Below are 57,121 nucleotides of genomic sequence, written 5' to 3' on the forward strand. Positions count from 1 at the left end.
GAAAATCAAAAATTGTTTTTGATGTTCGATGCTGTGAGTGCCCACACAGATTGCTTGATTCAAATTGTTAAAGAGCGTTACGCTTGTCGCGTTGAGGAGGCGCATATTACGCTTCTCACTTCGAAAGTCAAGCGATTGTTTTCGCTTTCTTTCGGCGCCCACTTCACTAGGAAGCTGGCTCATCAGTTTGGCGCGTTCCGCCGTGCTGGTAGGGGCGCATTATAGAGAGCCGCGCCGGGATGACAAGGGCTTTTTCATCAAAAAAGTTCGTTCGCTCAGATATCAAGCAACCACCTCTTTTTTCGCTCGAAATGGCATCAATTCTGACTATTGCCGGATTTAAATTGAACATTTGAAAAGCCAATTTATAATTGGTCATCTCAAATGTTTAATTGGAATCCCCTCATGCATCAAATCCTCGATAACCATAAGGAAGAGCAAATCATCCCGCTGTTCCGCTTGGGGTTCCGACCCTTCTTCTTGTTCGGGGCTCTGTTTGCGGCCGTCGCCATGTTGCTCTGGCTGGGGCAGCTCAACGGTTGGCTTACCTTGCCCGGGATTGCCAACCCAATCTGGTGGCATGGTCATGAGATGCTGTTTGGTTTCGGGGCTGCCATCGTCGCGGGTTTTCTGCTCACCGCGGTGCAGAACTGGACGGCCCATCCCGGTGTTCGGAGCTGGCCATTGGCAATGGTGGTGGGGGTGTGGATGTTGCCAAGGACCTTGTTACCCTGGCTGGGTGAGGAGAATACGCTCCTGATGGTGGCAGACCTGCTCTGGTTGCCGCTTTGCACCTGGTTCCTTGCCAAGCCTATCTTGATAACCCGGCAATGGCGCAACCTGTTCTTCGTGCCCCTGTTGCTGATGCTGACCCTACTCAATGGCGCCAGCTGGTTATGGCAGGCCGATTGGATCACCGTTGAGCACCTATTGATTACAACTGTGCTGTTGTTTACTACCCTGATCGCCGTGATGGGTGGAAGGGTGATTCCGTTCTTCACCGCCCGAGCAACCGGTCAGGAGAAAGCTGCTCCTCGACTCTGGCTGGAACGGACTGCGCTCGCGACACTGTGGCTTATCTTGCTCTGCTGGCTGCTGCTCCCCACCCAATGGGTCACCAGCATATATATAGTGCCTCTCTATATAGTGGCGGCGAGTTTGCATCTGTGGCGACAACTGCGTTGGCATCTGCCATCGACCCTTGCGCATCCCCTGCTGTGGTCACTCCATCTCGCTTATCTGTTTATCCCTCTTGGCCTGTTCGCCCTTGCGGTACATAGCGCAGGTCTGCCCATCACGTTGTCAATGGCCAGCCACCTGCTCAGCGCAGGCTGCATGGGGACCATGATCCTGGGCATGATTGCGCGAGTATCCCTCGGCCATAGCGGTCGGGCCTTGCAAGTGGGACGCAGGATCACTGGCGCATTCGCCCTGGTTATCGCTGCCGCTACAATACGGGTGGTGATTCCCCTGTTCTGGCCTGCTTATACCCTGCATGGCTGGAACCTCAGCGCGCTTGCCTGGATCGCTGCCTATGGTCTGTTTGTCTGGGTCTATATCCCGATACTGATCCGCCCCAGAGCAGATGGTCGACCGGGTTGATGACTGCGGAACATGTTCAGGGTATTGCCACCGGATAGTGGATCAAGTTGTGGAAAATTGCCGGGGCTATGCCCAGATTGCGATAACCGTGGGGACGATCGGCAGCAAAACGCACAGCCTCCCCTTGCATCAATGAGCTCCACTCCCCTTCCACCAGCACCTCCATCATGCCGCTGATGACGATGACATGCTCGGTCACTCCCGGCTCATGGGGCTCGGATTCACGCTGGTAACCCGGCAACAGGGTCAGCTCAAGCAACTCGAAACCAAACCGGTTTTCATAAGGGAAGAGCGGAGCCACTTGCATGCCCTCTCCCGCTGGCTGCTGGCGAATGGCATCGGCGGTGCGATAGAGCACCTCTGCCTGCGCAGCGGGTGTGGGCTCAATGAAACTGGAAAATGAGACTCGAAAACCGGTGGCGATCTTCCACAGCGTCGCCACCGTTGGGCTGGACTCTCCCCGCTCAATCTGCCCCAGCATCGCCTTGCTGACACCCGTTTCGCGCGCGGCGGCATCCAGGCTCCAGCCGCGCTCGCTGCGCAGCCCCTTCAGTCGAGCAGCCAGATGCTGACTCATCTCTTGCATAACTGCCTCTTTATTACTCTTGCACGATGCGCCTTGTACGCTATAGCGCACAGCGATATAGTCAAAGCTGTATTGTACGTAATAACGCACAGCGCGTCACAACGCCAAGAGGAAGAGTCATGCCCTTCGCCATCCCCCATCTGGTCGCAGGCTTTATCGCCGTGATGGTCGGCTACACCAGTTCCGTCATCCTGATCATCCAGGCCGCCACGGCAGCAGGTGCTGATACAGCTCAAGTCGCCTCCTGGCTCTGGACGCTGGGGATCGGCATGGGGGTGAGCTGCATCGGCCTCTCTCTCTATTACCGCATACCCATACTGACCGCCTGGTCCACACCGGGCGCGGCACTGCTGATCACCACGCTGGGCAACTTCACTCTGGCGGAAGCGATCGGCGCCTTTGTGATCTCCTCCCAGCTGATCACTCTGTGTGGCATCAGCGGCTGGTTCGACCGTTTGATGAAACATATCCCGGCTCCACTGGCCGCCGCCATGCTGGCTGGCGTGCTGCTCAGATTCGGATTGGATCTGTTCAAGGTCGCCCCGCAAGATCCCTTGCTGCTTGGCACACTGCTGCTGGCCTTCCTGCTGGGTCGTCATCTCTGGTCCCGCTATACCATGGTGCTGGTACTGGGAGTGGGGATGCTGATCTGCAGCGTGCGGGGGGATTTGCAAATGGGCACCCTTCACTGGCAACTCGCCAGCCCGGTCTGGACATGGCCAGCCTTCTCCCTTGATGCCCTGTTTGGCATCGCGCTGCCGCTGTTCATTGTCACCATGACATCGCAAAACATGGCGGGAATTGCCATCTTGCGGGCCCACGGCTATCAGCCTTCCACCTCCTCGCTGGTCAGCTGGACTGGCCTGACTGGCCTGCTGCTCGCTCCTTTTGGCGGCTATGCCTTCAATCTGGCCGCCATCACTGCCGCCATCTGCATGGGCAAAGAGGTCGACCCGGATACCAAGCGCCGCTGGCCAGCTGCGGTATGGGCGGGTTGCTTTTATCTCCTGACCGGCTGCTTCGGCGCAACCGTCGCGGCCCTGTTTAGCGCCTTTCCGGCAGCCCTTGTCACCTGCGTCGCTGGTTTGGCCCTGCTAGGCACCATCGGCAGCAGCCTGCACTCTGCCTTGCAACAGGATGAAGCGCGAGAAGCTGCACTGCTCACCTTTATCATTACCGCGTCCGGGATCAGCCTGCTCGGCATCGCGGCAGCCTGCTGGGGTCTGCTGATTGGTCTGGCTATCTATCAGTTCCAATCATATCGACAAAGGAATCAATTGAACCTCAAACCGTGAACCTCTGCACACTATCCACAGAAAATGATTCACAAGTGAAACTAATTTCCCTCTAGTGGTGTCAGGGCGCCAATCTTCCCGGACATGGTGCCCTGTCAGGTTCCATGCAACGGAGTATAAAAATGAAAAATCAGGCTGTCTTGTTACTACTGGCCATACTGGGTGCTACGAGCGTCCAGGCTGCCGATACGGATCGAGAGCTGGCTCGCCAGCTCGCACTTCAGCAGAAAAACCTGCTGCCCCTGCTGAGCAATCAGCAATACCAGAGCCCGCTTCCCAACCTGCTGCAGAAGGCCACAGCCCGCGCCTTAAACGGCAGGCGAGCGATGCCAACCAGGCAGCCATCAGCCGGCAAGGACTGGATGGCGAGGTCAAACAACTGATGCAGTTGCGGCTGGCCAACACCGATCAGGCCGCAGCACTGCAGCAGGGCGTCGAACCGCTGGTCGCCTATGTTCCAAGTGGAGATGAGAAGAGCTGGAGCGCCATTGAAGCGTTCGACAGCGCTGGCAATCCCGTCTATCTGGATGTGGACAAGGCACCGGCCCGGCCGGTTCTGGTAGTCGAAGCCGATCCCGTCAAAGCCAAGAACGCAGGCTTGAAGGTGATGCGCAAAGCACTGGCCGATGCGGATCTGCAAAGCGCCCCGCGAGTGGCTGCCAGCACTGCGCCACTCAAGACCAGTATCCTGAAAAAGATCAGACTGAAGGATGATCAGGAGCCCTGGCTGCTCGGCGCAGCAGAAGTGTATGCAGTGGTCGCAGGGGTCAATCCCAGCCGGGATGAGCCAGTGGTCGATATTGTCGACATGCCCTACCTCGACTATGACAACACAGACTACACCCCCAACCAGATCCTGGTTTACTGGGATCGCTATCGCTGGGGTGCCGTCGATGTGGTGATGATGGAGCAGGATGACAACGTCAACTACAAGGAGCTGAGCGCCCTGCTGATTGAAGCTCTCAAACTCGGCTTTACTGCGGGTGGCGTGCCGGAAGCCCTGCCCTTCCTCGATCTCGGCGGTCGCATCGTCAAGGCACTGCCCGACTCCTGGATGACCAACAACGACGACTATCTGGATACCTTCTACACACTGGAGCAGGATCAGGTCTATCGCCAGTATCCGGGGGCTGCCGGTAATGCGGTTATCGATCTTGAGCCAAAAGAGATCGCCCCGACCAGACCTTGATAATCGGCCATAACGAAAAAGCCAATGAGCAACTCATTGGCTTTTTGCTTTTATCGCGGTGACCACCGGTCAACCCTTGGGACGAACCCCCAGAGTATGGCAGATGGCATAAGTCAGCTCGGAGCGGTTCAGGGTATAGAAGTGAAAATCCTTCACCCCTTCCTGACTCAGCACGCGCACCTGATCGATGGCGATGCTCGCCCCCACCAGATTGCGAGTCATCTGATCGTTATCCAACCCCTCGAAACGCTGATGCATCCAACGCGGGATCTTCACATTGGTAAAACCGGCAAACTTGGCCAGGGTCTGATAGTTGGAGACCGGCAGGATCCCCGGCACGATTTCAGCATCAATACCGATGGCGGCGCAGCGATCCCGAAAGCGCAAATACGTTTCCACATCGAAGAAGAACTGGGTGATAGCACGGTTGGCACCGGCATCGATCTTGCGCTTGAGGTTGAGCAGGTCGGATTGCGCACTCTTGGCCTCCGGGTGCCCTTCCGGATAGGCGGCAACCGAGATATCAAAGTCAGCCTCTGACTTGAGCAGGGCAACCAGATCGGTGGCATACATATCCGGCTTCTCCAACCCCTGCGGCAAATCACCGCGCAGAGCCACGATATGACGAATACCGCTGTTCCAGTAATCACGGGCGATGGTGCGCAATTCGTCGCGGCTGGCATCGATACAGGTCAGGTGAGGCGCCGCAATCAGGCCTGTCCGTTCCTTGATGTCCTTGATCACCTTGTGGGTGCGATCACGGGTGCCGGAGTTGGCGCCATAGGTGACGGAGACGAACTTGGGTTCCAGCACTTTCAGCCGTTCGATGGACTGCCAGAGGGTATTCTCCATCCCTTCACTGTTGGGCGGAAAAAACTCGAAACTGACCGATATATCGCCATTCAAATCTGCCAAGCTCTGGTTGAGCGCCTCAACCTGACGTGCACTGTGAAATCCCATCTGCTCTTCTCCCTGTCCTGCAATCCATCTGCCTACGTCAAAACGGATGTTTGGACGTCTAAACGTCTTTATATTTATGAGTAAAACGACACAAAGTCAACAGGGATTTACCTCACATCCGATCTGACGAACTTCATATTTACAAAATTAACGGTACGTAACCGAAAAGTGCCCATCCCAAAATTGCCCCAGTCGAGTTATGATGGGGGCAGATCGTCCTGGACGTTCTGAATCTGCGTGTGATTGTTTGGCCGGAGGTTTCTCCGGCCCCTTTTCATCTATTTCCCACTCCTGCCGATAACAGAATGAGTCTTTGCAGGAGCACCATCATGGATACCCACCCCGGCTTTGCCACCGACTTGCTGTTCGATCGCTATCAGGGCGAGGTTATTCAGCACGATCAGTTCTGGGCGGTTCGCACGCCGGATGCTCCCGACTATTACTTCGGCAACTACCTGCTGCTCCCCACCCCGCCCAGCGACCGCGACAAAGGCTGGCTGGAAGCCGCATTCGATCAGTTGATCGGTCAAGATCCTCGAGTGCGCCACCGCACCTTCCAATGGCCACTGGCCGCCGGACAAAACAGCCGGATCGCCGGTTTTGTCGCAACGGGTTACCAATATATGGAGTGCGTGGTGCTGGCGCTGGATGAACAGAGCTGCCCACCCCCTCACGACGACATGAACAAGGTTGAGGCACGTACCTTCACCACTGCTGATTGGCCTGAGTGGCTCGACTTCGAACTCCATGAACGGGATGAGGGACACTCGGAACAGAGCTATCTTCCCTATCTGCGATCCCGCCAGGCGCTCTATCAGGCCATGATTGCCGATGGTCTCGGGGACTGGTGGGGGATCTGGCAAGAGGGGCAACTGGTCGCCAGCTGCGGCCTCTTCTTTTGCGGCACACTTGGGCGTTTCCAGTTGGTACGCACGCACCATGCGTGGCGCAACCAAGGGTTATGCCGCCAGCTGCTGAGTCAGGTGGCTCGCGCAGGATTATCCCGTGCCAAACAGCTGATCATAGTGGCTGACGAGCATTACCATGCCCAGCGCATTTACCGCTCTCTGGGGTTTGCACCGGTTGCCCGCATCGGCAGCCTCTGCCGCTGGCCCCACGAAGCACAATAAAGCGATACATGCTGGCCGCGAGCCATAAAAAACGGGAGGCTAATGCCTCCCGCTCTTATTGATGCAGATGACCTATTGCTGTGGCTGCTGTGGCGCCTCCAGCTCGTTGGAGAGCGCCTGATCTACCTCATCCGACTGCGCCGGTAATGGGGCAGCAACCGCTGATGCGGGTTCTGCGGAAGTCACAGCAGGTGACACCACGGCCGATGTTTCACTGGTCGCGGGGGCTGCGGACACCTCAGTCGCTGGCGCTGAAGCCGAAGCAGGGGCAACCGCATCACACTGACAATCCGCGCTCTTGGCCTTGTTGCCCTGATGAGGGGCATACCAGCCCTTCAAGCCACTTTCCAGTCGATCCGCGGCCGCCTTGGGATCCATCTTGCCAAGCAGCACCGCCTGACTCACCTCGGCCAGTTCATCCCCCAACTTGGGCGTACCACGGGAGAGGATCTGGGTCGCCACCCGAATGGTCGAGTCACACTGATCGCGCCACTCCATCATCTCTTTGGCCGCCAGATTGGTGACATCGAAGAAGTGGTTGGAGAGGGAGAAGAATCCCGGCAGCGAGTTGGTATAGAGCTCGGCAAATTGCGGCGTCGTCAGCCACTGCAGGAAGGCCATCGCCCCCTCTTTGTTCTTGCTGGCCGGGTTCATCCCCATACCGATATCGGTATGGTCGGTAAAGAAACAGCCATCACCCTGTTTGGCCACCGGCGGACGCATGACGCCAAAATCGACCTTGCCGGTGAAGGGAGCAATCTCCCAGGAGCCCGCCACATAGAAGGCAGCCTTGCCCGAAGTGAACAACTCGTTGCTGGTCGCGTAATCGCGGCTCTCACCACCCTCACCGAGGTAGGAGCGCCAGCGGGCCAGCTCGTCGAACACCTTCACATATTGCGGGTTGTCCAACCGCTCCTGCCCGCCAATCAAAGCCAGACGGCCGTCCTCTCCCTTCCAGTAGTTGGGGCCAATGTTCTGGAACCCCAGTTCGGAGGCAACCCAGCTCTCGGAACCGCTCATGGCCAGCGGCACATAGCGACCGTCGGCCTTGATCTTGTCCAGCACGGCGAAGAACTGATCGCGGGTTTGCGGCAAGGTGATCCCCAATTCACTGAGGATCTTCTTGTTATAGAAGAAGCCATGGATCACCGAGGCCATGGGTACACAGAAGGTCTGGGCACCGGAGTCAGTCTGCCAGGGTGACTGGGCAAAACTCGGGAAGTTCTCCATCCCCGCCATCTCGGTCAGCTCGGCCAGATGGCCCGCCTTGAACAGGGCGAGCGAGTCATCAAACGGACGACAGGTAATGAGATCCCCCGCCTTACCGCCTTTCAGGCTCTCCCACAGAGTGGGCATGTAGTTGACATTTTGCACCGGATGAAAACTCACCTTGATGCCGGGATGCGCCGCTTCAAATGCCGGGATAATCTTCTGCTCCCACAACGCCTTGTCATCGGTTCGCCAGCTTTCAATCACCAGCTCGCTGGCCATCAGCTGGCCACACAACAGGAGACTCAGGGCTCCAATCCACTTTTTAGACATAAGCCCTCCTAGACCTTGAAATGTGCGATCAATTGCTGCTGTTTGGCGACCAGGTCGGCCAGCACTTCGCTGCTGCTGGCGGATTCGCGCGCCTCCCGCTCAGTCTCGTATGCCACATCGGCAATACCGGCGATATGACGAGCGACCCCCTGACTGACGGAGATCTGCTCCTGCGCGGCATGGGCCACCTGATCCGCCATCGACTTGATGGCCCCCATCCGCTCGGCAATGGATTGCAACGCCACATCCATCTCGCGGGTCTGCTCGACACAGCTCTGGGTCTGCTCCTGGCTGCGCCCCATCACTTCAACCACATGCTTGCTGGAGCTCTGCAGGTTCTCAATCATCCCCTGGATCTCTTCGGTCGAAGTCTGGGTGCGATTGGCCAGCGCCCGCACCTCATCGGCCACCACCGCAAAACCACGACCTGCATCACCAGCACGGGCCGCTTCGATGGCGGCGTTCAAGGCCAGCAGGTTGGTCTGCTCGGCAATGCTGCGGATCACATCGAGAATGCTGCCGATGTTGTTGCTGAATTCGCCAAGTTTGTAGGTGATCCCGACCGCCTCTTCCATGGCACCAGCCAACTGCTCGGTGATCCGGCGAGTGGTGGCCACTTTCTGGCGGCCACTGCGCGCCTCTTCATCGGCCAGATCCACTTCCCGCTTGGTACCATCGGTAGAGCGGGCCACCTCGGTGGCGCTCACTTCCAGCTCGGTAATGGCGGCGGCCACCTGATCAGTCTGGCTCTTCTGCTCTTGCACCCGGGACATGGCCCGTTCGCTGATCTCGGCGGCGCGGCTCGCCTCATCCACCAGATGGCGGGAGCCTGCATTGATTTGAGAGAGTAGTTCACCGGTCTTGCCCGCCAGCGTATCGATGGAGCGAGAGAGGCTGCCAAATTCGCAACTGCTGCGGTAGTTGATGCGGCGGGTCATGTCACCGGCCGCCATGTAATCGAGCTCCTTGTTGATCATCTGCAACGGGCGCTGAATGCTGCGCGCCGTGGTATAGCCGATCACCAGCGCGGCAGCGGCCGACATCGCGGCAACCACCAGGATCCAGAAGCTGGCACTGCTGACCGCAGCATCGGCGTTGATCCGGCTGTCGCTGGCAATGGCCCCGGCGGACTTGCCCATCTCATCGAGCAAATTGAGGCTGTTGACCAGACTGGCATCCAGCTGCTGATTTTGCGTGGCCAGCGACAGCGCCAGTTGCTGAGCCTGACGCATGGTTGCCAGCAAGCCCTGAGCGCCAAGTGCCAGCTCCTGCATCCGATCCAGATTGGAGACAAAGCGCGCTTTCACATCATCGGGCACCAGCACCCGCTCCAACCGCTTGCGGGCCATCTCGATGTCCTTGCTCAACACCTTTTCCAGCTCGTTCAGGTCGGTTCTGGCATCGGCACGGCGGATATTCTTCAGATCGCGGGCGATACCCGAGGTAATAAGCTCCGCCTTGTTGCGCATGGAGCGCTTACTGGCGGTCTGTTGCAGCAGCAAATCCGCCGCCCACTGGTAGGTATCCTCAAGGCGGATAAATTCCATCTCCAGCTTGTGGCGCTGATCCAGCGCACTGACCCACTGTCGATGCTGTGCCAACACCTGATCCGCCAAGCCATAAAATTGGGTGGTAGCACTCTCGACCTGCTGGAAGCGGGCACGAGCATCCGCTACGTCGGTAAATTTACCCATCTCCTGACTCAGCTGGGCGAAGCGGTTCTGCTGCTCCTTGAACTGATTGGCCAACTGCGGCAACTGGGCTGCATCTTCACTGGTGCGGTAGACCAGCACCCAGCGGTTACTATCCTGCAATGCCCCCTTGAGACCTGCGACAGCCACTACCAGCGGGGTTGCCCGGTCAGATACGGCAGAGAGGCCGTCATTTATACCCTTGATTTTAAAGGTACTGATCACACCAAGCAGGATCAGCAACAGCAGCATCAACACGAATCCGGCGATGATCCGCTGCACGATAGATAAGCCCATGGAGACATCCTCACTCATTGGGGGAAGGTAAAGTGAACATAGTCACTATCGGCAGGGGTGGCGAATAACTGAAATAAAGCGGCAGGTATTTAATTGATTTGTATCGGGTTGGATCACAGTACAGACAAAATCAGCCATACGAAAAAAGCCCGGCACAAGCCGGGCTGAAAGAGACGTACTTTGCTATCTTCCGCGGTCCGTTCAGAACCGCAGTCAGAATCATTAGAAGCGGTAGCCAACACCCACCATAAAGGCCATCGGGTCGATATGCGTTTTGAAGGTGCCAACACCATCAACTTTAACATCTGTATCGATATCCATGATCCAGGCTGAACCGTTTACAAACCAGCGATCTGTAACCGCCATATCGATACCGACCTGACCTGCCAGACCCCAAGAGTCGTCAAGGCTGATATTGGCACCATCAAGTGCTCCCACCCCCTTCTCATCAAAGAAGGTGGTGTAGTTCACACCCACACCAACATACGGGCGAACCTTGCTCTGGGCATCGCCAAAATAGTACTGGGCCATCAATGTTGGAGGCAGATGTTTAACCTTGGCAATCTCACCAAGATCGCGAGTACTCACTCTATGGGAGAATGGGGTTGCAGCCAGCAACTCAACACCCCAGTTGTCGGTGATCATATAACCGAGGGTCAGGCCAAGCTGTTGATTACTGTTAATCTCAAATTCACCGGTACCCAATACGTTGTCACTGCTCTCCTGAGGAGAAACGATGGCCAAACCACCACGAACCAGAATATCACCAGCCTGATGGGCCATGGCGAAAGGAGAGGTCACTGCAGCGGCAATCATCAGAGGAAGTAATTTTTTCATCACGTAATCCCTTTTTTTGTTTTCATTTGATGCTGTAAGCCCGCTGACTATATGCCCTTGTAAATGCAAAGTTATTGACTTGGAGCAAAGGTTGCACAGAAATAAATCGATTGGTGTGACATCTTTGCGCACCATCCCAATCTCGTTGAGTCCCCAGACAACAAGCCGAAATGCCTGTTTCGACAGGTTGTAACTACCCGCATTCAGTGCCAAAAGGAGCAAGCAAACCACATCTTATTGCGCGGCTGAGTGGCTATTAATTGTTGTTAATATGGGCAAATCAGCGTATTTTTTGCGCCATACAAGTTACTGGGAAGTAATGGTTTATTTATGAAAAATGAGTCGAAATGGCAAAAGGTGGGGGCCTTTCTCGCGGCCGTGTGGGGAATCGGATCCTTTCTCTTTATCCTGCTCGGTTTTATTGTCGCCTTGGCCTATCTGGTATTGGTACGGCAGGGTTAATCCGGATTGACAGAGTGCAGCAGGGTGATATGCCCCCCTTCGGCAAGCTGTTCCGGAGTCTGGCCCATTCCCTCCGCAGAGAGGCTACCAGCGTAGCCAAACCACCGATTTCGCCCACCGACTTTGGCCTGATACAGCGCCATGTCCGCCAGTTTGAAGCTATGACTCCAGAATGAATCCGGGTACTCCGGGTGCAACGGATAGCGGCAGAACCCCAGCGACACCGTCAACCAGAGTGGCGCATCCTCTTTGCCAAAGCGGTGCTGAGCGACACGCTGGCGCAGATATTCGACCCGCAGCGCCAACTCTTGCTCGTCATCCACCTGCAACAGCAACAAGAACTCCTCCCCGCCCAGCCGGATGATCGGCTCGCGCTCTCCTGTCACCACCTTGCGCAGCAGATCCGCCAGCTGTTTCAGCACCAGATCCCCGATGTCATGGCCAAGGCTGTCATTGATCCGCTTGAAATGATCCAGATCCAGCAGCAATAACAGACAAGGTTTGGCCCGGTTGGCCTGCAACCAACCATCGAGATAGCGACGATTGAAACAACGGGTCAAGGGGTCGGTGAATGCAGCCATCTCCATCTGGCTGGATTTTTCCAACAAATCATCGTGTTGCTGACTGACCTTGCTGGCCATCTCCCTGAACTTGCCGCTCAGGGTCGCCATCTCGGCGCTGCTGTCGATATAGGGGATCAAGGTGGCATCTGGCCGATCGCCAAAGCGTTGCAGCGCCGACACCAGCTGCTGCAACGGAGTAAGCACAATGCTATTGAGCCGATACATGGCGATCATGACGCAGATAAAACTGATAAACAGCATGCCGATAAAGGTCCAGAGCGCCCCCTCCATGACGCCACTCAAGATCTTTCTCTCCTCCTCAATCACCAGAGTCAGCACCGGCTGGTTATCGCTGTTGAGCAGTCGCACCTCTCCCCTGAGCCGGGTGAGCCCAAGGTCGATCAGGCGATACGTTATTTGCGATTTCAGTGGTTTGAAGGTAGCGGTGACATCCAGATTGGCGTGGGAAATCGCCAGAGGCAGCGCGGTACGCTCCGATACCTGCTCGAGATAGGCCTTGTCGAGCCAACGTACAACCAGCAAGAAACCGTTGAACGGTGCCGACTCGTCACTGTTTCTGATCGGCTGCCACGAGTACATCAGCGGCCCCCACTGGGAAGCACGGATCCCGTGCAGATTGATGCCCCCTTGCGCCACCGAGCGCTCCCTTAACTGCTTTTTCAGTTCATCAAGGAAGTAGGGAAACTGATCCGGATTGATCCCCGGCGCATCGGGTAGCAGGGTGCGCGTCCAGATTTCGTAGCCGGTGAGATCCATGAAGCTCATCAGGTTGAGACTAAAATCCCGCATCGGCATATCACTGAACAGATTGGATTCGATGTACCCCCTGCTTTTGTTGTCCATAAAACGGTGACTGTCATCCCAGATGCCCCAATCCCGACTGAATGCATCCAGAGCTGCCACATCCGCCTGCACTGCCTTGGTCACGCGCAGCAGATGCTCCTTCATTCGCTGCTCTTCAATCCGGCTGGCAGCCGGGATCTGGGCCCACGCCAGCAGGACCAGCAATAGCAGGATCGCCCCCAGCCAGATGGGGAACATGGAGTAAGCCAACTGATGATCAATTGTCCGCGGAGCCTGAGCCATAACCCGATATACCCATTACCATGATGCCGAGCTGTCAAGCCTGCCCACACTTGACGAGCTTCCCCCTATGCTCCCGATTTTTATAACAAAAAGGGGCCAAAGGCCCCTCGATTATAACGGCTTATCGCGCCAATAGCGGTCGTAAAAAACGAGCTGTATGAGACTCTTTATTGGTGCAAATCTCTTCCGGCGTCCCTGTCACCAGAATGCGGCCACCACCGGCGCCTCCCTCCGGTCCCAAATCGACGATCCAGTCGGCAGTTTTAACCACATCCAGATTGTGCTCGATGATGACGATGGTGTTGCCGCGATCCCGCAGCTGGTGCAGCACCTTGAGCAACTGCTGGATATCGTGGAAATGCAGCCCTGTGGTCGGCTCGTCCAGAATATAGAGGGTCTGACCGGTATCCCGCTTGGAGAGCTCCCGCGCCAGCTTGACCCGCTGCGCCTCGCCGCCCGACAAGGTAGTAGCAGACTGGCCGAGGCGGATATAGGAGAGGCCCACGTCCATCAGGGTCTGCAGCTTGCGCGCCACTGCCGGCACCGGATCGAAGAACTCGCGGGCATCTTCTACCGTCATCTCGAGGATTTCGTGGATGTTCTTGCCCTTGTACTTCACCTCCAGCGTCTCGCGGTTGTAGCGCTTGCCCTTGCAGACATCGCACGGCACGTAGACATCCGGCAGGAAGTGCATCTCTACCTTGATGACCCCATCCCCCTGGCACGCCTCGCAGCGACCCCCTTTCACGTTGAAGGAGAAGCGGCCCGGCTGGTAGCCGCGTGAACGTGCCTCCTGGGTGCCGGAGAGCAGCTCGCGGATCGGAGTGAACAGACCGGTATAGGTGGCCGGGTTGGAGCGCGGGGTACGGCCGATGGGGCTCTGGTCGATATCCACCACCTTGTCCAGATGCTCCAGCCCCTCGACGCTGCGATAGGGTGCCGGGGTGGACTCGGTCGCCTTGTTGAGCTCGCGGTGGGCGATGCGGAACAGGGTGTCGTTGATCAGGGTCGACTTGCCGGAGCCGGAGACGCCGGTAACGCAGGTCATCACCCCGATGGGCAGATCCAGGTTGACGTTGCGCAGGTTGTTGCCGCTCGCCCCCTTGAGTTTCAGCCACTTGCCGGTGAGCGGGGTGCGCTCGGCCGGAATGGCGATCTGTTTGCGACCGGACAGATAGTCACCGGTCAGCGACTCCGGATTGTCGATGATCTGCTGGGGGGTGCCCTGCGCAACAATTTCGCCGCCATGCACACCCGCCCCCGGGCCGATATCCAGCACATGGTCGGCGAGGCGAATGGCATCCTCGTCGTGCTCCACCACGATCACCGTGTTGCCCAGATCGCGCAGATGGGTGAGGGTCTTGAGCAACCGCTCGTTGTCGCGCTGATGCAGACCGATGGAAGGCTCATCGAGTACATACATGACGCCCACCAGCCCGGCACCGATCTGGCTGGCCAGTCTAATGCGCTGCGCTTCGCCGCCTGAGAGAGTCTCGGCACTGCGGGACAGGCTCAGATAGTTGAGACCGACGTTCACCAGGAAGCCGAGCCGCTCGACGATCTCTTTCAATATCTTCTCGGCAATCTGGGCGCGCTGGCCAGTGAGGTTAAGCCCCTCGAAGAAGGCGAGCGCATCGCCGATGGACTGCTCGGCAATGGCCGGCAGGTTGCGGTTGTCGACGAAGACGTGACGCGCCTCTTCCCGCAGTCGGCTGCCACCGCAGCTGGTACAGGATTTGTTGGCGATGTATTTGGAGAGCTCTTCACGCACCGAGTTGGACTCGGTTTCGCGGTAGCGCCGCTCCATGTTGTGCAGGATCCCCTCGAACGGGTGCTTGCGCACCACCACATCGCCGCGATCGTTCATGTAACGGAACTCGATCTCGGTACGACCCGAGCCGCGCAGGATCACCTCCTGGGTCTTGACCGGCAGATCCTCCCACGGCGTCTCCAGATCGAACTTGTAGTGTTCGGAGAGGGATTTCAGCATCTGGAAGTAGTAGAAGCTGCGCTTGTCCCAGCCACGAATGGCGCCGTTGGCCAGACTGATGGCCGGATCGCCGATCACCTTGGCCGGATCGAAATATTGCTGCACCCCGAGGCCGTCGCAGGTCGGGCAGGCACCGGCCGGATTGTTGAAGGAGAAGATGCGCGGCTCCAGCTCCGACATGGAGTAGCCACACTCCGGGCAGGCGAAGTTGGCGGAGAAGGTCATGGGGGCAACCCCCTCCTCCCCGTCCATTGGCACTACCAACACGATGCCGCCGGAGAGGGTCAGCGCCGTCTCGAACGACTCGGCCAAACGCAAGGCAAGGTCCTCGCGCACCTTGAAGCGATCCACCACCACCTCGATGGTGTGCTTCTTGTGCAGCTCCAGAGTCGGAGGATCGGAGAGGTCGCACACCTCGCCGTCGATACGGGCACGGATGTAGCCCTGGGCCGCCAGATTCTCCAGCAGCTTGGTGTGCTCCCCCTTGCGATCGCGCACCACCGGGGCCAGCAGCATCAGCTTGCTCCCCTCCGGTTGGGCCAGCACCTGATCCACCATCTGGCTGATGGTCTGGGCGGCGAGCGGAATGGCGTGAGTCGGGCAGCGCGGCTCACCGACCCGGGCAAACAGCAAACGCAGGTAGTCGTAGATTTCGGTGATGGTACCGACGGTCGAGCGCGGGTTATGGGAGGTAGACTTCTGCTCGATGGAAATAGCGGGCGAGAGCCCCTCGATATGGTCGACGTCCGGCTTCTCCATCAGGGAGAGGAACTGGCGGGCATAGGCGGAGAGGGACTCCACATAGCGGCGCTGCCCCTCGGCATAGAGGGTATCGAACGCCAGAGAGGATTTGCCCGAACCGGAGAGGCCGGTGACCACGATCAGCTTGTCGCGGGGCAGGGTCAGATTGATGTTCTTGAGGTTGTGGGTGCGAGCACCCCGGACCACGATCTTTTCCATCTTGTTGCACGCTCGATACAGAAACCTGAGCGAGTCAGTATGGCATAGAGACTACTGGATGAATAGACAGTCATGAGATGAAATGCGCATCATCCGGCGCACGCCATCTGCTCTTTTTTCTCCACCAGCAGTCGCTCGTTTTGCCATATCCGGGCGGTGACCTCGACCCGATAGGGGCAACGCAAACCCAGCCCTATTTTGCCAACCGCCATGACCACTCCAGCCTGCAGCGACAGATTACGGCTCTGGCGCTGAGTCGTGCTCCCGGCGGCCCCTTCGCTGCGCACCAGCAACCTGACACTCACCGTCACGTCGCGCTTGCTGAACAGCGTCGGTGCAAGTGACAGCCCCTGTTCGCTCTGCACCATATTGAGGGACAAGCGGATCGACGGTTCGGGTTCCATCTCAGTGTTTCTTGTACTTGCTGGGGTCGCGACGCGATGGACCAGCATCAACCCACAGAGCAGCACCAATAAAAGAGGGGCCCGCAGGCCCCTGAATCCGGAGATAACCATCAGTTGCTACCAGAACCCTGATAGACATAGGCATGGTTATCGCTGCCCAATACGGTCACATTGGCAGTATTGAAGCTTTCGTTTTGCACCACATCAACGGTGTTGCGCCCCCCACCAACCCCAGCATTGACGTAGACATTAGCCTCGTGCTCAGCGCCGTTCTGGGTCACGGTGAGTTTGTTCTCGCTACCCAAGTAGGACTCAACCTTGGCATTGTTCAGCTCACCATCCTGGCTCACTTTGACCACAGACTCAGAGTGAGACGCATCGGCATAAGCCCAGTTGTCAGTACCTTTCTGAGCAACGACCAGCTCGTTGTCCGAGCCCCAGGTCCATGCGCCTTTGCCTTCACCATCACGAGCAGATGCAACCTGGTTGCCAGTTCCGTTCTGGTCGATATCGATGGTATTGCCGCTGCCTGCTTGTTGCACTGCATTGGCATAGTTGTCATTGCCTACCTGATCAATGGTGACCGCACCATCGGTACTGCTGGCTAACTGATTGACCACGGCCTTGTTGTCATCACCTGTCTGGTTGATCAAGGCATCATTGCCAGTACCTTGCTGGTCGGTCTCAATACGGTTGCGATTACCATCTTGTTTCAACTCAGCAAACTCGCTGCTACCACTCTGTTTTGCCAGCAGGTGGTTGCCCTCCCCGGCATCAGATCCTTGTTGCAGGGTCACCACCTTACCGCCGGTTCCACTTTGCTCAACAGTCGCTACGTTGGCACTATCGTATTGAGTGACGTCTGCATTGTTCAAAGAACCACTCTGAGTCACCACTGCAGATGTTCCTTCCGCCGGTGCATAGTCATAGTTACCGGTTGCCTGCAGCACCTTGGTGATATTGCTCTCTCCACGTTGTACCACTTCGGCGTTGGCTCCATCAGCCGCTGTCTGGGTCACGTCAGCCTGGTGAGCCCCCCCTTCTAACTGCTGTACACTCGCCCGAGCGAAATCGGATATCTGGTTATTAATGACAGCCCGATTACCATCCGAGATTTGAGTGATCCTAGAGTCAGCTAAGTCACCATTATCTTGCTTGATCTTGGCGTCGTTACGCTCCCCATCCTGCACAACCCCGGCAACCGCACCGCCATTCTCAAATTGCTGAATCACATCAGCAAAGTTGTCGCTCCCCTTTGTATCGATGGAGGCTTTGGAGAGGTTAGTGTCACCTTGTTGCAAGATGTAACCACGGTTGCGGTCACCCACCTGCCTGGTATCTGCATCTGACTGGCCGGTATTCTTTTGAGTGGTAACAGCTGTGTTGTCGTTACCAGCTTGTTCGATGTTAGCCTTGTTATCGACGCTTCCCACTACTTGGTTAATGGTGGCGGTATTGCCGCTCTGGACCTGGTTCACCGTAGCCTGGTTGCCAGTAGATGCCGCCCAAGCGGTGCTGGTCGCCAGAAGAACTGCCGAGGCAATGATGGTACGTTTAAACATGATTTCCCTCTCGTGCTAATGGTTGAGCCTAGGCTCAGTTGGTTTGAACGACATTTACTTGCTGATTGGCTCCCGTCTGAATAACGGTTGCCGCCAATCCGTTACCGTTTTGCTCGATGCTGGCCTGATTACCATCACCCAGCTGGATCGCCCGGGCCTGATTGTCTGCCCCTTGCTGACTGATCCAGGCTTCATTGCCGCTGCCTTGTTGCAGCAGCCAAATCCGGTTATTGATGCCCGCCTGATAGAGCTCGGCGCTATTGCCCTCGCCCAGTTGCGCGCCATTGACCCAGTTCTCATCTCCCACCTGGGAGAGCGCCAACTCATTGGCCCACCCCTGTTGCAGCAGACGCGCCTGATTCAGCTCCCCTTGCTGGGTGAGGTGCAGTTGCTGCTCGCTACCGAGTTGCCACAACAGCGCCTGATTCCCATCGTTCTGCAGACCGGAATCCAGCTCGCTTGCCATCGCCAGCTCGTCGAAGACGGCAGGCTCTGCGGCGAGTTGCGGAGCGCCCGATATCAGCAGAAAAAAGAGAGCACTCAACAGGTGTTTCATCGCGCCATCGCCTTGTTGGAAAACGCCCACAGTATCCCTGTCAGACCAGAGGCGGCCTATCAGGCACTCCGCTGATTCGAGGATGAAAAGCGCCGCCCTGTCGCTGAGCAGAAAGTCTTAATTCGTATTCGATGGAGGCCAAAAAAATGCCCTCCACCAGGGAGGGCATTGCACGAGCGGGAAAACTCAAAGCAGCGGGGCATTGTCTTGCAGGTACTCCTGCAGGATCGGATTGTCGATATCCCGCTGGTCAGCCAGTTGCCACAGATTGTCCCGCACGCCATTGGCAATCAACCGGATCACCCCGGACTCGATAGCCGACATGACACACATCTGTACCGGCTCATTGGTGCTGAAACCGGCCTCGGCCTCCAGCAGGCGCTTGTACTCGACGAAGCGGAATACCCCCGCCTGCACCTGTTGCGACAATACGGTCTTGGAGGTGGTGACACTGTTCAGAATCCGGCCTGAACGGATATCGACGGCACGCAGATTGACCGTCACCTGATCGACCCGATACTCCCCGCTGGCGCCGATGCCAAAATACTTGGCCCCCGCCCCGCCGGTTCGCACATTGCTGTCATAGGCGACGATCCCCCCCTCGATCAGGATGTTGGCGGCGACCAGCGAGGGCAGTTGATTGGCATTGTTGCCGGGAACATTGGGCTTGTTCTGGGCCGCCCGCACAATCTTGCGCTCGGTCAGCAGGTTCTGCAGCCCTTCCCGCTCCAGCGGCACAAACCATTGGGAATCCCACAAGGCCGTGCTCAGCATGGCCACCCCACCCTGGGTGACCGCCGTTGAGAAGTTGGACGCCGGTGCAGGCAGGTACTGACCGGTCTGGTCGCGAAAATCGTAGACGGCCGCAACAATTTTCCCTTTTGGCTTGGGCAGACTGATCAGCTCCTTGTAAGAGACGGAGCGCGGCATCAGGGTTGCCTTCTCATCGGCAACGGGCGAGCCGATATGGGTCGCACAGCCAGCCAGCGCAAGCAGGGGCACTATCAATAACAGTTGTCGTTTCATCGCGCCCTCAGTCGGCAATCAGGCCATTCACTTCGATCATGGTGGTCTGGTTGGTCACCCGGTCGGTGATCGAAACCACCAGGGTGCCATCTTCATCCACCACATTGATGGCAAAATCATCGGTCACCAGACTGCCGCTCTGGCTGCCATCCTTGCCGATATCGGCCAGCAGTTGGCTGATCAGGCGGGATTGCAGGTTGGAGGTCAGGCGATCCAGCGCCGAGGTGCCGCTGCTACCGCTGCCACTGGCGGGATCCTTGTAATCATTCTGCGCATTGGCGGTGCCAAGCAGATGACTGCTGTTGAGAGGGTTACCCCCAAAGCTGGGGTTGACGGGGCGATAGACAAGCTCCGACGCATGGAGCGCTGGCGCTATCAGTGCTGCAACTAGCCATAACCGGGCACGCATGAGAAATATCCTTATAGTTCATCATGTTCCAAATCGAAGGTATCCATGAACAGGGTCGCGATCTTCTGCTGTTCGAGGGTCTGCCTGACCTGTGACCAAGCCAGTTTGGCGCTCTGCTCCTGCTGATTGCGGCCGGGAGAGAGCGCGGTTTTAAAAATCACCTTCCGGTTATGAGTGATCCAGATCAGGCTGCCCCAGCGGGCTGTCGGGCGCTCATGAATCGTCAGATTTTCTCTGGCATCCGGGTCTTCATCGCTGCGCAACCGGGTAAATTCGTTATAAAAGCCCTGACCGAAACGGGTAAAAGTGCGATCCAGCACCAGACCATCCACATCCAGCCGATCACTCTCCTGCTCCGGCTGCACCGACTCCAGCGGTGTATCGGCCTCGCCCGCCACAACGGTCGTGCAGCCCCAAAGCAGCGCGAGGCAACACGCCACAGAGAGCGCTTTCATCAGTGGGAGTCCGGAGCATCGAGATACTCTTTGGCCCAGCTCACCGCCTGGATCCGGTTCTTCACATTCAGCTTTTTAAAGACGTTATAGAGGTGGGATTTGACGGTGTGCTCGCTGACAAACAGGCTGTCGGCGATCTCGACATTGGAGGCGCCCGTCATCAGATAACGGATGATCTCCTGCTCTCTGGCGGTCAGCAGAGTGTCGTTACGCAGCAGATAACTGTTGCCCTGGCGATAGTATTCGACCAGCTCGCACAGCAGGTGACGCGGCATCCAGTACTCGCCCAACAGGATTTTCTGCAACCCGGCAACCAGCCGGTCGAGCGGATCCTGACGGAAAAACAGACCGCAGATCTGCGGCCACATCAGCAGCAGGTCGCGATCCGTCGCAGTGGGAGCATTGAGCAGTACGGTGGTCGCCATGCCAAAGCGTTCGGAGATCGCCCGGTTCCAGCCCAGTGACTGGCCGGAGCGGATATAGTCGAGATCGATGAGAAACAGCGTGCCGTCACACTGGTTATCTAGCTGATTAATCTCGTGGATTAGCTGGACGGGACGGCTCAAATGAGAGATGAGGTATGCAGCAAATGTGCTGGCCTGCACATTATTTTCAGTGACCAGTGCGATCGGGCATGCGGCTTTCATTGTGTGCTCTTCCTTGAACCTGTAAACCACCTAATCTGGCCGACTGAGTCTACCAAGGAGGTATGGGAGCACAATATTAAAAAAGTATGAGAATGGATCTCATAAATATCGTAACCATATGTTTTTGGTCGATTTAAAAACCTATTCCAATTCGCCAATCGGCCAGCATAACAGGAATATATGGCAGAAATGTGATACCGGACGCGCCGGAAACAGCAGCAACCCGACCATCACTACAGCAGGAGCCAACAGTTACCTTTGGCACATCAAGCAGGTTAAGGATGCTGCCAATCCGCTTCGCAACTGTTACTATGACCGTCACATGCGTCTGCGGGACATTGCGCCCCGCACACAGCAACTAATCAGGTATCTAGTCGTGTTGGACCAGGTTTCGACCTGGCCGGTAAATAAGGTGGAAGAGAGATTATGGCCAGTCGAGGCATCAATAAAGTCATTCTGATCGGTAACCTCGGGCAAGACCCGGAAGTACGCTACATGCCGAGTGGCGGTGCTGTGACCAACATTACTCTGGCTACCTCCGAAACCTGGCGCGACAAGCAGACCGGTGAGCAGAAAGAGCGTACCGAATGGCATCGCGTCGTCTTCATGGGCAAGCTGGCCGAAGTGGCTGGCGAGTACCTGAAGAAGGGCTCCCAAGTCTATGTAGAAGGCAAACTGCAGACCCGCAAATGGCAAGATCAGAGCGGCCAGGAGCGTTACACCACTGAAGTGCTGGTCGACAGCTTCACTGGCGTGATGCAGATGCTGGGTGGCCGTCCGCAAGGCGGTCAGGGTATGGGCCAGAACATGGGTGGCCAATCCCAGGGTAACTGGGGTCAGCCACAGCAGAGCATGCCTGCCCAGCAGCCGATGAATCAGCAGCGCCCGGCACCGGCTCCGCAGCAGAACATGCAGCCGCAAGGTGGTTATGGCCGTCCTGCCCAGCAGCCGCAATCTGCGCCGCCGGTATATAACGAGCCGCCGATGGATTTCGACGACGATATCCCGTTCTAAGAACAGAATATTGAAAAGGCCCTGATAACTCAGGGTCTTTTTTTATGCACTCAGGCTGAACCTCTCAGCCCGAAAGGGATATAACGCTCTTTGGTTGCCTCCCCTACAGTGATGGATATCCTCCACAGGAGCGCTTTGTGAAAAGTGCAATGAAACTGCTCACCCCTTTATTACTAATGCTGACCAGCATGCTCTCCGGCCAGTTGCAGGCAACGCCACTCAAGGTCGGGGTCAGCTTTGCCATCCCCCCTTATGTCATCGAAAGTAATCAGCGTGGCATTGAGCTGGATCTGCTGAAAGAGGCGTTCGCTGGCAGCGGCTATGAGCCCAGCTTTGAATTTCTGCCGCTGGAGCGTACCTTCCGCCTGTTCGAGTCAGGAAAGCTGGATGCCATCATCAACGTCAGACCCGGTATGGTTGATCCTCACGTTCTGACCCAGCCCGTTATCACCTTCCATAACCGGATCTTCACCCTGCGCAGCACCCACATCAATACTCTGGACGACCTGCATTCAAAACGGGTCACCGCCTTTCAACGGGCAAGGATCATTCTGGGGGGCGCGTTCGCCACCATGACCAACCAGAATCCCCACTATGAGGAGGTAGCCAAGCAGCAGGTGCAGGTACATCAGCTGATGCGCGGCAGGGTCGATGCAGTCGTACTGGAGGAGCGGGTGTTCTACTACTACCTCGACCAGCTGATTGCCACCGCCCAGGCAGGCGAGCACTACGAGCGCAATCAGGTCAGGCAAGCAGACCTCTTCCCGCCCACCGTCTATCACTTTGCCTTCCGCACGGCCGATGCCCGCAATCTGTTTGATAAGCGCCTTGAGGCGATGCGTCAGGATGGTCGTTATCACCAGATTTTCGCGGCTTACGGCGCAACGCCGTGAGCCACAAACATAAAAGCCAGCCGGTAAGGGCTGGCTTTGTACTGGCTCCGAAGGAACAGCAGTAGGGGAGCGTTACTTCATTGCGCTGCCGTTTTTCAGTTCTGCTTTCTGACGTTTGGCTTCGCGTTTCTCTTTCAGTGACATCTGCGGTTTTTTCTTGGCATCTTTGCCGTTGTGATGTTCTTTGTTACTCATCATCAAACTCCAAAAATGTTACCCAGACAGTTGGTTCCTCATGGGAGCCAGCATGCCATCCGAATCATCAACTTCAGTACGCTTGGTGGGATGGTGCAAGACCATCACCAGACCCAGCATACCCTCCAGCAGCATCCGGATCCAGCCTCATTCTCGTCCAAAAAATGCTGTGCTCCGCCCCCTGGGCGCAGAGGCCAAACGACCTCGATAGGAAAGACCAAAAAAGAGTAATTCGCATTATTAAATGTTGTCACGCTTATATTAAGCCATCGTTACCTGGATATTTTCACGGATAAATATAAATCCCTCTCATTATTTATTGCCGCTCAAGAGGCCACCATTTTAATAAGCATTCGCAATATCATCGGAAACATCAGGTTACAACACCGAATAGGTTATTTCCGGTCAGCCGGATATAATGCGCGCCGCACCGAAATATCCGTTTTTATTCAGGAAGCTGTGACATGAACAGAAAAACCAGAGCCGCCATGGTGTCGGTCTGCTCCAATATCAGTCTGATCATCATGAAAATGGTGGCCTGGTTCGCCAGCGGCTCGGTCAGTATCATCTCGGAGGCGATCCACTCCGCCATGGATCTGGTGGCGGCCATGATCGCCCTGTTCGCGGTGAAAAAGTCCGATCTCCCGCCGGATGAACGCCACCCCTATGGTCACGACAAGATTGAAAATGTCTCCGGCGTCATCGAAGCACTGCTTATCTTGCTGGCCGCGGGCTGGATCATCTTCGAAGCCGTCGACAAGCTAATCACCCCTAGCCCGATTGAAAGCATTGGCTGGGGCGTGCTGGTGATGGTGATCTCGGCGCTGGTCAACAGCGGCGTCTCTGCCTACCTCTACAAGGTGGCCCGAGAGGAGGAGTCGGTCGCGCTGGCTGCCGATGCGCTTCATCTCAAGGCGGACGTGCTCACCTCCGCCGGGGTCGCCGTCGGCCTTGGCGGGATCTGGCTGGCCGGTCTGTTCGGCCATTCACTCGCCATCCTAGACCCGCTAGTCGCCATTGCGGTCGCCATCTTTATTGTCAGAGAGGCCATCAGCATGCTCAACGAGGCCTTCCAGCCGCTGATCGACCAGAGCATGAGCCCGGAAGAGCTGGCGATGACCAGCCGCATCATCACCGAATGCTGCCCTGCCGCCAGCGGTTTTCACGATCTGCGCAGCCGTCGTGCCGGACGCCGCCGCCATATCGACTTCCACCTCACCCTGCCCCCGGAGATGAGCATCGGCGAAGCCCACGATATCTGTGATCGCATCGAACACGCCATCATGGAACAACTGCCCCACGCCATCGTGCTTATCCACGTCGAGCCGGAGGAACAAGAGCTGCCCTCGCCGCTCGCCATAAACTGAAATGTGGCAAACAGGCGGGAAAGTGGCAGCGAAATAACGGAAAGTTGGCACAAACCCGCATTTTTACTGCCGGAAAGCCGATTGCATAAGAAGTGATCGGCACAACTGTGTTAGGGTGTCTAACCACCCTGCCGCAGGAGCGCGCCGTGAAAAAGCTGGAAATGAAAGATCTGACCGAGGCCGAAAAAGCCGAGATAGCCTTGTTATTGCAAAAGGCACAAGCCAATGCAGACCACCAGCTGACCAACGGAGAGCGGAACAAGATCCGCGAAGAGGGTCGCCTGAAAATTGTGGCGGACCGCGCCGAAGCAGCCAAGGCAGCCTCCAAGCTGGCTCGCGAGAAAGCCAAAGAGCGTGCCAAGAATCAGGTACTGCCGGAAACCTTCAGCTGGATTGATTCGGTCAGCAACAAGTTTCGCAGCAAGCGCTGATCCCTTCTTGCAAAACGCCCGCTGGCACTTGGTGCCAGCGGGCGTTTGCATGTCTGGGCGATGCTCGATGAGCCAGATTTGGCGCCGCCATTGATTTGCCGCTCAGAAGCTAATCGCAGCAGCAAAGAAGTGATTTACATTGTGAGTTAGAGAGAACGCCAACTGACAATCCCCATCTATCGCCAGCTTTTCATTTTTTCTCATATTTTTTGCCAGAACTGGCTACATAGTCAGGACAAAAAAGCCGAATCTGACTTGCCACAGGGTGATATGAGTCTGCACTGATTTTCCTATGCCGTTGAAATGCATCATGTTTACTATAAAAAATGATATTTTTGGCTGTTACAAAACATTAATATCGAGATAAAGTTTGCTTTAAAAATGAGAGCGTGTTTTAATCTTTCTCGATGGTTCGGCAGTTCAGACCTGATTATGTTAGGCAGTCATTTTAGTAAAGCAGTGATTAGCATAAGCGTTATCCTCGGATAATTCTTATCAAATAATTCTCCTTCTTTAGTGCTCCCCATACGTATTGCTGACGAAAAATCAAAAATTGCCATTTAGGTGGCATTCAACACTATTTAAGGAAATTATTATGTCTAACAAAATGACTGGTACCGTTAAGTTCTTCAACGCTGAGAAAGGTTTTGGTTTCATCTCCCCGGCTGACGGCAGCAAAGACGTGTTCGTACACTTCTCCGCTATCCAGTCCACCAGCTTCAAAACCCTGGACGAAGGTCAGCGCGTTGAGTTCACCATCGAGCAAGGCCAGAAAGGCCCGGCTGCTGCCAACGTAGTTGGTCTGTAATTCAAGCCGGAGCATACTGCTGATGGCTCATGCCAACCGCTGACAGCTCTGCAAGAATTTAAAAAAACCCGCTTCGGCGGGTTTTTTGTTGTTCCCCGCTTTTTTCCTCACTGATCTCCCCTCCACAGACCGCGTGATCCCTCCCTTACACGCTCTCACCGCTTGAGTCTTAGAATGAGCTCCGAATGGACTCAAAATGTAAAATAGTGACGAAAAAGTCAGGTTATCCGCTGTATTTGCCGCGAATTCTTGCTATTTTGCGCGCCACCAACGCAAACGATTTCCTTCACACTTTCAGGATTAGTTATGGCAAAGCAAGATATGGCCGCCCAAACAGGGACAGGCGGCTTTCTGGACTCTTATTTTTCCATTTCTGCGCGCGGCAGCAGCGTGCGTCAGGAGCTGGTCGCGGGGCTGACCACCTTCCTGGCGATGGTCTACAGCATCATAGTGGTGCCGAACATGCTGGGTGCTGCCGGCTTTGAGCAGGGCCCGGTGTTTGTGGCCACCTGTTTGATCGCCGCCTTCGGCTCCCTGCTGATGGGTCTGTGGGCCAAACTGCCGATGGCTATCGGTTGCGCCATCTCCCTCACCGCCTTTACCGCCTTCAGTCTGGTGCTGGGTCAGGGGCTGAGCATTCCGGTCGCCCTGGGTGCCATCTTCCTGATGGGTGTGCTGTTTACCCTGATCAGTGTCACCGGCGTGCGCCAGTGGATCCTGGACAACCTCCCCTCCGGCATCGCCCACGGCACCGGCATCGGTATCGGCCTGTTCCTGCTGCTGATCGCCACCAACGGCGTTGGCATGGTGATCAAGAACGAAGGGGCTGGCCTGCCGGTTCAGCTGGGTGAAGTGACCGCTTTTCCGGTCATCATGACGGTGCTGGGTCTGGCTGCCATCTTCGGTCTGGAGCGTCGCAAGGTGCCGGGCGGCATCCTGATGGTGATTATCGCCATCTCCATCCTCGGCCTTATCTTCGACCCGAAAGTGACCTGGCAGGGCTTCTTCGCCATGCCGAGCCTGACTGGCGAGAAGGGATCGCTGGTAGGCAGCATGGATCTGCTGGGCGCCCTCAATCCGGTGGTCATTCCGACCGTACTGGCACTGGTGATGACCGCCGTGTTTGACGCCACCGGCACCATCCGTGCCGTGGCCGGTCAAGCGGGCCTCATCAACGAACGTGGCCACATCATCAGCGGCGGCAAGGCCCTGACTGCCGACTCCGTCAGCAGCATGGTGGCAGGCGCCGTCGGTGGTGCTCCGGCTGCCGTCTACATCGAGTCTGCTGCAGGCACCGCGGCCGGTGGCAAGACCGGCCTGACCGCCGCGCTGGTCGGCGTGCTGTTCCTGCTGATGATCTTCCTCTCCCCGCTGAGCTATCTGGTACCGGCTTACGCCACCGCACCGGCCCTGATGTACGTCGGTCTGCTGATGCTGGGCAACGTCACCAAGCTGGACTTCAGCGACTCGGTCGATGCCCTCTCCGGCATGCTGTGCGCCGTCTTTATCGTGCTCACCTGCAACATCGTGACCGGCATCATGCTGGGCTTCGTGGCGCTGGTCATCGGTCGTCTGTTCGCTGCCGAGTGGAAGAAGCTGAACGTCGGCACCGTTATCATCGCCCTGGCGCTGGTGGTCTTCTACGCCGGTGGCTGGGCCATCTAACCCGTCCGCATATTCCGGTTGTAGCGAAGGGCCCTGCGGGGCCCTTTTTCATGGCTGTGAGTCAGCTAACAGTTTCCCGCCCGTTTGCCCGGCACCGTTTCAGATTGAAACACCTATCCCTCTTCTGCTGTTTCAAATCCGAACCAAAACGCCCGTCATTTTTATCCCTTTTTCTGTCGTTAGACTGGCTCCATCAACCATTTGCCCACCCGTGCGGTGGCAAGCCAAGGAGTGAGCCATGAAGAAACTGATCAATGCCGTCGATGCCGTGGTCCGTGAACAACTGATGGGGATGGCAGCCGCCCACCCCGAGCTCAAGGTACGTATCGAACCCCACTACATCACTCGCGCCGACTCCCCCGTGATGGGCAAGGTGGCGCTGGTCTCCGGCGGTGGCAGCGGCCACGAGCCGATGCACGGCGGTCTGGTGGGCAAGGGGATGCTGGATGGCGCCTGCCCCGGCGAGATTTTTACCTCCCCGACCCCGGATCAGATGTACGAGTGCGGTCAGGCCGTTGATGGCGGCGCGGGCGTGCTGTTTCTGGTGAAGAACTACACCGGCGACGTGCTCAACTTCGAGACCGCGGTCGAACTGCTGCACGGCGACGGGGTCAAGGTAGGCTTCGCCCTGATCGATGATGACGTGGCGGTCAAAGACAGCCTCTACACCGCCGGTCGCCGTGGCGTTGCCACGACCGTGCTGTGCGAGAAGCTGGTCGGTGCCGCCGCCGAAGCGGGCTACGATCTGGCACGTTGCGAGGCGCTGGCCCGCCGCATCAACAACCAGAGCCGCACCATAGGCGTGGCCATGCATGCCTGCACCGTGCCTGCCGCAGGCAAGCCCTCCTTCACCCTGGCGGACAACGAGATGGAGTTCGGCGTCGGTATCCACGGCGAACCGGGCATCGAGCGTCGCCCCTTCACCAACCTCAATACCCTGGTGGACGACATGTTCAGCGAGCTGGCGGACAATACCCCCTATGGCCGCACCCTGCGCCACTGGGATCGCACCAGCGGCAGTTGGCAGGAAGAGCACACCTTTATCGAGCCGCTCAACAAGGGCGATCGGGTTATCGCGCTGGTTAACAGCCTCGGCGGCACCCCGATTTCAGAGCTGTATGGCGTCTATGGTCGCCTTGCCACCCTGTGCGAGGAGGAGGGCATCCATCTGGTGCGCAACCTGATTGGCCCCTACTGCACCTCCCTCGACATGACCGGCATCTCCATCACATTGCTCAAGGTGGATGATGAGCTGATGACCCTGTGGGATGCCCCCGTTCACACCCCCGCCCTGCGTCGCGGCTGCTAAGGAGAACCCATGTTAAGCAAGCATCACATCGTCAACTGGCTGCTCGACTGCGAACACATCTTTACCGAGCAGCGTGACTACCTCACCGCGCTGGATACCGACATCGGCGACGGTGACCACGGCCTCAATATGCAGCGCGGCTTTGCCAAGGTGGCCGAGAAACTGCCCGCAGTGGCGGACAAGGATATCGGTCAGGTGCTGAAAACCACCGGCATGACGTTGCTCTCCTCGGTCGGCGGCGCTAGCGGCCCGCTCTACGGCACCTTCTTTATCCGGGCGGCAGCCAGCACCGACGCCTGCCAGAGCCTGAGCCTCAGTCAGCTGTGCAAAATGCTGAGTGACGGGGTCGAGGGCATTGTTTCTCGCGGCCGTGCCGAGCCGGGCGACAAGACCATGTGTGACGCCTGGTGGCCGGCACTGGCCGCCCTGCAACAGGCGCAGCAGCAAGAGTTGCCGCTCAATGAAGCGCTGGACAAGGCGGTGGCAGCCGCCGCAGCCGGTACCGAGGCCACCATCCAGATGCAGGCCCGCAAGGGGCGCGCCAGCTATCTTGGCGAGCGCAGCATCGGCCATCAGGATGCCGGGGCCACCTCGACCCTGCTGCTGCTGACCGCCCTGCGTGACAGAGCGAGGTTGTGACATGATCGGAATCGTAGTTGTCTCTCACAGCGCCATGCTGGCCGCCGGCTTGAAAGCGCTGGCAGATCAGCTGGGCAGCCCGGCCAGATTGCTGCTGGCGGCCGGGGTCGATGACCCCGACCACCCCATCGGCACCGATGCCATCGCGGTGATGAGTGCGATTGAAGAAGCGGATGACGGCAGCGGCGTGCTGGTACTGATGGACTTGGGCAGCGCCCTGCTCAGCGCCGAAACCGCCCTCGAACTGCTGCCCCCGGAGCTGAGCGCACGGGTGCGGCTCTGCCCGGCCCCGCTGGTCGAAGGTACTCTGGCCGCCGTGGTGGCGGCCGGTTCCGGCCTGACGCTGGGTGAGGTGGCCGCCGAGGCGCTCGGCGCGCTGGGCCCGAAACAGGCGATGCTGCCAGCCAGCGCGGCGCAGACCGCCACCGAGACGGCCCCCGTTGCCGACGACGGCTGGCTGCGCTGTGAGGTGGTGGTGGATAACCCCCACGGCCTGCATGTGCGCCCCGCCGCCCGACTGGTGGCCGCCCTCAAGCCCTTTGCCGCTGAACTCAAGCTGCAAAAGGGGGATAAAGAGGCCAATCCCCGCAGCCTGACCCGGCTCGCCATGCTCAACGTGCGTCAGGGCGACCAGCTCACCCTGCTGGCACGCGGCGAGGATGCCGCCGCAGCACTGACCTGCTTCCAGCAGCTGGCCGCCGAGCGCTTCGGCGACTGACGCCGCACACCACTGTTTCAAGGGGCTGCACTCGCTCGCTGAGCCTGTGCAGCTTCATTCAAGACGAAGGAGTCCCGGCACTGCCGCCCCTTCGCCCCGATTCTTAATTCATAAAGAGAGAGGGATAAAATATGGACCGCATTATCATCAGCCCCAGCAAATACGTACAAGGCAACGGGGCCCTCGCCAATATCGGCAACTACGTCAAAGCGCTCGGCAGCAAGCCGCTTATTCTGGCCGACGCCTTCGTCACCAAGCTGGTGGGCGATACCGTGGCCACCAGCTTCCACGGCGCCGGTATCAAGCCGGAGTTCGACTGCTTCAACGGCGAGTGCTCCCGCCCCGAGATCGACCGCCTGCTGGCCCGTTGCAAGCAGACCCCGTTTGACGTCATCATCGGCATCGGCGGCGGCAAAACGCTGGATACCGCCAAGTCGGTCGCCTTTTATCAGAAGGTGCCGGTGGTCATAGTACCCACCATCGCCTCCACCGATGCCCCCACCAGCGCGCTGGCGGTCATCTACACCCCGGAGGGGCAGTTCAGCGAATACCTGATGATCCCGACCAACCCCAATATGGTCATCATGGATACCGGCGTGGTCTCCCGCGCCCCGGTACGGCTGTTGGTCTCCGGCATGGGGGATGCGCTCTCCACCTACTTCGAGGCGCGCGCCAACAAGGTCTCCGGTTGCCAGACCATGGCCGGTGGTGCCTCCACGCTAGCGGCGCAGGCCATTGCCGAGCTCTGCTACAAGACCCTGCTGGCCGACGGTTACAAGGCCAAGCTGGCGGTAGAACAGGGGCTCTGCACCAAGGCGGTGGAGAACATCATCGAGGCCAACACCTACCTGAGCGGTATCGGCTTCGAGAGCAGCGGACTGGCCGCCGCCCACGCCATCCACAACGGTCTGACCCAGCTCGCCGAGTGTCACCACCTCTACCACGGTGAGAAAGTGGCATTCGGTACCCTGGTGCAGCTGGTGCTGGAGAACGCGCCGATGGAGGAGATCGAGACAGTGCTGGGTTTCTGCCGCTCGGTGGGCCTGCCGACCAACCTGCATATGATGGGGGTCAAGGAGCTGGATATGGCGCGCCTGATGGAGGTGGCCAAAGCCTCCACCGCCGAGGGCGAGACCATCCACAATATGCCGTTCAAGGTCACTGCCGAGGATGTGCTGGCGGCCATCGTCACCGCCCACCAGCTGGGGCTGTAACCGCGCCACAACTGACTCTGCCATATAACACGGCCCCGCAACTGCGGGGCCTTTTCATTTTCAGCGGGCCGATTCGCAACGACCTCAATAACCATCAGCCGTGATAGTCGGCGGGATCGATCTCGAGCAGCTTGAGTCGCCGCCAGAGGGTGGTGCGGCTGATACCCAGATGCTGGGCCATCTGGCTCACCTGCCCCTTGCAGGCGTGAGCGCAGCGCAAGATGGCTTGCCGCTCCAGCTCCGCCAAGGTGAGCAGCGGTTGTCCCACCACCTCATCCGCCACCTGCTGATAGCCGTGGCGAATGGCGGCGGGCAGCGCCTCCGGCGGGATCTGCCCCTGACCGGCATGAAGCAGCGCATGCTCGACGGCGCTGCGCAGCTCCCCCAGATTGCCGGGCCAGGGATAGGCAAGCAGGCAGTCGAGAGCCGCCGGACTGAACTGGCGCACCGGCTCGCGCCCCTGCGCCGCCAGCTGCTGGCTGATAAGGCCCGGCAGATCGGCACTGCGCTCCCGCAATCCCGGCAGCCAGAGCTCGCACGCTTGCAAGGCATAGAGCAGCTGGCGGCCAAACAGCCCCTCCTGCACCAACTGCTCCAGTGGGGCGCTACTGGTGGCGATAATCCGCACCTTGAGCGGCAGGATGCGGGCCGAATCGAAGCGCTGGATGCGGCCGGTCTTGAGCAGTTGCAGCAGCGCCGCCTGCATGGGGGCAGAGAGACACTCCACCTGCTCCAGTACCAGGGTACCACCGTGGGCCAGCTCGAACTTGCCTGCCCGCTCCTGCCCCGCCTCGTCGGAGCCCATCAGCTCCAGCGCCATCCGCTCGCTCGGCAGCGCCTTGCAGTTGAGGGTAATGAGCGGCCCGGCGGCCTGCTCGCTGCCAAAGTGGATCGCCTCCGCCAGCTGGGCCTTGCCCACTTCCTCCTCGCCGCGCAGCAGGATCGGCCCCTGACTCTGGGCCGCCTGCCGGGCATAGCGCAGCAGCTTGCGCATGGCGCTCGACTCCCCCACCAGCGCCGACAGCTCGGGCACCCTCTGGCGCAGCTGATGAATGGCCCGCAGCCGATCGACCGGGTGCAGCAAGGCAATAAAGCTGACCCCCTCCGGCCCCGGCAACGGCTTGAGGCTCACCAGCGCATTGATAAACTCCCCCTCCTGGGCGCCAAGCCGCTCCAGCGTCACCTCCACATGGCTGAGCGGCGTCTGCCCCCTGATGGCCAGCTGCAACCGCTGGGGCAAAAGCAGATGCTGCTCCAGCGGCTGGCCAAGACAGAGCGCGGGATCGAGCCGCAGCCGGTGGGCCGCCAGCGCGTTGAGGTAACGCAGCCGACCCTGCGGATCCCAGGCCAACACACCGTCATCCATGCCATCGAGCAGGGCGTAAAGCTCGCTCAGGTGGTGCTGGGACTCCTGCATCAGGGTCTCCATCTGCAGCAGATGGGCCAGCTCGCGCCCGGCGCTGACGGTGAGCGCCAGATCGCCGGCGCTCGCCTCCTCCACCTTGCAAATCAACGCAATGATGGCGACCTGACGGCCATTGCTGTTGTAGACCGGGCTGGCGCAGCTGTGCCACGGGTGGAGGGTCTGATTGAAGTGCTGAGGGCCGCTGACGCAGAGCGGCACCCCCTCCAGCGCCGCCAGATTGATGGCATTGGTGCCGATGCGCCCCTCGCTGAAAAAGGCGCCGGGGCCAAACCCCAGCGCTGCCAGCTCGCGCAGGGTGTCGGGATGGCCGGTCTGGGCCAGCAGGCAGCCGCTCTCGTCGGTGAGCAGCAGGGCGCAGGGGCGCCCCTCCATAAATTCGTAGAGATCTTCGAGGGCCATCTCGCCGGTGGTGAGCAGGTCGCGCTTGCGCTGGCGCAGGCTCTGCAAGGTCTGCCCCTTGGCGCTGTGGGGTGGATGCCAGAGGGTGGCGCTGGTCTGGTGGGCGCAGCGCAGCCAGGATGCCTGCAGATAGTCGGGCCAGGCGAGCAGCGGCTGAAGGTCAGATGGCATGGTCACAGCAATATCCGGCAAGATGTGAGCCGACCATTTAACCACGCCAGCGCCCCCGATTCAGTGACCTGCCTCAGAGGGTGGCAACCCCGCCCTCCTCCCGGTCGGGTTCACCGTCGGTGCTGCCCGAGGCTATGGCAGAAGGCGCGGCACTCCTTCGATCTTTTGATAGATCGCCCCCCGCTCACACTACTGACATATTTGTGAAAAGTAGGCCGAATGGCGCTTTCCATTGCCGTTCCGGAAGTGTATTTTTGCTCGGTGGCAAAAAGTAGAGCCAAAAGAGGATTTTGAGCGAATGCGTTCAGCGCCAGAAATTGGTCGGTAATGTTGTGATTTAAAATGTATTTTCGTGGCCACAAACAGGGCGAACCGGAGTTATATGGAAGGCTCTATTAACGGATTAGTACCGCCTTCCATCTAATCACTGTTATGTTTTTTATCACGTTTTGGGGCTATAATCGGCCTAACCTTTATTGATAGTAGGTGTGATATGAATCGAAAAGTTGAAGCTTACGGCGTTGATGCTGTTGAAAGACCGAAAATTAAGGCTAGTAAAAAGCTTGATTTGACTGGTGATGCTGGTCGTCAAATTGTGAAATCTGAAACTAAACTTGCTTTGCGTACTCATCAGAAGACATTCACTAAATTGGCTGATATGTAATGGATATCATCTGTTTTCCTTTTGAACGAGTGATCGAAATTAATGCGTTCATCCTAAAAACAGAACCAGGAATGAAAGGAGCAGTTGATATTCCCAAGCTTCAGGGGGCATTAGGTCGAATCGATAATGCCATCGTTTATGAAGGACTGGATGATGTTTTTGAAATCGCTGCTAAATACACTGCTTGTATAGCGGTTTCACATGCGCTACCTGATGCGAACAAACGGACAGGTTTGGCTGTGGCACTTGAATATTTATCACTTAACGATTTTGAGCTTACACAGGAAAACGATTTACTTGCGGATGCAGTTCGAGATCTTGTTATCGGCATTATCAACGAAACAGATTTTGCCGACATTCTCTACGCACAATACGCAAAAGAACAAAATTCAGCTCTCTAAACATAACAAACGCTTCAAGAGGGACAGCCAACGCGTGGCATTTTTATTATGCGTTGGTTTGTGTGATTACGGTGTTATGCGGAAAGTTAGTAGTAGCGTTGTCTGCCCCTTAAGCGGGCGTTAGCCACAATCTACACACGGAGGTTATATGTCCATTCAAGAAATTGAAGTAACACTGGAGGAATTGCAATCACTAGATCAAGATCAAATACTCAGATCATGCAGAAAACCTTTGTATTATGAGTTAGAGTCATCTTTGATAAGTGTTGAAGGCTCTAATGCTGCAAAACTGTTATCTGCCGCTTGCTCGATGCACCTAAAGTCTGAAAATCCGAAAGCGCCATTTTCACCTAAGTTTATAATTCAAGACCGTAGAGGTCTTATTGCCAGTGATTTTTCTAAAGAGTCGTTGAATGCGATTTCTCAATTTTGTGACTCTGTGACAATACCAGAGTTACAAGCACGGTTAGCAGATATTTCTTGGGTTACTAAAGCTGGAAGTGTTGATCATGCTTATATGGCAATAGAGGCATATCTTGAATCAGCAAAACAATTATTAGCACTAGGTGAATCATGGATATACCCAGCAGAGAGAATAGAGCGTGCCTTAAGGTTAAGCTGCATGTTCAAAAGAGACACACAACGACCTGATTTGTTTGAAAAGTTAGCAGACTTTATTAAATCTGAGATAGATAGTAAAAAATTAGATAATCCACCTTTTTATGCATTGCGTTTATTGACGTTATCATATTAATGTGGCGTTGGTGATGATGACTGGATTCTTAATACAGCTGAGGAAATTGCTCATACTCGTTTTGACTTAGGTGATACTAGAACAGCGATAAGTGGATGGGAGTGCGCACTAAACTCTGCCAACTCAACTCGAAATAAAAGTAAACAGCAAGAAATCTGGAGAGAAATAGCAGCTTGCCACGTCAAAGATTCAGAGCTTCAAGATGGTGGACTGATAGCTGCAGGATGCATACTTAAAGCAATTGATGCGTTGTCTAAAGTCCCCAACACTAGACAAGAAAGACTTGAATTATATGAAACAATGAGAGATCACCAGATTGAATCTCTACATCAACTTCATGAGTTTTCAACACCAGCACAGGACATTAGTGAAATTGTTCATCAAGCAAAAATTCACGTCCAAGGTAAAGACTTCTTCGATATGCTTTTTAGGCTTGGTGTTCTGGTTTCAAGACCTACAGATATTAAAAAGCTGAGAGAGCAAGCAGTCGAACAGATGCAAAGTAGCATTGCATGGATGTTTGGTGGAACACACATAGATCACGAAGGTATCACCGTTGCAACTGTTCCTGCTGGTATGGGACTAAATGAAAGTCAAGATGGTCCTGTCACTTGGGCTACAATGATGAGAAACATTGAAATTGATCATCAATTAGCTGTCCAGGGACAGATAAGACCTGCCCTAAATGAGCTAATGACTCAGCACCACGTTTCTGAATATGCTCTAGAATCGATTTTAAAAAATAGTCCGTTCATACCATATGGGCACGAATATTTTTATATTAAAGGGATTATGTTCGGCCTTGAAGGGGATTTCCTAAGTGCGTGTCATATTCTTATTCCACAGATTGAAAATTCACTTAGGTACGTGGCAAGAAGTCAAGGAGAGGAACCAACTACATTACACGGTGATGGTTCTCAAGAAAGAAGTGGCCTGAAATATTTATTAGATCACCCAGTTATTCTTGAATTTTTAGGTCAAGACATTGTCGGAAATCTTCAAGCGATTCTAATAGATAAGATATATGGGGACTTAAGAAACCAAATGTCTCATGGCTATATGCCGGCTGGTCACTTTTATGGTGTTGCGCCGGTTTTTCTTTGGTGGTTAGTTTTACACATTTTAATGTTGCCTTTAGGTAGTCACTGGAAAAAGTACTACAAACCAGAAAATGTAGCTAACAAAGCCATTAAGCCGGATTCGTAACAGTTGGCTCGGTTCCGCTTCGCTACACATTTTAGCCAACTGTTACTCACCGCTTATGGCGGCATTATGTGCTAAGGCTGGGTCATGGAAGCCCGTAGGTTCGATTAGCCGCAAGGCGTAATCGGACGTTCGCGTCAATCCATTGCCCCGCTATAACGGCCATCCATATTTCTCCTCTGCCAGATGCCGCTGATCCACGGAAATACCGGAACAACGGCATCTCGATCGTCCGATTACGCTTCGCTAATCGAACCTACATGGGAAGGTAATATACGGGATATGGAGGTTGGTACGGTTCAGCCAATCTGACACCATCGCCTTAAATTACGATCGTCAAAAATAACAGAGCCGCCCTTATGGGCGGCTCTTGGCATCAGCGATGATGACTGATTCGTCTTGTTACCGAATCGTCTTTTTACTGAATCGTCACTCGGCCTTGGGCGCTTCCACCGCCGCGGTCGCCGGTTGGTCATCTTCCTTGATCCAGGCATCCAGCAGGGTGTAGCCCACCGCCAGCACCACGGGGCCGATAAAGAGGCCGATGATCCCCATCGCCAGCAAACCGCCGATAACCCCCACCAGAATGAGGATGAGCGGCAGGTTGGCGCCACGTTTGATCAGGAAGGGGCGCAGGAAGTTGTCCATGGTACCCGCAAACAGTGACCAGACCAGCAGGAAGGTGCCCCAGGTGGTGTCGCCACTCCAGTAGAGGTAGCCGATACAGGCCAGCAGCACCGGGAAGGGGCCGATCTGGGCGACGATCAGCAAGAACATCACCACCACCAGCACCATGGCATAGGGGATACCGGCAATCAGCAGGCCAACACCGGCCACCGAGGATTGCACCAGGGCGGTCACCACCACGCCCATGGCCACGGCACGGATCGCTTGGGAGGCCAGCACGGTGGCGTTGTCGCCCCGTTGCCCTGCCAGACGGTGGGCGAAACGGCGAATGCCGGCCGCCACCACTTCACCTGAGTGGTAGAGCAGGCCGCAGATGCCGACGGTCAGCAGGAAGTGAACGAACAGCAGCCCCAGATTGCCCGCCTGAGCAGCGAGCCAACGGGCGGTCTGGCCAAAGTAGGGAGCCAGCTTGGCAAACAGCACCTGACCACCGCTCGCCAGAATTTGCTGCCAGAAGCCGTAGAGCTTGTCGCCTACCAGCGGGATCTGTTGCAGCCAGAGCAGCTCGGGCGGCGGCGACTGGCTGATATGGGTGCCCAGCTCGATCAGCATGGGCGCTTTCTCCGCCACATTAGCCAGCGTCATAAAGAGCGGAATAACGAACATCAGCAGCAGCACCAGCGTCATAAAGAGGGCCGCCAGCGACCGTTTGCCCCACAACAGCCGCTGCACCATCAGCATCAACGGCCAGGTGGCGATGGTGATCATGGTGGCCCACACCAGCGCGGGCAGGAAGGGCTGCAACACCAAGAAACAGGAGATAATCAGGATGCTGAGAAACAGCACCCCCAGGGTTATCTTGGCCAAATCCACTTTTTTCACATTCATAGAGTTCCCTTGTCAGAGCCGTTGCCCTTGGGTCGTGTGTCGCATTTCAAGAAAGAGAGTATCCACCAGAGGCCAGCGCTCAACCAGAGCCCCAGCCCGAAAAAGAGCACAAACTGACCAAGCAGGATAGCCAGCGAACTGCTGGTCAGCAGCGGCAGCGCCCAGAGCCCCGCCCCTATCACCGCGCCCCCCGCCAGGGTGACCGCGCCGGTCACAATGGGGGGATAACCGCCGCGGGTCAGGGAGCGCAAACCGCCAACCCAGAGCCCGAGGGCCGCCATGCCGATCCCGGTCAGATGGGCCGACTGGGTCAGCCCCCCGAGCGCCAGCGCAGATGCAATCAGCAGCAGCCAAGCCGCCGACTGCCTGTCGGCACGCCAGCAGGGGCGAGCGGCCAGCAGCAAGGCACCAATCAGCAACCCCGTCGCCACGTCGGAGATAAAGTGCACCCCGAGCCAGACCCGCGCCAGACCTGTGGTCAGCGCCAGCAGCAAGGCCAGCGAATAGGCCAGCCCCCGCCGGGCAGGCCAGAGCCAGCCAAGCAGCGCTCCCCAGAACAGCAGGGCCGAGGCGGTATGGCCGCTCGGCATGCCAAAGCCTTGGGCGCACTGGGTTGCCAGCAGCGGTTGCAGATGGAAGGGGCGCGGCCAGCCGATCCCCTCCTTGCTTGCCTGCACCAGCAAGCCGAGCCACAGCATGGCAAAGAGCAGCTGGCGCAGCCGCGGCCACCCCAGCAGCGGGAGCAGCAAAGGTATCAGGGCAAGCTGAAAGCCGCCTGAACCAAACAGATTGCTGACCGACAGCCACCAGACATCGGGCCCTAGCCACTGCTGCAGCCGCTGCATCAGCGGGATCTCGGCCTGATGCAGCGCATTGCCCTGCGCCACAAAATCGGCCTGCCAGTGCACCTCGCTCTCCGGCACCTTATCCAGTCGGGATTGCAGCCAGTCGAGCTGATCCGGGAAGCGGCGCTGCTCGCGGGGCAGCTTGTCCACCGCGATCAGCCTGGCATTGAGTATCTCCCCCCCCAGATTGGGGGCCTTCAGCAGCGAGACAAAATCGGAATCTTGCTGGGCGACGATAGGCTCCAGCGTGCGACAAGCGAAGATAAGCGCCCGCTGCCAGCGACCCAGCTCCTGCACCACCTCCCCCCGCAAGCCGGTCTCTTCATAGAGTTCGCGCAGCGCCGCCTGCTGCGGGCTCTCGCCGCCATCGATATAGCCACCGCTCAGGCTGTAGCGGGAGGAGATGCGATCCTGCACCAGCAGCAGTTGATCCTGATGACGGATGGCACAGGCCGCCGCCGAGGGAGCCGCCGATTCGGCACTCAGGGCTGGCAGAGCGGCAAACAGCGCCAGCAAGAGTAAAAAGAGGGTTCTCGACATCAATTTGCTTTCCCTATGCACAATGGCGACAAGCCTCCCAGAAATCAGATAGTTGGGCAACGGTAGCGGCCGGATCGCCGCCGTTCCCGCCGCGCTGGCGGTGCACGGAAGATTGCGATGAAGCAGGGCACTCCCTACTATTGGCGGCTATCTTCAATTTCATGCAGCAAACGCTGGAGCCCTCCATGAGACAGTTCGGCTTTTTCCTCGGCATCGCCATCGGTGTCATTTTGATCCTGTTCGGCAGCATCGTCATCTTCCAGGCGCTCCCTGCCGCACTGGATGTACTGGAGATGCCGAGCCGCATCCCGTTCGTGCGCGAGGTCTACACCTGGCTGATGACCAGCGCCAACGGCCTGACCTCCCAGCTGGAGCAGAACTTCCTGGAAGCCTTCCAGACCGTGCTCAAGCTGATCCTGCTCATCACCTTCATGTGGGTCTGCGTCAAGCTGGTCAACATGGGGGTGCTGATTATCCGCGCCGGGGTTGATCTGATCCGCACCGCCATCGCCCACAGCGAAGGCCCCCACGACCAGAAGAAGCCGGAGCAGCACGATCACTTCTGACTCTGATATGGTCGATGAATGTGAACGCTGCCGCCCCCAACCGGGGCGGCAGCTTTATATGCGCGGTATGAAGGCCACTCCCAGCCCCCATGAATACCCGATAAAGCACCGGCTTTCCCTTGTGAATCAGCAAACTGCCCATATGTTGCATCACCTTGACATGGTTTGCGCCCCGCGCGGCGGCTGCCCGGTTTCTATCCCGACCCCGTGCTCTGGTATAATCGACCACCTCTTTTCCCCGTTATGGAGCCTGTTCATGCCCAATCATGCAGAAAGTGCCCTCGAGGTTCGTCTCGACAAGTGGTTGTGGGCGGCCCGTTTCTACAAGACCCGCTCCATTGCGCGGGATCAGATCGACGGGGGCAAGGTGCACTACAATGGTCAGCGCAGCAAACCGGGCAAACAGGTGGAAGTGGGTGCACTGATCCGCTTCTGGCAGGGGCAGGACGAACGCGAAGTGCGGGTGCTGGCCTTGAGCGAGCAGCGCAAATCGGCTCCGCTGGCCCAGCAGCTCTATGAAGAGACCGCCGAGAGCCTGAAAAAACGGGCCGAGAACAGCGAGGCACGCCGCTTCAGCAGCCAGTTTGCCCCCAGCCCCGAGCGCCGCCCCGACAAGCAGGAGCGACGCCAGTTGCTCAAGGTCAAACAGTACTGACCGACCCCGATTTGATACCGGGCTGGCATCAACCCCAGCCCGCCCGATTTACCTCACCGAAAAGCCAGGAATACATGATGAGCAACCAAGATCTGCTGTATCGCTATCTGTTTGAAGAGTACGAAGTGCGTGGCGAGCTGGTCCAGCTGGATCACACCTACCGCCACGTAGTGGAAGCCCAGAACTACCCGGTGCAGGTGCAAAAACTGCTGGGCGAGCTGCTGGTTGCCACCAGCCTGCTGACCGCCACCCTCAAGTTTGAAGGCTCCATCACGGTGCAGCTGCAGGGCGATGGCCCGGTGCGTCTGGCCGTGATCAACGGTGACAACAACCAGCAGCTGCGCGGCGTGGCCCGCTATGAAGGCGAGCTGCCGAGCGATGGCAAGCTGCAGAGCCTGATCGGTAATGGCCAGCTGATCATCACCATCACCCCGGAGCAGGGCGAGCGCTATCAGGGCATCATCGCGCTGGACGCCGACACCCTGGCTGGCTGCCTGGAGCACTACTTCGCCCGCTCCGAACAGCTGGCCACCAAGCTGTGGATCCGCACCGGCTACCATGAAGGCGAACCGCGCGCCGCCGGCATCATGCTGCAGGAGCTGCCCGCCCAGAGCGAGGATCACAGCAACGATTTCGATCACCTGACCCAGCTCACCAGCACCATCAAGGATGAAGAGCTGTTCGGCCTGCAGGCAGAAGAGATCCTCTACCGCCTCTACAATCAGGACAAGGTGCGGGTGTTCGATCCGCAGGCGGTCGAGTTCCGCTGCACCTGCTCCCGCGAGCGCTGCGAAGGGGCCCTGTTGCAGATAGAAAAGGAAGAGGTCATGGAGATGGTGCAGGAGCTCGGCAAGATCGACATGCACTGTGATTATTGCGGCGCCCAGTACCAATTTAATGGGATCGATGTCGAAACCCTGTTCAGCAGGGCTCCCGGCAATGATGCAAACCAGTTACACTAATTAAAGGCGGGCAAAACCCGCCTTTAACTTTAATAACAAAAAAATACCCTATTTTATAAAGTTTGATGGCGATCGCTAAACTCTACCACCTAAGTGATAGGATGACCGTCAGATAGAACCCTACCAACCTCTGAACCCAGGAGAATACAATGACAATCGTGGCAGAACCCACCCTGGCCCAACAATTAGGACTGGACCAGTACGGCATCAAAAACAGCCAAGAAATCGTTCGCAACCCCTCTTACGAGCAGCTTTTCGCCGAAGAGACACGCCCTGACCTGGAAGGGTTCGAGCGCGGTGTGGTGACCGAACTGGGCGCCGTCAACGTAAACACCGGTATCTTCACCGGTCGCTCCCCGAAAGATAAATATATCGTCAAAGATGCCACTACCCAGGATACTGTGTGGTGGTCTGACCAGGGTAAAAACGATAACAAAGCCATTACCCCTGAAGTGTGGTCACATCTGAAAGGGCTGGTCACCAAACAGCTCTCCGGCAAGCGCCTGTTTGTGGTCGACGGTTTCTGCGGTGCCAACCCGGATACCCGCCTGGCCGTGCGCATCATCACCGAGGTGGCCTGGCAGGCACACTTCGTGAAAAACATGTTCATCCGTCCGAGCGATGAAGAGCTGAAAACCTTCAAGCCTGACTTCGTGGTGATGAACGGTGCCAAGTGCACCAACCCGAACTGGAAGGAGCAGGGTCTCAACTCCGAGAACTTCGTTGCCTTCAACATGACCGAGAAGATGCAGCTCATCGGTGGCACCTGGTACGGTGGCGAGATGAAGAAGGGCATGTTCTCCATGATGAACTACTTCCTGCCCCTGCGCGGCATTGCCTCCATGCACTGCTCCGCCAACGTGGGTCAGGACGGCGACGTTGCCATCTTCTTCGGCCTCTCCGGCACCGGCAAGACCACCCTCTCCACCGATCCCAAGCGTCAGCTGATCGGCGATGACGAGCACGGCTGGGATGACCACGGTGTGTTCAACTTCGAAGGGGGCTGCTACGCCAAGACCATCAAGCTCTCCGAAGAGGCCGAGCCGGACATCTACCACGCCATCCGTCGCGATGCGCTGCTGGAGAACGTGACCGTTGCTGCCGATGGCACCATCGACTTTGATGATGGCTCCAAGACCGAGAACACCCGCGTCTCTTACCCCATCTATCACATCGACAACATCGTCAAGCCGGTCTCCAAGGCAGGTCACGCCACCAAGGTGATCTTCCTGACTGCCGACGCTTTCGGCGTGCTGCCTCCGGTCTCCAAACTGACCAAGGAGCAGACCAAGTACCACTTCCTGTCTGGCTTCACCGCCAAACTGGCCGGTACCGAGCGCGGCATCACAGAGCCGACTCCGACCTTCTCCTCCTGCTTCGGCGCAGCCTTCCTCTCCCTGCACCCGACCAAGTACGGTCAGGAGCTGGTGAAACGGATGGAAGCGGCAGGTGCAGAAGCCTATCTGGTCAACACCGGCTGGAACGGCACCGGCAAGCGCATCTCCATCAAGGATACCCGCGCCATCATCGATGCCATCCTGGATGGCTCCATCGAGAAGGCCGAGACCAAGGTGCTGCCGATCTTCAATCTGGAGATCCCGACCGCGCTGCACGATGTGAACCCGGCGATCCTCGACCCGCGCGACACTTACGCCGACAAGGCCGAGTGGGATGCCAAGGCCGTCGATCTGGCAGGCCGTTTCATCAAGAACTTCGAGCGCTTCACCGATAACGATGAAGGCAAACGTCTGGTTGCGGCAGGCCCGCAGCTGTAACAGGCTCGCTTCGTATCAGTGACATCATGCCGGTCAGCCACGCTGACCGGCATTTTTGTTTTTGTGGAGCCCCGAACGCCGCCATCGCTCCCGTTAAAGGGGCCAAAACCTTGCCTTTGCCTGTTGTGACAGGTTAGATTCAGCCAAACTTTATACAATATACAATTCTGTAACGCCCAATCGTGACCCGACCATGACCCCACCCTACAAGACCCGAACCCAGATGGTGATGGAAAACCTCCGTGGCCGGATCCTCCGTGGGGAGTTCCCCGCTGGCGCCCCCTTGCGTCAGGATGCCATTGCCAAAGAGCTGGCCGTGAGCCGCATTCCGGTGCGCGAAGCCCTGATGCAGCTGGAAGCGCAGGGGCTGGTGAAGTTCGAAGCCCATCGCGGCGCCGTGGTCACCATGCTGGACGCCTCGGCCATCGAAGAGCTCTTTTATTTGCGAGCGCTGCTGGAAGCCGATACCCTGTTTCACGCCGTCGACAAGATGACGGAAGCCACCTTCGCACAAGCGGAGGCGATCCTCGCCCAGTTTGATCACGCCCTGGAGTCAGGCACCCAGATCGAACATTGGGCCGAGTTGAACCACAGCTTTCACGCCACCCTCTATCAGGCAGCCGGTCGCCCCCAGGCACTTGAACTGATCGCCCAGATCAATCTGAGCTGTGACCGCTATGTCCGCTTCGAGCTGCTGTTTGCCAGCGACGGCGTGGACAAGGCGGAGCGTGAACACGCCCAATTGCTGGAACTGTGCCGCGCCCGGCGCAAGCACGAGGCGGTGGTGCTGCTCAGGCAACATATCGAAGCGGCAGGTCAGTCGATCAAGCGGATCCTGGCCAGCGGCCATAAAAACTGAACACTCATATAGCAACCATCTGGCACTAACGACATGAATAATTTCGAGATAATTGAAACCCGCGTCGCCCAAGTCAGGGCCGAGCTGGCCATGCAGGAGTTGGACGCCTTTATCGTCCCCCACGATGATGAGCACCTCGGCGAGTACATCCCCGCATATGCCGAGCGGCTTGACTGGATCACCGGTTTCAACGGCTCTGCCGGCGTTGCCATCATCATGGCCCAGCGGGCAGCCCTCTTTGTCGATGGTCGCTATACGGTGCAGGCGCGGATGCAAACCCCCGCCGAACTGTTCGAATTCCTCCACCTCATTGAAAATCCTCATGTGCAATGGCTGGCCGAGCAGCTGCCGTCAGGCTCCCGGGTTGGCTTCGATGCCCGCCTGCACAGCCTGACCTGGTACAAGAATGCCAAAGCCGTGCTGGCCGACCGCGGTATAGAGCTGATCCGCGTCGAGCAGAACCCCATCGACCTGAACTGGCGCGATCGCCCGGAGCCGACCAAGAGCCCGGTCATCCTCTACAGCGAGGAGCTGGCGGGCCAGTCCAGCCAGTCCAAACGTGAACAGCTGGCAGCAGACCTGCGCAAGCGCGGGCTGGATGCTGTGCTGCTGACCCAGGCCGAGCCCATCAACTGGCTGCTCAACCTGCGCGGCCGCGATATCGACCGGCTGCCGGTGGTGCTGGGCTTTGCGGTGCTCTACGCCAACACCAGCATGGATTTCTTCGTCGATACCGACAAAATTGACTGCTTCGCCTTCACCCAACACGTGGGGCAGGATGTCTCCGTCTACCCCATCGACAAGCTGGGCGACGTGCTGCAGCGCATCGGTGAAGATCAGCAGAAGGTGCTGGCCGATCCGGACAGCGCCAACGCCTGGACCCAGCTCGTCATGGAAGAGGCGGGCGCCATTCTGTTAGCAGGGCAAGACCCGACCATGCTGCCGAAAGCGTGCAAGAACGAGATCGAGCTGACGGGTATGCGTGCCGCTCACCTGCGTGATGGCGTGGCCATGACCCGCTTCCTCGCCTGGCTGGATCGGTTGGTCGCCTCCGGCGAGTTCGAGGGGGTGGATGAAGGCACCCTGGCCGATCAGGTGGAAGCGTTCCGCCGCGAGCAGGAGCACTACGTCGAGCCGAGCTTCGATACCATCTCCGCGCTCGGCCCCAACGCCGCCATGTGCCACTACCACCACACCAACGGCACCCCACGCGCGTTTGGCCAGGACAGCCTCTATCTGCTGGACTCCGGCGCCCAGTATATGGATGGCACCACCGACATCACCCGCACCATCAAGGTGGGTGAGGTGAGCGACGAGCAAAAGGCGATGTTTACCCGGGTACTGCAGGGCCATATCGCGCTGGATCAGGCCCGCTTCCCCCGTGGCACCGCCGGTATCCAGCTCGACGTGCTGGCCCGCATGCCGCTGTGGCAAGCCGGTTACAACTATGACCACGGCACCGGCCACGGCGTCGGCCACTTCCTGAGTGTCCACGAAGGGCCCCAGCGCATCGCGCCGAAAGGGAGCATGGTTGCCCTGCAACCGGGCATGGTGCTCTCCAACGAGCCGGGCTACTACCGTGAAGATGGCTTCGGCATCCGCTGCGAGAACCTGGTAGTCGTGACCGAGCTGGAACAGGTTGGCGAGCTGCCGATGCTGGGCTTCGAGCGGCTGACCTACGTGCCGTTCGATACCCGCCTGATCGACCGCAGCCTGCTGAGCCCGGCCGAATTCCGCTGGATCAACGAATACCACGTTGAGGTGTTCCGCCGCCTGAGCCCGCTGCTCGAGGGCGAAGATCTCGCCTGGCTGGAGCAGGCAACCAGCCTCATCTGATGACACAGGGCCTGCGGGCCCTGTTTTTTATCCCCCCTTTTGACCTGTATCAACACCCAAAGCGAGCAGGTCAGGAGAATGGCGGCCATGAAAAGTCATCATGCCAGCCCAGCCCGGGGCTCACACGCCGCAGCCAGCAAAAAGGCGAGTGACCACCCCAGACTCATGCGCGAGCAGCAGACGGTCAGCGCCATGATCCGCCTCTACTGCCAGCACCATCATCAGGATCCCCATTGCCGCCACTGTCGCCAGTTGCGGGATTTCGCCCATCAGCGCCTACGTCGCTGCCGTTATGGCCACGGCCACAAACCCACCTGCGCCAACTGCAATATCCACTGCTACGCACCGGCGATGCGCAAACAGATCCAGCAGGTGATGAAGTGGAGCGGCCCGCGCATGTTGCTGCGCCACCCCTGGCTCACCCTTCGCCACCTGCTCGACGGCTTGCGCAAAGCTCCCAAACTGCCCCAGAGCCGCCCCCTGCCGCCATAACCGCCAATCCCTTGCATCCGGCAGGGGATGACCACTACCCTATGACTCCTTTTCTGCCGTTGACCCCAAGGTCAGCGGCGTTGCCGATCCGTTTGCTGCCAATGGCGTCCTGATGCACCACAACCCGCCCCTGCTACGCACCGCTACCCACAATGACATGCACGCCATCTGGCAGATCGATGCCAAGGTGTTTGGTGAAGATGTCTATCCCGCCTTCTTCTTCCGTCAGGCTATGGATTTGTGGCCCGAGTTGTTGCTGGTGGCCGAATACGAGGGGCAGCTGGTGGGGTATGTGCTGGGGGGATTTGGTCAGGAGCGGTCGCAAGGCTGGGTGCTCTCGCTGGCGGTACTGCCCGAGGCACGCGGTTTTGGTCTGGCCGAGCGCATGATGCGCCAGATGGAGGCCAACCAGCAGGCGCTGCAGATCAGCGAACTGCGGCTCACGGTCGATCCGGCCAATCCGGCCCAGCGCCTCTACTACCGGCTCGGTTACACATTGCAGGCGGAAGTAGCCGACTATTTCGGCCCCGGAGAAGACCGTCTGCTGCTGGTTAAAACCCTCTCCGGTACAGCTGCGATTCAAGGACAAAACCGGTTACAGAACGCATAATTGGTTACATTTTGCCGATTTCATGTGTGACGGGGTTGGAGTAAAGTTCACTCATCAACCGGATTGTTCAAATTACGTGCAGCCCAGGAGGCCCACCATGTTGAAGCGTATGACCCTTATTGCCCTGCTGGCAGCAACCACCATCACCGGATGCGCCAACAGTGACGTTTACTCTGGCGATGTTTACACCAAAGACCGCGCCAAACAGGTGCAGACCGTCAGCTACGGCACCATCATCTCCACCCGCCCGGTGAAGATCCAGGCCGATGAGAACTCCCTGATTGGCACCATTGGCGGCGCCGTAGTCGGTGGCCTGCTGGGCAGCACAGTCGGTGGCGGCACCGGACGCGATATCGCAGCCGCAGGCGGCGCCATCGCCGGTGCAGCGGCAGGCAACGCCATCGGCAACAAGATGAATCAGGTCGACGGCGTCGAGCTGGAGATCAAGAAAGAGAACGGCGAAGCCATCGTGGTCGTGCAGAAAGCCAGCCCCACCTTCACCCCGGGCGCCCGTGTACGCATGACCCAGGGCAATGGCAGCATCAACGTGGCCGTCGTGAACTAAGCGTGTGAACTCAGGCTTTGCAGCTTTAGAGTCATAAAAAAACCGCCGATCCCGGCGGTTTTTTGTTGTCTGGCATTCGGGATTACATGCTGTAAGCCTTCTCGCCGTGGGAGGTGACATCCAGCCCTTCCCGCTCGGCATCGCCGTTCACCCGCAACCCGACCAGCATGTCGACCGCCTTGAAGGCAATCGCCGCCACGGCACCGGACCAGAGCAGGGTGACACCGACTCCGATAGCCTGGATCTTCACTTGTCCAAGGATGGAGTACCCCTCGGCCACCTGATTGGTGACATAGTCCCACACCCCGGTGCCGCCCAGATCCGGGCTGGCAAAGACGCCGGTCAGCAGAGCACCGAGAATGCCGCACACCCCGTGTACGCCAAACACGTCCAGACTGTCATCGGCCCCCAGCAGGCGCTTGAGACCGTGGACACCCCACAGACCCGCCACACCACTGATAAGGCCCATCACCAGCGCGCCACCGACACCGACAAACCCGGCAGCCGGAGTGATCATCACCAGACCGGACACCGCACCGGATGCCGCACCCAGCAGGGAGGGACGTCCCTTCATCACCCACTCGGCCAACGTCCATGAGAGAGCTGCCGCAGCCGGTGCCACCCAGGTGTTGATAAAGGCGAGCGCAGCCACCCCGTTGGCTTCCAGCGCGGAGCCCGCGTTGAAACCGAACCAGCCGAACCAGAGCAGGGAGGCACCGATCATGGTCATGGTCAGGCTGTGGGGGGTCATGGGATCACGACCGTAGCCCAGACGCTTGCCCACCAGATACGCCCCCACCAGACCCGCCACGGCGGCGTTGATGTGCACCACTGTGCCGCCTGCAAAGTCCAGCGCACCATGCTGGAACAGATACCCGGCCGTTGCGGTCGCGGTTGCTGCGGCTTCGGCGCTGGTATAGGCATCCGGACCCGCCCAGTACCACACCATATGAGCCAGCGGGATGTAGGCGAAGGTGAACCAGATCACCGAGAAGAGCAGCACGGCAGCAAACTTGATGCGCTCGGCGAACGCCCCCACGATAAGGCCGCAGGTGATGGCGGCAAAGGCCCCCTGGAACACCACATAGATCAGCTCGCTGATCCCGACACCCTTGCTGAAGGTGGCGGCGATGGAGTCAGGGGTCACCCCCTTAAGCAGCACCTTGCTGAAGGAGCCGTAGAAATTGCCCCCCTCGGTAAAGGCCAGCGAATAGCCGTAGATCACCCAGAGCACGCAGATAAGGCAGAACAGGGTAAAGACCTGCATCAGCACGCTCAGCATGTTTTTGGCCCGCACCAGACCACCGTAGAAGAGGGCGAGACCGGGGATCGACATCAGGATCACCAGCGCCGCCGAGAGCAGCATCCAGGTGTTGTCACCCTTGTTGATTGTCATGGCGGCAACCGGAGCCACCGCCGCCTGTACCTGAGCGACCTCTTCGGCCCAACTTGGGGTAACCAGCAAGGCAGGCAACATCGTCAGACCCGCCATCATCCATTTTTTGACCATAGAGTACTCTCCTTCCCTGTCGTACCGGTACAAGACCGGCTCCGTTTCCCTGATTGAATCTGTGGCGAATCGCAAGGTGTTGCTACAACCCGCCAGAATCACACCCGCGCCCGGCACGGGGATGCCTCTTGCCACTTCCTCATCACTGCGTCTGCCGCCGATGACCACAAGAGACCGTCTGACATGTAAAAAGCATAAAGCGGGCCACAAATTTAAATCCTTTTAAATCATTACATTAGTAAGATCACGCATCATCGACGCACCAATTTGGCGCATGAGCTGCGCTAACCTGCCCAGGGTCGCCCTGTCACAGGGCAGGCGATACTTCACGCACCAGAAATGCGCAAACCCTGAGCCAGCCCACAAGCTGACGTCATCGATATCGCGCGCTGCGGGCCCGCTCGTTTACACTGACAGACCAGCCGTTTCCTGTTATCCGACCACGGCATGCCATTACGCAGCCTCTTGTTGGCAACCTGATGGCAGTCCCAATCCGAGGAACACCATGCAGTTCGATCGTCTCGACATCAGCCTCTCCCACTACCGTCATCTCGACCGGGAGCATCGCGCCCACATCGTGCTGCTGGGGATAGTGATGCTGGCCATCATGTCCCTTCATCTGTTGCTGCTGCCCCACTTCCCCTACGAACGCTTTTACGCCGTCAGCTTTGGCTTCGAGGTGATCAACTGGCTCACCATGCTGTTCCTGTTCTGGGTGGTGCAGTGTGCCCACCTGCCCACCCACACCTACCGCATGCTCTCCTGCGGTCTGATGTTGTGGATCATGGGGGCCACCGCCGACATCATGGATGAGCTGGTGGCGCAGCCACTCTGGCTCGCCATCTATGCCGAGGATCTGCTGCGCTCCAGCGGCATCCTGCTCAGCAGCATCGGCATCCTGAGCACCATGCACCATCTCTTCCACATCAATACCCAGCTCAGACAGCAGGCGCTGTTCGACGATCTGACTAGGCTGCCAAACCGGCGCTACTTTCATCAGCAGCTGTTTCTGGAACAAGGGATTTGCCACGCCCTCATCCTGCTGGATCTGGATCACTTCAAGGTGATCAATGACAACTACGGCCACGATATCGGGGATCGGGTGTTGCAGCAGTTTGGCGAGCTGTTGCAACAGCACTGCCCGCCCGGTGCGCTGGCGGCCCGTGTCGGGGGTGAAGAGTTTGCCCTGCTGCTGCCCGTCGCCCACGAAGCCGACTTGCAGCAACTGGCCAACACCCTGCTCACTGCGACCCGCACCATAGCCCCAGATCCGGCCCATACCATGACGGTCAGTCTGGGAGTGGGGATCCGCGAGCCCAAGGAACCTGCAGTCTCGCTGTTCAAACGGGTGGATCAGGCGCTTTATGGCGCCAAGGAGGCGGGCAGAAACTGCGCGGTATGGGCGACGCCGACTAATAAAGAGGCGTGAAGAGCTACCGATTGATTACCGATCACGGCGGAAGATTGCTGCTGAAACAGGGGCCCAATGGCCCCTGTTTCATAGGGAAAATCCCCTCGCCTAAAAGCGGAAGGTAAGACCGATATTGGCCTGCCACTGGGTTACCAGCTCCCCGCGCACCTTGAACACGCACTGCTCCGGGTTACAGATAAACTGGTTGTTATCATTGACCAGCGAACCATAACCGCGCACCTCGGCCCGCAGCGCCAGATGCTCGGCGAGGCGCGGTTGCACCCCGAGCGCCAGCGACATGGAAGGGGTCACCTCGCTGTCGTAGGCGGCAAAGCGGGTCACCCCGATCCCGGCGCCGATGTAGGGCGCCATCAGGTTGTCAGAGAGGGTCAGCGCACCGGCAAAGTGCAAAGTATCTACCGTCAGGCGGTCCGGCTGGTCGGGAGAGAGGGTGGTGGACTGGTGGCTGTAGAGCAGCTCAATCATGCCGGGATCATCCACCTCCTTGCTGATAAAGAAGCCCCAGCTGCCGGAGCTCTGCCCCTGCAGTGAATCAAACGATGCAGAAAGCGGCACCGGCTGCACCACCTCGTCACTCTTCTCGAAGTCGATGGACGAGCTGTAACCGAAAAACGGCGTCACCTGCCAACCGGATGTGGTCGCGCCCTCGGCACTCCAGACCGGCCCCAGTGGCAGCAACAACCCCATCATCGCTATCCCGACTCTCTTCATCATCATCCCCTGCCCCCTGTGTGATTGTGCAGAAAGCATACCAGAGGCGTCCTAGGCCCATCCTAAACGACAGCTGTACCGGATCACTTTCATCGCGGGATTTCCCCCTCGCCTGAACCCCTGCCGAACCGCCCCACTGGCGCCGCTATGCCCCCCAGCCACCATTCATCGACGGTTAACCTCTGCCACGTATGCTGGCGCCAAATCGGGTCATAGGGGCCCGTTATCACTACTCAAAAGGACATCAGGGAATGGTTGCCGCGCAACTTCACGACCCCCAAACTACCCTCGCGGATACCCTGCGGGCCACCGCGCATGCCATCGACGAGAGCCACATCAGCCTGCGCCAGATGCTCGCGCTGGTGGGTGAACAGGGCATGCTGCTGTTTTGCGTGCTGCTCACCGTCCCCTTTCTGCTGCCGGTCTCCATTCCCGGGGTCAGCACCCCGTTTGGCCTGTTGATCCTCTTTATCGGGATCGGCATCACCCTCAATCGGGTGCCCTGGCTGCCCGCCATGCTGATGGAGCGCCGCTTCGCCGCCGACCAGCTCAAGCCGACCCTGCACAAGGGGGCGGATCTGCTGGCCCGGGTCGATCGCGTTATCCGCCCGCGCCTGCTGGTGCTGACCGGCAGCAACACGGTCAACCGCTGCAACGGCCTGCTGATCATGCTGGCCGCCCTGCTGCTGATGCTGCCCCTGGGCGCCATCCCGTTTACCAACGCCATGCCTGCCTGGGCCATCCTGCTGCTGGCCACCGGCATGTTGCAGCGGGACGGTCTGTTCGTCGCCAGCGGCTATCTGCTGGTAAGCGCAACCCTGGTCTGGTTCAGCGTGCTGGCCATCGGCTTGCTGATGGCGGGCCAGAGCGCCAGCGGCCTGCTCGGCTAACCCCGATGCACAGAAAAAGGGCGACCAGATGGTCGCCCTTTTTGATTTGTGCGGGATACCGCCCGGTCAAAGCAGATCGTAGATAAGGGCCGAGATGGCAAGCAGCCCCATCACCAACACAAAAAGGGTACTCGGCCCGCGATAACGCTTGAGTGCGGGCAAGCGATAGATAGAGCAGGCCGGCAGCAGAAACAGGATCACCGCGATCAGCGGGCCACTGACGCGCTCGATGATGTCGAGCACATTGGGGTTCAGATAGGTGATGACGGCGGTCACCATAAACAGGATCACCGATGACACCCGGGCGATGGTCGACTCCTTGAGGGAGAGCCCCAGCCCCTGACAGGCACCGCTCACCATGCTCACCGTCCCCTCGCTCACCCCCATGGAGGTACCGAGGAAGGATTTGGACATGGCCAGAATAGCGATGAGTGGCCCCACATAGGCGATCAGCGGGTTGGAGAACTTGTTCGCCAGCGCCGACAGCACCGAGATATTGTCGGTGCGGGCCAGCGCCATCTCGGCCTGACTCAGACTCATCACGCAGCTCACCACGAAAAAGAGCACGCTGCCGCAAATCAGCATGCTGCTGCACTTGATGATCCGCTTGGCACGCAGGTCGGCACTCTCCTGACAACGCTTTTTCTGCGCCGCGCTGAAAGAGGAAATAATGGGCGCATGGCTGAAAGAGAACACCATCACCGGCACGATCAGCCAGAGGGATTTCCAGAACGCCGGATCCCGCCAATCCACTGCTTGGCTCTCGCTGAAATAGGAGAGGCTCCACTGGGGCAGCAGATAGATGGAGAGGCCAATCAGAAAGGCAACCATCGGCAGTGCCAGCACGCTGATGGCCGACACCACGATCTGTTTGCCGGCCAGCAGCACCAGATGCAGGCCCAGCATCACCCCCAGCACCAGCAAGCCGCGCGGCAGCTCGGCATCCCCCAGCTGGTGAACCACGAAGCTCTGAATCGCGTTGGTGATGGAGATGCTGTAGACCAGAATGATGGGGTAGAAGGCCATCAGATAGACCAGCATCAGCAGTTTGCCCGCCTTGGCACCGAAGTGCTCCTCCACCACATGGGTGATATCCCCTTCCCGATGGGAGCTGGAGAGCACAAAGCGGCTCAATGCCCTGTGGGAATAATAAGAGAGCGGAAAAGCCAGCAATAAAATAAACAGCAAAATAACCGGAGAATTACTGCCAACAGTAATAGGGAGAAATAACGTACCGGCACCGACAGCAGTGGCATATAGGCCCATGGTCCATACCGAATCGCTTTTCTCCCATTTCAATTTTGAAACAGGGTTACTCTTTTCAGCAATAGAAACACTCATTGCAATATATACCTTATTAATCTGTCATCATTATTTTTATTGGCCCGAATAACAGGCTGGAGATATGTCGTTGCATATCGCCCTGCACATGAAAAAACAACGCCGCCAGCGGCCAACAGGGCCACCGGAGAGAAACGGAGCTGCCACGCTACCATCGTTGAAATCGCTATCCGGGTCAAGGTTAATAATTCATGACTGTTTGAATCGGAATGTTTCAAAAGACAACAGGATGTATCACATTCGTCACCCAAAACCAGATTCACACCTGTTTGATAACATACCGATAAAACCTCATGCTGTTGCCCAACAACACAAATAAGACCAGCGATCAGGCCGATAATATTAACACCTTAAGCTGTGGAATATGAGTTAAATAATACGGCCAACTTTTCTACTAATTGACAGTGATGTCAGCCAATTTATTCAGGGTAAAAGCGCAGGCTATTTCCCACAGCGACCGGGGCGGCACTTTCAACCTGCCGGGCAGTGCGCCACCCGGTTGCGGCCTGCCCGCTTGGCCCGATAGAGCCACTCGTCGGCCCGAGCCAGCGCCTGATTGATCTCCTCCTCCGGCTGCACCAGAGTTGTGCCCAGACTGACCGTGATGGCGACCGGATCGGCAGGCAACGCTTCGACGGCGGCGCGGATCTGCTCCGCCATCTGCTGCAAACCGGCTTCATCGATCCGCGGCAGCAGGATCAGAAACTCCTCGCCACCGCTGCGTACAAAGAGGTCGTCCGCCCGCAACAGGGCATCGATACAACTACTGAAGCGCTGCAAGGCCCGATCTCCCTGCTGGTGGCCGTAACGATCGTTGAGCTGCTTGAAGTGATCGATGTCGAGCATGATAAGACCGCAGGGCGCATCTCCTGCCCGCAACGGCTGGCAGTGCTCGAAGAAGAAACGGCGGTTGTAGAGGCCGGTCAGCAGGTCGGTTTCACTCTGGCGCAGCAGTCGCTGCTGCAACTCGTACTGGCGGGTGATATTGCGGGTCACCCAGGCCACCGCCCGCTTGCCGTCATAGAGGGAGGGCAGCGGCGCAATCTTGCCCTCGAAACGCTGTATCCCTTGCGGCCCGGCGGCAGCATTGATCCCCCCCACCTCGGCTGCTGAGAGCTCATACTCCACCACTCGCACCTGACCGCTCGCCAGCGACTCGGCCACCTGCGCCTTGACCCATATGGCCATCTCGGGTGGCAGCACATCGGCCAGCTGCTTGCCCGCCAGCGGATTGCCATCGTGATAGGATTGCTGCTCCATGCCGCCGATATATTCCACGTAATAGCCATCTTCACTGAGAATAAAGACGGGATCTGGCAGCTGGGCCATCACTTCATAAAGCTGGGTTACCGAAAGCGCCACGGAGACTCCTGTACTTCAACGTCAAACAGGGGGGAGATACTCTGCCTCAAGAGGACTCACGCGCCCTCATCGGCAGCGCAGAAAAATCTGCGGCCACAGCCAACAATCCTTTACATCTAGCAGCCTGCCAGCCTCTCGGCCACCACCGGTGGCCAGCGCGTTGCAACTCCCGCCACTGCGCTCGCTCACGGCGGCGAAAGCCCCCTCCCCCGGTCGCGCATATCCCATTGTTTCAACTCACAAGTTCATTTACGCTGGCCGTCCTGAGTCCAGTTTTCACCTCATCAGCCATCAGGAACGCCAGCCACCCGCAACCGCAGGGGCTGTACCACGGAAAAGGGAATCGCCAGATGAAAAACGCCATCGTTACCGCCCGCTTCGACGCTATCAGCACCGAAGGGGAACAGCTCACCCTCAAGATCGCCATCAAGGCCCCCAAGCCGGATCCCAAGTCCGCCAGCGGTGACTGGCGCTGCAAGGTAAAGCTGGCGGGGCTGAGCGACATGACCTTTATCTACGGCATCGACAGCCTGCAGGCCCTGAGCCTCGCCATCAAGTTTGTCGAAACCGAACTACGCGCCTTCTCCGATGCGGGCTGGCAGTTCTATCTGCCCAACTGCCCAGATCACCCCATCGACATGAGCGCCTGCTACTTCCCGGCGCTCTAGCCCGGCCCATCCAAGGAGACCAGATGCACGGACCCGATCCCGCCAATCCCCACCCCATGAACGGCTTCCCCCAAGTGTGCTTTATCAAGAACACCATCAAGGGGCCCAATATCGAGGTGGGTGACTACACCTATTACGACGACCCGGAGGATTCGGCGGGCTTCGAGCGCAACGTCCTCTACCACTTCCCCTTCATCGGCGACAAGCTGATCATCGGCAAGTTCTGCGCCATTGCCCGCGGGGTGAAGTTCATCATGAACGGCGCCAACCACCAGACCTCCGGCTTCTCCACCTACCCCTTCTTTATCTTCGGCAACGGCTGGGAGCATGCCGCACCCGCCCCGGGCAGCCTCCCCTACAAGGGCGATACCGTGATCGGCAACGATGTCTGGATTGGCTATGACGCTCTGATCATGCCGGGGGTCAAGGTAGGCAACGGAGCCATCATCGCCGCCCGCTCCGTGGTCACCGGAGACGTGCCCGCCTACGCCGTGGTCGGCGGCAACCCCGCCAAGGTGATCCGCTACCGCTTCGACGACGACACCATCGCCCGTCTCAACGCCATCGCCTGGTGGGACTGGCCGGTGGAGCAGATCAGCCGCAACCTGCCGCTTATCAGCGGCGGCGAAATAGTCGCACTGGAAGCGGCAACCCCATAGAGACAACCTATAAACCAAGCGAGATCGTAGAAACAACAAAGGGCGCCTTGTCGGCGCCCTTTGGCTTGATGGATATCGCTGAAGCCCGCTGGATTGAGCTGGCTATCAACCGGTGTTGCGCATCCCTGCGGCAATGCCGGCGATGGTGACCATCAGCGCCTTGTCCAGCTCGGGGTGCAGGGTCTCCGGGTGGTTGCGGGAGCGGTTGAGCAGCTCGGCCTGCAGCACGTTGAGCGGGTCAGTGTAGGGGTTGCGCAGCTTGATGGACTCCTTGATCCAGGGCTGATCCTCCAGCAGATCCCCGCACGGGCTCAGTTTCAGCACCACCTCGATGGATTCGGCAAGCTCCTGACGCAGCTGTTTGCCAAGGCCCCACAGCTCCTGCGGCACCAGACGGGTGTCGTAGTACTCGGCGAGCCAGACGTCCGCTTTGAGGAACACCATCTCCAGCATCTCAAGACGAGTGCGGAAGAAGGGCCACTGGGCGCTCATCTCTTCCAGCACGGCCAGCTTGCCGCCGTCGATGGCCTGTTGCAGCGCCTTGTGGGCACCGAGCCAAGCCGGCAGCATCAGGCGGTTCTGGGTCCAGGCGAAGATCCACGGAATGGCGCGCAGGCTCTCGACGCCGCCGTTGGGCTTGCGCTTGGAGGGACGGGAGCCGAGCGGCAGCTTGCCGAGCTCCATCTCCGGGGTGGCGGCACGGAAGTAAGGGACGAAGTCTGGATGACCGCGCACGATACTGCGGTAGTGATCGCAGGAGTCGGCGGCCAGCTGTTCCATCACCTCG

Annotated in this window: 54 protein-coding genes and 1 pseudogene (1 of these 55 cut by a window edge); 32 read left to right on the plus strand and 23 right to left on the minus strand. The window is 58.0% G+C overall.

What is annotated here, in order from left to right; genetic code table 11:
* On the plus strand, positions 1-225 hold a 225-nt coding region (locus OKB77_RS08135; RefSeq protein ID WP_270817361.1), incomplete at its 5' end, for a hypothetical protein.
* Positions 226-405: 180 nt separating this feature from the next.
* On the plus strand, positions 406-1,602 hold the full coding sequence (locus OKB77_RS08140) for an NnrS family protein (protein WP_123172284.1): 1,197 nt from the start codon (positions 406-408) through the stop codon (positions 1,600-1,602).
* Positions 1,603-1,618: 16 nt separating this feature from the next.
* Here the strand turns inward: OKB77_RS08140 and OKB77_RS08145 are convergent, their stop codons facing one another.
* The gene (locus OKB77_RS08145; RefSeq protein ID WP_040067672.1) at positions 1,619-2,188 is read right to left on the minus strand and encodes a helix-turn-helix domain-containing protein; all 570 of its coding nucleotides are present in this window, start codon (positions 2,186-2,188) and stop codon (positions 1,619-1,621) included.
* A gap of 119 nt (positions 2,189-2,307) precedes the next feature.
* Here OKB77_RS08145 and OKB77_RS08150 point away from each other — a divergent pair, with 119 nt between their 5' ends.
* Both OKB77_RS08150 and OKB77_RS08155 read left to right on the plus strand, forming a co-directional pair.
* Entirely contained in the window at positions 2,308-3,483 is a 1,176-nt protein-coding gene (locus OKB77_RS08150; RefSeq protein ID WP_123172283.1) for a benzoate/H(+) symporter BenE family transporter, read from the plus strand.
* A 122-nt stretch (positions 3,484-3,605) separates the two neighbouring features.
* A pseudogene (locus OKB77_RS08155) lies at positions 3,606-4,672 on the plus strand (DUF3103 family protein).
* 69 nt (positions 4,673-4,741) lie between these two features.
* Here OKB77_RS08155 and metF read toward each other — a convergent pair.
* The gene (metF, locus tag OKB77_RS08160) at positions 4,742-5,632 is read right to left on the minus strand and encodes a methylenetetrahydrofolate reductase (RefSeq protein WP_005340191.1); all 891 of its coding nucleotides are present in this window, start codon (positions 5,630-5,632) and stop codon (positions 4,742-4,744) included.
* A gap of 329 nt (positions 5,633-5,961) precedes the next feature.
* Here metF and OKB77_RS08165 point away from each other — a divergent pair, with 329 nt between their 5' ends.
* Complete coding sequence (locus tag OKB77_RS08165; RefSeq protein WP_123172282.1) at positions 5,962-6,762, plus strand: GNAT family N-acetyltransferase; 801 nt, start codon at positions 5,962-5,964, stop codon at positions 6,760-6,762.
* A 72-nt stretch (positions 6,763-6,834) separates the two neighbouring features.
* Here OKB77_RS08165 and OKB77_RS08170 read toward each other — a convergent pair whose 3' ends face one another.
* The 12 genes from OKB77_RS08170 to OKB77_RS08225 form a co-directional block, all read right to left on the minus strand.
* On the minus strand, positions 6,835-8,304 hold the full coding sequence (locus OKB77_RS08170; RefSeq protein WP_123172281.1) for an ABC transporter substrate-binding protein: 1,470 nt from the start codon (positions 8,302-8,304) through the stop codon (positions 6,835-6,837).
* Positions 8,305-8,312: 8 nt separating this feature from the next.
* On the minus strand, positions 8,313-10,292 hold the full coding sequence (locus tag OKB77_RS08175) for a HAMP domain-containing methyl-accepting chemotaxis protein (RefSeq protein WP_064341417.1): 1,980 nt from the start codon (positions 10,290-10,292) through the stop codon (positions 8,313-8,315).
* A gap of 222 nt (positions 10,293-10,514) precedes the next feature.
* Positions 10,515-11,129 carry an outer membrane protein OmpW gene (gene ompW / locus OKB77_RS08180; RefSeq protein ID WP_005354990.1) on the minus strand — a complete coding sequence of 205 codons (615 nt, stop codon included), beginning with the start codon at positions 11,127-11,129 and terminating at the stop codon, positions 10,515-10,517.
* Positions 11,130-11,587: 458 nt separating this feature from the next.
* Complete coding sequence (locus tag OKB77_RS08185; protein ID WP_064341416.1) at positions 11,588-13,261, minus strand: sensor domain-containing diguanylate cyclase; 1,674 nt, start codon at positions 13,259-13,261, stop codon at positions 11,588-11,590.
* 121 nt (positions 13,262-13,382) lie between these two features.
* Positions 13,383-16,211, minus strand: a complete 2,829-nt coding sequence (gene uvrA, locus OKB77_RS08190; RefSeq protein WP_064341415.1) for an excinuclease ABC subunit UvrA — start codon at positions 16,209-16,211, stop codon at positions 13,383-13,385.
* 89 nt (positions 16,212-16,300) lie between these two features.
* Positions 16,301-16,615 carry a curli-like amyloid fiber formation chaperone CsgH gene (gene csgH / locus OKB77_RS08195; protein WP_223849270.1) on the minus strand — a complete coding sequence of 105 codons (315 nt, stop codon included), beginning with the start codon at positions 16,613-16,615 and terminating at the stop codon, positions 16,301-16,303.
* A gap of 110 nt (positions 16,616-16,725) precedes the next feature.
* Positions 16,726-18,177, minus strand: coding sequence for a curlin (locus tag OKB77_RS08200; RefSeq protein WP_123172279.1), 1,452 nt, complete (start codon positions 18,175-18,177; stop codon positions 16,726-16,728).
* A 34-nt stretch (positions 18,178-18,211) separates the two neighbouring features.
* Complete coding sequence (locus tag OKB77_RS08205) at positions 18,212-18,733, minus strand: curlin (protein WP_042080925.1); 522 nt, start codon at positions 18,731-18,733, stop codon at positions 18,212-18,214.
* 186 nt (positions 18,734-18,919) lie between these two features.
* Positions 18,920-19,759: a CsgG/HfaB family protein gene (locus OKB77_RS08210; protein ID WP_005355003.1), complete on the minus strand. Its 840-nt coding sequence runs from the start codon at positions 19,757-19,759 to the stop codon at positions 18,920-18,922.
* Positions 19,760-19,766: 7 nt separating this feature from the next.
* Entirely contained in the window at positions 19,767-20,168 is a 402-nt protein-coding gene (locus tag OKB77_RS08215; protein WP_042063493.1) for a curli assembly protein CsgF, read from the minus strand.
* 11 nt (positions 20,169-20,179) lie between these two features.
* Positions 20,180-20,623, minus strand: a complete 444-nt coding sequence (locus OKB77_RS08220) for a curli production assembly/transport protein CsgE (protein ID WP_110304471.1) — start codon at positions 20,621-20,623, stop codon at positions 20,180-20,182.
* A complete protein-coding gene (locus OKB77_RS08225) occupies positions 20,623-21,270 on the minus strand; it encodes a LuxR C-terminal-related transcriptional regulator (protein WP_042080923.1) in 648 nt (215 codons plus the stop codon). The genes OKB77_RS08220 and OKB77_RS08225 overlap by 1 nt, the downstream gene beginning before the upstream one ends.
* 426 nt (positions 21,271-21,696) lie before the next feature.
* On the opposite strand from OKB77_RS08225, the gene OKB77_RS08230 reads away from it, so the two are divergent.
* Positions 21,697-22,284 (plus strand): single-stranded DNA-binding protein, encoded by a 588-nt coding sequence (locus tag OKB77_RS08230; RefSeq protein ID WP_005340181.1) that lies wholly within the window; start codon positions 21,697-21,699, stop codon positions 22,282-22,284.
* A 149-nt stretch (positions 22,285-22,433) separates the two neighbouring features.
* On the plus strand, positions 22,434-23,177 hold the full coding sequence (locus OKB77_RS08235; protein WP_123172277.1) for a substrate-binding periplasmic protein: 744 nt from the start codon (positions 22,434-22,436) through the stop codon (positions 23,175-23,177).
* A gap of 72 nt (positions 23,178-23,249) precedes the next feature.
* Here OKB77_RS08235 and OKB77_RS08240 read toward each other — a convergent pair whose 3' ends face one another.
* Positions 23,250-23,375: a hypothetical protein gene (locus tag OKB77_RS08240; protein ID WP_019445191.1), complete on the minus strand. Its 126-nt coding sequence runs from the start codon at positions 23,373-23,375 to the stop codon at positions 23,250-23,252.
* A 461-nt stretch (positions 23,376-23,836) separates the two neighbouring features.
* On the opposite strand from OKB77_RS08240, the gene OKB77_RS08245 reads away from it, so the two are divergent.
* The 8 genes from OKB77_RS08245 (at position 23,837) to OKB77_RS08280 (ending at position 31,523) form a co-directional block, all read left to right on the plus strand.
* Positions 23,837-24,739: a cation diffusion facilitator family transporter gene (locus OKB77_RS08245; RefSeq protein WP_270817362.1), complete on the plus strand. Its 903-nt coding sequence runs from the start codon at positions 23,837-23,839 to the stop codon at positions 24,737-24,739.
* A 146-nt stretch (positions 24,740-24,885) separates the two neighbouring features.
* The gene (yjbD, locus tag OKB77_RS08250) at positions 24,886-25,170 is read left to right on the plus strand and encodes a DUF3811 domain-containing protein (protein WP_005340165.1); all 285 of its coding nucleotides are present in this window, start codon (positions 24,886-24,888) and stop codon (positions 25,168-25,170) included.
* A 595-nt stretch (positions 25,171-25,765) separates the two neighbouring features.
* Positions 25,766-25,978 carry a transcription antiterminator/RNA stability regulator CspE gene (gene cspE / locus OKB77_RS08255; RefSeq protein WP_005316548.1) on the plus strand — a complete coding sequence of 71 codons (213 nt, stop codon included), beginning with the start codon at positions 25,766-25,768 and terminating at the stop codon, positions 25,976-25,978.
* Positions 25,979-26,284: 306 nt separating this feature from the next.
* A complete protein-coding gene (locus OKB77_RS08260) occupies positions 26,285-27,643 on the plus strand; it encodes an NCS2 family permease (RefSeq protein WP_164461672.1) in 1,359 nt (452 codons plus the stop codon).
* Between the two features lie 238 nt (positions 27,644-27,881).
* The gene (dhaK, locus tag OKB77_RS08265) at positions 27,882-28,952 is read left to right on the plus strand and encodes a dihydroxyacetone kinase subunit DhaK (RefSeq protein WP_123172275.1); all 1,071 of its coding nucleotides are present in this window, start codon (positions 27,882-27,884) and stop codon (positions 28,950-28,952) included.
* Positions 28,953-28,961: 9 nt separating this feature from the next.
* Positions 28,962-29,591, plus strand: a complete 630-nt coding sequence (gene dhaL / locus OKB77_RS08270; protein ID WP_005355013.1) for a dihydroxyacetone kinase subunit DhaL — start codon at positions 28,962-28,964, stop codon at positions 29,589-29,591.
* A 1-nt stretch (position 29,592) separates the two neighbouring features.
* A complete protein-coding gene (gene dhaM, locus OKB77_RS08275) occupies positions 29,593-30,309 on the plus strand; it encodes a dihydroxyacetone kinase phosphoryl donor subunit DhaM (RefSeq protein ID WP_123172274.1) in 717 nt (238 codons plus the stop codon).
* Between the two features lie 131 nt (positions 30,310-30,440).
* Entirely contained in the window at positions 30,441-31,523 is a 1,083-nt protein-coding gene (locus OKB77_RS08280) for a glycerol dehydrogenase (RefSeq protein ID WP_123172273.1), read from the plus strand.
* A 94-nt stretch (positions 31,524-31,617) separates the two neighbouring features.
* Here OKB77_RS08280 and dhaR read toward each other — a convergent pair whose 3' ends face one another.
* Positions 31,618-33,519, minus strand: coding sequence for a dihydroxyacetone kinase operon transcriptional regulator DhaR (dhaR, locus tag OKB77_RS08285; protein WP_123174106.1), 1,902 nt, complete (start codon positions 33,517-33,519; stop codon positions 31,618-31,620).
* Positions 33,520-34,012: 493 nt separating this feature from the next.
* Between dhaR and OKB77_RS08290 the strand changes: the two genes are divergently transcribed.
* The 4 genes from OKB77_RS08290 (at position 34,013) to OKB77_RS08305 (ending at position 36,544) form a co-directional block, all read left to right on the plus strand.
* Positions 34,013-34,183, plus strand: coding sequence for a hypothetical protein (locus OKB77_RS08290; RefSeq protein ID WP_001080654.1), 171 nt, complete (start codon positions 34,013-34,015; stop codon positions 34,181-34,183).
* Positions 34,183-34,584, plus strand: coding sequence for a type II toxin-antitoxin system death-on-curing family toxin (locus OKB77_RS08295; protein ID WP_000351248.1), 402 nt, complete (start codon positions 34,183-34,185; stop codon positions 34,582-34,584). The genes OKB77_RS08290 and OKB77_RS08295 overlap by 1 nt, the downstream gene beginning before the upstream one ends.
* 148 nt (positions 34,585-34,732) lie before the next feature.
* Positions 34,733-35,338: a DUF7380 domain-containing protein gene (locus OKB77_RS08300; RefSeq protein ID WP_270817390.1), complete on the plus strand. Its 606-nt coding sequence runs from the start codon at positions 34,733-34,735 to the stop codon at positions 35,336-35,338.
* 249 nt (positions 35,339-35,587) lie between these two features.
* Entirely contained in the window at positions 35,588-36,544 is a 957-nt protein-coding gene (locus OKB77_RS08305) for a DUF4209 domain-containing protein (RefSeq protein ID WP_270817391.1), read from the plus strand.
* Between the two features lie 426 nt (positions 36,545-36,970).
* Here OKB77_RS08305 and ydiK read toward each other — a convergent pair whose 3' ends face one another.
* The gene (ydiK, locus tag OKB77_RS08310) at positions 36,971-38,056 is read right to left on the minus strand and encodes an AI-2E family transporter YdiK (RefSeq protein ID WP_164461671.1); all 1,086 of its coding nucleotides are present in this window, start codon (positions 38,054-38,056) and stop codon (positions 36,971-36,973) included.
* Positions 38,053-39,441 carry a bifunctional NUDIX hydrolase/phosphatase PAP2 family protein gene (locus OKB77_RS08315; protein ID WP_123172270.1) on the minus strand — a complete coding sequence of 463 codons (1,389 nt, stop codon included), beginning with the start codon at positions 39,439-39,441 and terminating at the stop codon, positions 38,053-38,055. Before OKB77_RS08315 ends, ydiK begins: the two co-directional genes overlap by 4 nt.
* A gap of 185 nt (positions 39,442-39,626) precedes the next feature.
* On the opposite strand from OKB77_RS08315, the gene OKB77_RS08320 reads away from it, so the two are divergent.
* The 9 genes from OKB77_RS08320 (at position 39,627) to OKB77_RS08360 (ending at position 47,761) form a co-directional block, all read left to right on the plus strand.
* The gene (locus tag OKB77_RS08320; RefSeq protein WP_123174103.1) at positions 39,627-40,007 is read left to right on the plus strand and encodes a hypothetical protein; all 381 of its coding nucleotides are present in this window, start codon (positions 39,627-39,629) and stop codon (positions 40,005-40,007) included.
* Positions 40,008-40,263: 256 nt separating this feature from the next.
* Entirely contained in the window at positions 40,264-40,662 is a 399-nt protein-coding gene (gene hslR, locus OKB77_RS08325; protein ID WP_164461670.1) for a ribosome-associated heat shock protein Hsp15, read from the plus strand.
* 77 nt (positions 40,663-40,739) lie between these two features.
* Positions 40,740-41,624, plus strand: a complete 885-nt coding sequence (gene hslO, locus OKB77_RS08330) for an Hsp33 family molecular chaperone HslO (RefSeq protein ID WP_164461930.1) — start codon at positions 40,740-40,742, stop codon at positions 41,622-41,624.
* 149 nt (positions 41,625-41,773) lie between these two features.
* On the plus strand, positions 41,774-43,399 hold the full coding sequence (pckA, locus tag OKB77_RS08335; RefSeq protein WP_005340139.1) for a phosphoenolpyruvate carboxykinase (ATP): 1,626 nt from the start codon (positions 41,774-41,776) through the stop codon (positions 43,397-43,399).
* A gap of 193 nt (positions 43,400-43,592) precedes the next feature.
* A complete protein-coding gene (locus tag OKB77_RS08340) occupies positions 43,593-44,258 on the plus strand; it encodes a GntR family transcriptional regulator (protein WP_005340138.1) in 666 nt (221 codons plus the stop codon).
* Between the two features lie 33 nt (positions 44,259-44,291).
* Positions 44,292-46,094, plus strand: a complete 1,803-nt coding sequence (locus OKB77_RS08345; RefSeq protein WP_270817396.1) for an aminopeptidase P family protein — start codon at positions 44,292-44,294, stop codon at positions 46,092-46,094.
* Between the two features lie 87 nt (positions 46,095-46,181).
* The gene (locus OKB77_RS08350) at positions 46,182-46,586 is read left to right on the plus strand and encodes a nitrous oxide-stimulated promoter family protein (protein ID WP_005356534.1); all 405 of its coding nucleotides are present in this window, start codon (positions 46,182-46,184) and stop codon (positions 46,584-46,586) included.
* A 112-nt stretch (positions 46,587-46,698) separates the two neighbouring features.
* Positions 46,699-47,196 (plus strand): GNAT family N-acetyltransferase, encoded by a 498-nt coding sequence (locus OKB77_RS08355; protein WP_005340127.1) that lies wholly within the window; start codon positions 46,699-46,701, stop codon positions 47,194-47,196.
* A 97-nt stretch (positions 47,197-47,293) separates the two neighbouring features.
* Entirely contained in the window at positions 47,294-47,761 is a 468-nt protein-coding gene (locus tag OKB77_RS08360; protein ID WP_005340126.1) for a glycine zipper 2TM domain-containing protein, read from the plus strand.
* Positions 47,762-47,843: 82 nt separating this feature from the next.
* Here the strand turns inward: OKB77_RS08360 and amt are convergent, their stop codons facing one another.
* Positions 47,844-49,271 carry an ammonium transporter gene (amt, locus tag OKB77_RS08365; protein WP_123172265.1) on the minus strand — a complete coding sequence of 476 codons (1,428 nt, stop codon included), beginning with the start codon at positions 49,269-49,271 and terminating at the stop codon, positions 47,844-47,846.
* A gap of 505 nt (positions 49,272-49,776) precedes the next feature.
* Here amt and OKB77_RS08370 point away from each other — a divergent pair.
* On the plus strand, positions 49,777-50,700 hold the full coding sequence (locus OKB77_RS08370; RefSeq protein WP_123172264.1) for a GGDEF domain-containing protein: 924 nt from the start codon (positions 49,777-49,779) through the stop codon (positions 50,698-50,700).
* Between the two features lie 90 nt (positions 50,701-50,790).
* Here OKB77_RS08370 and OKB77_RS08375 read toward each other — a convergent pair whose 3' ends face one another.
* On the minus strand, positions 50,791-51,414 hold the full coding sequence (locus OKB77_RS08375; RefSeq protein WP_123174102.1) for an outer membrane beta-barrel protein: 624 nt from the start codon (positions 51,412-51,414) through the stop codon (positions 50,791-50,793).
* Positions 51,415-51,665: 251 nt separating this feature from the next.
* On the opposite strand from OKB77_RS08375, the gene OKB77_RS08380 reads away from it, so the two are divergent.
* Entirely contained in the window at positions 51,666-52,304 is a 639-nt protein-coding gene (locus OKB77_RS08380; protein WP_069529294.1) for an exopolysaccharide biosynthesis protein, read from the plus strand.
* 66 nt (positions 52,305-52,370) lie between these two features.
* On the opposite strand, the gene OKB77_RS08385 is transcribed toward OKB77_RS08380, so the two are convergent.
* Positions 52,371-53,645, minus strand: coding sequence for an amino acid permease (locus OKB77_RS08385; RefSeq protein WP_113740579.1), 1,275 nt, complete (start codon positions 53,643-53,645; stop codon positions 52,371-52,373).
* A 471-nt stretch (positions 53,646-54,116) separates the two neighbouring features.
* Entirely contained in the window at positions 54,117-55,007 is an 891-nt protein-coding gene (locus OKB77_RS08390) for a sensor domain-containing diguanylate cyclase (RefSeq protein ID WP_123172262.1), read from the minus strand.
* A 350-nt stretch (positions 55,008-55,357) separates the two neighbouring features.
* Between OKB77_RS08390 and OKB77_RS08395 the strand changes: the two genes are divergently transcribed.
* Entirely contained in the window at positions 55,358-55,675 is a 318-nt protein-coding gene (locus OKB77_RS08395; RefSeq protein ID WP_123172261.1) for a DUF6968 family protein, read from the plus strand.
* Between the two features lie 23 nt (positions 55,676-55,698).
* Complete coding sequence (locus OKB77_RS08400) at positions 55,699-56,334, plus strand: Vat family streptogramin A O-acetyltransferase (RefSeq protein WP_123172260.1); 636 nt, start codon at positions 55,699-55,701, stop codon at positions 56,332-56,334.
* 105 nt (positions 56,335-56,439) lie between these two features.
* Here the strand turns inward: OKB77_RS08400 and ppc are convergent, their stop codons facing one another.
* Positions 56,440-57,121: the end of a phosphoenolpyruvate carboxylase gene (gene ppc / locus OKB77_RS08405; protein WP_123172259.1), read on the minus strand. It continues 1,952 nt past the right edge of the window; the window shows 682 of its 2,634 coding nt (coding positions 1,953-2,634); its start codon lies off the right edge, out of view — the gene reads right to left on this strand; its stop codon occupies positions 56,440-56,442.

This window comes from Aeromonas sp. Y318-3 (assembly GCF_027706185.1).
GTDB lineage: Bacteria > Pseudomonadota > Gammaproteobacteria > Enterobacterales > Aeromonadaceae > Aeromonas > Aeromonas veronii.

Excerpts from the sequence above, each read along its gene's own strand:
- dhaL (WP_005355013.1), top strand. The coding sequence starts at position 28,962 with ATGTTAAGCAAGCATCACATCGTCAACTGGCTGCTCGACTGCGAACAC.
- OKB77_RS08340 (WP_005340138.1), top strand. The coding sequence starts at position 43,593 with ATGACCCCACCCTACAAGACCCGAACCCAGATGGTGATGGAAAACCTC.
- OKB77_RS08185 (WP_064341416.1), bottom strand. The coding sequence starts at position 13,261 with ATGGCTCAGGCTCCGCGGACAATTGATCATCAGTTGGCTTACTCCATG.
- OKB77_RS08170 (WP_123172281.1), bottom strand. The coding sequence starts at position 8,304 with ATGTCTAAAAAGTGGATTGGAGCCCTGAGTCTCCTGTTGTGTGGCCAG.
- OKB77_RS08175 (WP_064341417.1), bottom strand. The coding sequence starts at position 10,292 with ATGGGCTTATCTATCGTGCAGCGGATCATCGCCGGATTCGTGTTGATG.
- OKB77_RS08225 (WP_042080923.1), bottom strand. The coding sequence starts at position 21,270 with ATGAAAGCCGCATGCCCGATCGCACTGGTCACTGAAAATAATGTGCAG.
- csgH (WP_223849270.1), bottom strand. The coding sequence starts at position 16,615 with ATGGAACCCGAACCGTCGATCCGCTTGTCCCTCAATATGGTGCAGAGC.
- OKB77_RS08220 (WP_110304471.1), bottom strand. The coding sequence starts at position 20,623 with ATGAAAGCGCTCTCTGTGGCGTGTTGCCTCGCGCTGCTTTGGGGCTGC.
- OKB77_RS08165 (WP_123172282.1), top strand. The coding sequence starts at position 5,962 with ATGGATACCCACCCCGGCTTTGCCACCGACTTGCTGTTCGATCGCTAT.
- OKB77_RS08235 (WP_123172277.1), top strand. The coding sequence starts at position 22,434 with ATGAAACTGCTCACCCCTTTATTACTAATGCTGACCAGCATGCTCTCC.
- OKB77_RS08280 (WP_123172273.1), top strand. The coding sequence starts at position 30,441 with ATGGACCGCATTATCATCAGCCCCAGCAAATACGTACAAGGCAACGGG.
- OKB77_RS08210 (WP_005355003.1), bottom strand. The coding sequence starts at position 19,759 with ATGAAACGACAACTGTTATTGATAGTGCCCCTGCTTGCGCTGGCTGGC.
- cspE (WP_005316548.1), top strand. The coding sequence starts at position 25,766 with ATGTCTAACAAAATGACTGGTACCGTTAAGTTCTTCAACGCTGAGAAA.
- hslR (WP_164461670.1), top strand. The coding sequence starts at position 40,264 with ATGCCCAATCATGCAGAAAGTGCCCTCGAGGTTCGTCTCGACAAGTGG.
- OKB77_RS08215 (WP_042063493.1), bottom strand. The coding sequence starts at position 20,168 with ATGCGTGCCCGGTTATGGCTAGTTGCAGCACTGATAGCGCCAGCGCTC.
- OKB77_RS08240 (WP_019445191.1), bottom strand. The coding sequence starts at position 23,375 with ATGATGAGTAACAAAGAACATCACAACGGCAAAGATGCCAAGAAAAAA.
- dhaK (WP_123172275.1), top strand. The coding sequence starts at position 27,882 with ATGAAGAAACTGATCAATGCCGTCGATGCCGTGGTCCGTGAACAACTG.
- OKB77_RS08140 (WP_123172284.1), top strand. The coding sequence starts at position 406 with ATGCATCAAATCCTCGATAACCATAAGGAAGAGCAAATCATCCCGCTG.
- dhaR (WP_123174106.1), bottom strand. The coding sequence starts at position 33,519 with ATGCCATCTGACCTTCAGCCGCTGCTCGCCTGGCCCGACTATCTGCAG.
- OKB77_RS08360 (WP_005340126.1), top strand. The coding sequence starts at position 47,294 with ATGTTGAAGCGTATGACCCTTATTGCCCTGCTGGCAGCAACCACCATC.
- OKB77_RS08230 (WP_005340181.1), top strand. The coding sequence starts at position 21,697 with ATGGCCAGTCGAGGCATCAATAAAGTCATTCTGATCGGTAACCTCGGG.
- OKB77_RS08300 (WP_270817390.1), top strand. The coding sequence starts at position 34,733 with ATGTCCATTCAAGAAATTGAAGTAACACTGGAGGAATTGCAATCACTA.
- OKB77_RS08315 (WP_123172270.1), bottom strand. The coding sequence starts at position 39,441 with ATGTCGAGAACCCTCTTTTTACTCTTGCTGGCGCTGTTTGCCGCTCTG.
- OKB77_RS08295 (WP_000351248.1), top strand. The coding sequence starts at position 34,183 with ATGGATATCATCTGTTTTCCTTTTGAACGAGTGATCGAAATTAATGCG.
- OKB77_RS08260 (WP_164461672.1), top strand. The coding sequence starts at position 26,285 with ATGGCAAAGCAAGATATGGCCGCCCAAACAGGGACAGGCGGCTTTCTG.
- ompW (WP_005354990.1), bottom strand. The coding sequence starts at position 11,129 with ATGAAAAAATTACTTCCTCTGATGATTGCCGCTGCAGTGACCTCTCCT.
- dhaM (WP_123172274.1), top strand. The coding sequence starts at position 29,593 with ATGATCGGAATCGTAGTTGTCTCTCACAGCGCCATGCTGGCCGCCGGC.
- OKB77_RS08290 (WP_001080654.1), top strand. The coding sequence starts at position 34,013 with ATGAATCGAAAAGTTGAAGCTTACGGCGTTGATGCTGTTGAAAGACCG.
- OKB77_RS08350 (WP_005356534.1), top strand. The coding sequence starts at position 46,182 with ATGAAAAGTCATCATGCCAGCCCAGCCCGGGGCTCACACGCCGCAGCC.
- OKB77_RS08355 (WP_005340127.1), top strand. The coding sequence starts at position 46,699 with ATGCACCACAACCCGCCCCTGCTACGCACCGCTACCCACAATGACATG.
- OKB77_RS08150 (WP_123172283.1), top strand. The coding sequence starts at position 2,308 with ATGCCCTTCGCCATCCCCCATCTGGTCGCAGGCTTTATCGCCGTGATG.
- OKB77_RS08245 (WP_270817362.1), top strand. The coding sequence starts at position 23,837 with ATGAACAGAAAAACCAGAGCCGCCATGGTGTCGGTCTGCTCCAATATC.
- OKB77_RS08385 (WP_113740579.1), bottom strand. The coding sequence starts at position 53,645 with ATGAGTGTTTCTATTGCTGAAAAGAGTAACCCTGTTTCAAAATTGAAA.
- OKB77_RS08375 (WP_123174102.1), bottom strand. The coding sequence starts at position 51,414 with ATGAAGAGAGTCGGGATAGCGATGATGGGGTTGTTGCTGCCACTGGGG.
- OKB77_RS08380 (WP_069529294.1), top strand. The coding sequence starts at position 51,666 with ATGGTTGCCGCGCAACTTCACGACCCCCAAACTACCCTCGCGGATACC.
- ydiK (WP_164461671.1), bottom strand. The coding sequence starts at position 38,056 with ATGAATGTGAAAAAAGTGGATTTGGCCAAGATAACCCTGGGGGTGCTG.
- OKB77_RS08370 (WP_123172264.1), top strand. The coding sequence starts at position 49,777 with ATGCAGTTCGATCGTCTCGACATCAGCCTCTCCCACTACCGTCATCTC.
- OKB77_RS08400 (WP_123172260.1), top strand. The coding sequence starts at position 55,699 with ATGCACGGACCCGATCCCGCCAATCCCCACCCCATGAACGGCTTCCCC.
- OKB77_RS08320 (WP_123174103.1), top strand. The coding sequence starts at position 39,627 with ATGAGACAGTTCGGCTTTTTCCTCGGCATCGCCATCGGTGTCATTTTG.
- pckA (WP_005340139.1), top strand. The coding sequence starts at position 41,774 with ATGACAATCGTGGCAGAACCCACCCTGGCCCAACAATTAGGACTGGAC.
- OKB77_RS08205 (WP_042080925.1), bottom strand. The coding sequence starts at position 18,733 with ATGAAACACCTGTTGAGTGCTCTCTTTTTTCTGCTGATATCGGGCGCT.
- uvrA (WP_064341415.1), bottom strand. The coding sequence starts at position 16,211 with ATGGAAAAGATCGTGGTCCGGGGTGCTCGCACCCACAACCTCAAGAAC.
- OKB77_RS08200 (WP_123172279.1), bottom strand. The coding sequence starts at position 18,177 with ATGTTTAAACGTACCATCATTGCCTCGGCAGTTCTTCTGGCGACCAGC.
- metF (WP_005340191.1), bottom strand. The coding sequence starts at position 5,632 with ATGGGATTTCACAGTGCACGTCAGGTTGAGGCGCTCAACCAGAGCTTG.
- hslO (WP_164461930.1), top strand. The coding sequence starts at position 40,740 with ATGAGCAACCAAGATCTGCTGTATCGCTATCTGTTTGAAGAGTACGAA.
- OKB77_RS08145 (WP_040067672.1), bottom strand. The coding sequence starts at position 2,188 with ATGCAAGAGATGAGTCAGCATCTGGCTGCTCGACTGAAGGGGCTGCGC.
- OKB77_RS08345 (WP_270817396.1), top strand. The coding sequence starts at position 44,292 with ATGAATAATTTCGAGATAATTGAAACCCGCGTCGCCCAAGTCAGGGCC.
- OKB77_RS08395 (WP_123172261.1), top strand. The coding sequence starts at position 55,358 with ATGAAAAACGCCATCGTTACCGCCCGCTTCGACGCTATCAGCACCGAA.
- amt (WP_123172265.1), bottom strand. The coding sequence starts at position 49,271 with ATGGTCAAAAAATGGATGATGGCGGGTCTGACGATGTTGCCTGCCTTG.